Source organism: Kitasatospora sp. NPDC056800 (assembly GCF_042789775.1).
Taxonomy (GTDB): domain Bacteria; phylum Actinomycetota; class Actinomycetes; order Streptomycetales; family Streptomycetaceae; genus Kitasatospora.
Window position 1 is genome coordinate 1 of the sequence record NZ_JBHUAL010000034.1, and the last position, 53,264, is coordinate 53,264.

Annotated in this window: 27 protein-coding genes; 13 read left to right on the plus strand and 14 right to left on the minus strand. The window is 73.1% G+C overall.

What is annotated here, in order from left to right; genetic code table 11:
- The coding region (locus tag ACFRQN_RS10785) for an electron transfer flavoprotein subunit alpha/FixB family protein (RefSeq protein WP_380739765.1) at positions 1–722 on the minus strand (722 nt) is incomplete at its 3' end.
- A gap of 46 nt (positions 723–768) precedes the next feature.
- Positions 769–1,554, minus strand: a complete 786-nt coding sequence (locus ACFRQN_RS10790) for an electron transfer flavoprotein subunit beta/FixA family protein (RefSeq protein WP_049656477.1) — start codon at positions 1,552–1,554, stop codon at positions 769–771.
- Between the two features lie 369 nt (positions 1,555–1,923).
- On the opposite strand from ACFRQN_RS10790, the gene ACFRQN_RS10795 reads away from it, so the two are divergent.
- Both ACFRQN_RS10795 and ACFRQN_RS10800 read left to right on the plus strand, forming a co-directional pair.
- Positions 1,924–3,192: a hypothetical protein gene (locus ACFRQN_RS10795; protein ID WP_241852862.1), complete on the plus strand. Its 1,269-nt coding sequence runs from the start codon at positions 1,924–1,926 to the stop codon at positions 3,190–3,192.
- Positions 3,193–3,200: 8 nt separating this feature from the next.
- A complete protein-coding gene (locus tag ACFRQN_RS10800; protein WP_380739767.1) occupies positions 3,201–3,827 on the plus strand; it encodes a hypothetical protein in 627 nt (208 codons plus the stop codon).
- On the opposite strand, the gene ACFRQN_RS10805 is transcribed toward ACFRQN_RS10800, so the two are convergent.
- Entirely contained in the window at positions 3,793–5,973 is a 2,181-nt protein-coding gene (locus tag ACFRQN_RS10805; RefSeq protein WP_380739769.1) for an ATP-binding protein, read from the minus strand. The two genes, ACFRQN_RS10800 and ACFRQN_RS10805, sit on opposite strands and share 35 nt — an antisense overlap.
- A 207-nt stretch (positions 5,974–6,180) precedes the next feature.
- Between ACFRQN_RS10805 and ACFRQN_RS10810 the strand changes: the two genes are divergently transcribed.
- A complete protein-coding gene (locus tag ACFRQN_RS10810) occupies positions 6,181–9,246 on the plus strand; it encodes a BTAD domain-containing putative transcriptional regulator (protein WP_380739771.1) in 3,066 nt (1,021 codons plus the stop codon).
- 176 nt (positions 9,247–9,422) lie between these two features.
- Here ACFRQN_RS10810 and ACFRQN_RS10815 read toward each other — a convergent pair whose 3' ends face one another.
- The 6 genes from ACFRQN_RS10815 to ACFRQN_RS10840 all read right to left on the minus strand — a co-directional run bounded on the left by ACFRQN_RS10815 (position 9,423) and on the right by ACFRQN_RS10840 (position 16,707).
- Positions 9,423–10,220: a family 1 encapsulin nanocompartment shell protein gene (locus tag ACFRQN_RS10815; RefSeq protein WP_380739773.1), complete on the minus strand. Its 798-nt coding sequence runs from the start codon at positions 10,218–10,220 to the stop codon at positions 9,423–9,425.
- A 14-nt stretch (positions 10,221–10,234) separates the two neighbouring features.
- On the minus strand, positions 10,235–11,245 hold the full coding sequence (locus ACFRQN_RS10820; RefSeq protein ID WP_380739775.1) for a Dyp-type peroxidase: 1,011 nt from the start codon (positions 11,243–11,245) through the stop codon (positions 10,235–10,237).
- Between the two features lie 32 nt (positions 11,246–11,277).
- Entirely contained in the window at positions 11,278–12,933 is a 1,656-nt protein-coding gene (locus tag ACFRQN_RS10825) for a bifunctional aspartate transaminase/aspartate 4-decarboxylase (RefSeq protein ID WP_380739778.1), read from the minus strand.
- Between the two features lie 132 nt (positions 12,934–13,065).
- Complete coding sequence (aspT, locus tag ACFRQN_RS10830; RefSeq protein WP_380739780.1) at positions 13,066–14,739, minus strand: aspartate-alanine antiporter; 1,674 nt, start codon at positions 14,737–14,739, stop codon at positions 13,066–13,068.
- A 241-nt stretch (positions 14,740–14,980) separates the two neighbouring features.
- The gene (locus ACFRQN_RS10835) at positions 14,981–15,604 is read right to left on the minus strand and encodes an FMN reductase (protein WP_074002300.1); all 624 of its coding nucleotides are present in this window, start codon (positions 15,602–15,604) and stop codon (positions 14,981–14,983) included.
- Positions 15,601–16,707, minus strand: a complete 1,107-nt coding sequence (locus tag ACFRQN_RS10840; protein WP_074002597.1) for an LLM class flavin-dependent oxidoreductase — start codon at positions 16,705–16,707, stop codon at positions 15,601–15,603. Before ACFRQN_RS10840 ends, ACFRQN_RS10835 begins: the two co-directional genes overlap by 4 nt.
- Before the next feature lie 160 nt (positions 16,708–16,867).
- Here ACFRQN_RS10840 and ACFRQN_RS10845 point away from each other — a divergent pair, with 160 nt between their 5' ends.
- Entirely contained in the window at positions 16,868–17,629 is a 762-nt protein-coding gene (locus ACFRQN_RS10845) for a PP2C family protein-serine/threonine phosphatase (protein ID WP_380739782.1), read from the plus strand.
- Between the two features lie 86 nt (positions 17,630–17,715).
- Here the strand turns inward: ACFRQN_RS10845 and ACFRQN_RS10850 are convergent, their stop codons facing one another.
- From ACFRQN_RS10850 to ACFRQN_RS10860, 3 genes are all read right to left on the minus strand, one after another.
- Positions 17,716–20,022 carry a collagenase gene (locus ACFRQN_RS10850; RefSeq protein WP_380739784.1) on the minus strand — a complete coding sequence of 769 codons (2,307 nt, stop codon included), beginning with the start codon at positions 20,020–20,022 and terminating at the stop codon, positions 17,716–17,718.
- 291 nt (positions 20,023–20,313) lie between these two features.
- A complete protein-coding gene (locus ACFRQN_RS10855; protein WP_380739786.1) occupies positions 20,314–22,632 on the minus strand; it encodes a M9 family metallopeptidase in 2,319 nt (772 codons plus the stop codon).
- A 296-nt stretch (positions 22,633–22,928) separates the two neighbouring features.
- Entirely contained in the window at positions 22,929–23,498 is a 570-nt protein-coding gene (locus tag ACFRQN_RS10860; RefSeq protein WP_049651490.1) for a DoxX family protein, read from the minus strand.
- Between the two features lie 211 nt (positions 23,499–23,709).
- Between ACFRQN_RS10860 and ACFRQN_RS10865 the strand changes: the two genes are divergently transcribed.
- Together ACFRQN_RS10865 and ACFRQN_RS10870 are read left to right on the plus strand one after the other, a co-directional pair.
- A complete protein-coding gene (locus ACFRQN_RS10865) occupies positions 23,710–24,306 on the plus strand; it encodes a TIGR03086 family metal-binding protein (protein WP_380739788.1) in 597 nt (198 codons plus the stop codon).
- A gap of 127 nt (positions 24,307–24,433) precedes the next feature.
- Entirely contained in the window at positions 24,434–24,892 is a 459-nt protein-coding gene (locus tag ACFRQN_RS10870) for a hemerythrin domain-containing protein (protein WP_380739790.1), read from the plus strand.
- A 71-nt stretch (positions 24,893–24,963) separates the two neighbouring features.
- On the opposite strand, the gene ACFRQN_RS10875 is transcribed toward ACFRQN_RS10870, so the two are convergent.
- The gene (locus tag ACFRQN_RS10875; RefSeq protein WP_049651487.1) at positions 24,964–25,752 is read right to left on the minus strand and encodes a VOC family protein; all 789 of its coding nucleotides are present in this window, start codon (positions 25,750–25,752) and stop codon (positions 24,964–24,966) included.
- 122 nt (positions 25,753–25,874) lie between these two features.
- Complete coding sequence (locus ACFRQN_RS10880; RefSeq protein WP_380739792.1) at positions 25,875–26,456, minus strand: Uma2 family endonuclease; 582 nt, start codon at positions 26,454–26,456, stop codon at positions 25,875–25,877.
- Between the two features lie 219 nt (positions 26,457–26,675).
- Here ACFRQN_RS10880 and ACFRQN_RS10885 point away from each other — a divergent pair, with 219 nt between their 5' ends.
- The 7 genes from ACFRQN_RS10885 (at position 26,676) to ACFRQN_RS10915 (ending at position 53,198) form a co-directional block, all read left to right on the plus strand.
- A complete protein-coding gene (locus tag ACFRQN_RS10885; protein WP_049651485.1) occupies positions 26,676–27,353 on the plus strand; it encodes a TetR/AcrR family transcriptional regulator in 678 nt (225 codons plus the stop codon).
- A 182-nt stretch (positions 27,354–27,535) separates the two neighbouring features.
- A complete protein-coding gene (locus ACFRQN_RS10890; protein ID WP_049651484.1) occupies positions 27,536–29,068 on the plus strand; it encodes an MFS transporter in 1,533 nt (510 codons plus the stop codon).
- 599 nt (positions 29,069–29,667) lie between these two features.
- Positions 29,668–30,582 carry a LysR family transcriptional regulator gene (locus ACFRQN_RS10895; protein WP_049651483.1) on the plus strand — a complete coding sequence of 305 codons (915 nt, stop codon included), beginning with the start codon at positions 29,668–29,670 and terminating at the stop codon, positions 30,580–30,582.
- 74 nt (positions 30,583–30,656) lie between these two features.
- Positions 30,657–31,493 (plus strand): ACP S-malonyltransferase, encoded by an 837-nt coding sequence (locus ACFRQN_RS10900; RefSeq protein WP_380739798.1) that lies wholly within the window; start codon positions 30,657–30,659, stop codon positions 31,491–31,493.
- Positions 31,494–31,496: 3 nt separating this feature from the next.
- Complete coding sequence (locus ACFRQN_RS10905) at positions 31,497–31,748, plus strand: acyl carrier protein (RefSeq protein WP_049651481.1); 252 nt, start codon at positions 31,497–31,499, stop codon at positions 31,746–31,748.
- A 10-nt stretch (positions 31,749–31,758) separates the two neighbouring features.
- The gene (gene asnB, locus ACFRQN_RS10910; RefSeq protein ID WP_380739794.1) at positions 31,759–33,753 is read left to right on the plus strand and encodes an asparagine synthase (glutamine-hydrolyzing); all 1,995 of its coding nucleotides are present in this window, start codon (positions 31,759–31,761) and stop codon (positions 33,751–33,753) included.
- The gene (locus tag ACFRQN_RS10915) at positions 33,750–53,198 is read left to right on the plus strand and encodes an SDR family NAD(P)-dependent oxidoreductase (protein ID WP_380739796.1); all 19,449 of its coding nucleotides are present in this window, start codon (positions 33,750–33,752) and stop codon (positions 53,196–53,198) included. Before asnB ends, ACFRQN_RS10915 begins: the two co-directional genes overlap by 4 nt.
- Positions 53,199–53,264: the final 66 nt, after the last annotated feature.

A 53,264-nucleotide genomic window follows, 5' to 3' on the forward strand; every position in this document is an offset into this window, starting at 1 on the left:
CAGCCGGCGTCCACCGCGGCACGCGAGGCGCCGACGGCCGCGCCCAGCGCGTCCGCGAGCTCCTCGACCACGCCGAAGCCCTCGGCGGCACCGACGCCACGGCCACCGGAGACCACGATCGCGGCCTCGGTCAGCTCGGGGCGGCCGGAGGACACCCGCGGGGTGCGCGAGACGACCTTGGCGGCGTTGCCGGTGAACGCCACGGCGACGTCCTCGACCGCGCCGGCCGCCGGAGCGGCCTCCGGGGCGACGGCGTTCGGCTTGACGGTGATGACCGGCGCGCCGTTGCTCACCCGGGAGTCGACGGTGTACGAGGCGGCGAACACCGACTGGGTGGCGATCGGGCCCTCGTCGCCGGCGCGCAGGTCGACGGCGTCGGTGATGATGCCGGAGCCGATCCGCAGCGCGACGCGCGCGGCCACCTCCTTGCCCTCACCGGAGGACGTCACCAGCACCGCCGCCACGTCGTTCGCCTTGGCGATCTGCGCCAGCGCGTCCACCTTCGGGACGACCAGCTGGTCGGCGAACTCCGCGCCGTCGGCGACGTACACCTTCGCCGCACCGTACTCGCCGGCCTTCGCCGCGATGCCGGCCGCGGCCGCACCGGCGCCCAGGACGACGGCGGACGGCTCACCGATACGGCGGGCCAGGGTCAGCAGCTCCAGGGCCGGCTTGCGCACCGCGCCGTCGGCGTGGTCCACCAGGACGAGAATCTCAGCCATTGCTCAATGTCTCCGTGTATTCGCTGGGTCGGGGGGTGGGGGCGGCTCAGATGAACTTCTGGTCGGCGAGGAAGGTCGCGAGCGACTTGCCGCCCTCACCCTCGTCCTTGACGACCGTGCCCGCGGTCCGCGCCGGACGCGCCGCCACCGACTCCACCGCCGTCCACGAACCCGCCAGACCGACCTCGTCCGCCTCGATGCCCAGGTCGTCCAGGTCCCACGACTGCACCGGCTTCTTCTTCGCCGCCATGATCCCCTTGAACGACGGGTACCGGGCCTCACCCGACTGGTCCGTCACCGAGACCACCGCCGGCAGCGCCGCCTCCACCAGCTCCGTCGCCGCGTCACCGTCCCGACGGCCCTTCACCACGCCGCCCTCGACCGACACCTCCGACAGCAGCGTCACCTGCGGCACACCCAGCCGCTCCGCCAGCAGCGCCGGCAGCACACCCATCGAACCGTCCGTCGACGCCATGCCACCGATCACCAGGTCGAACCCGGCCTTCTCCAGCGCCTTCGCCAGCACCGCCGACGTCCCGACCACATCCGAACCGTGGATGTCCTCGTCGTTCACGTGCACGGCCTTGTCCGCACCCATCGACAGCGCCTTGCGCAACGCGTCCTTCGCGTCGTCCGGCCCCACCGTCAGCACCGTCACCTCGGCGCCCTCGTTCGCCTCCGCGATCCGCAGCGCCTGCTCCACGCCGTACTCGTCCAGCTCCGACAGGAGGCCGTCCACACCCTCCCGGTCGGTGGTGTGGTCGTCCGCGAAACGACGGTCACCCGTCGCGTCCGGGACGTGCTTCACACAGACGACGATCCTCAAGCTCATGAGCGGTTCTCCTGTCACGGGTGCACGGATGCACTGATCCATGGCCTCAGGCATGCCGAGGGTACTGAGTGCCAAGTCCGGCCCGGGCACGACCCGCGCACCGCAAGCGCCACCTGGACCGGCAGACCGTGTCGACTCCCGTCGACTGGCGTCAGAGGCTCCACGGAGAGAATACGGCACTCAGTACCCCTCGTAAAGGAACTCAGTACCCTTCCCGCTCCCGGGGCCGGACGAACGGGCACGGAAAGCGGACACAAGGTTTCCGCAAGCACCCGCCAGATCCCCTCATGGATTCCGCCAGGGCGTCCGGGGACCATCGGCCACGGGGCCCGTCGAGGGCCAGACCTGGGATCAAGGAGGGGGAGAAGGATGACCTTGGTACACGGGGAACAGGACACCACGCCACCCCGCGGGAAGCGCGGCAGCACGGCCTGGAGCAACAACGGGCCGTGGGAGACGCTGCAGGACCGCAAGGAGGTGCTGGTGGTCGCCCAGACCATGGTGTACGCGAAACGGCTCCACGACTTCTACTCGCTGCTCGCCTCGGACCTGCGGGTCCACGTGCAGTTCACGGTGGCACCGCACGTGTTCAACAGGGGCGCCACGGAGGTCCTCCGGGCACTGGGCGGCACGGTCCTGCCGTGGGAGCAGGCCGTCCGGCAGGAGTTCGACCTGATCCTGGCCGCCGGCTCCCAGGGGATGGAGCAGTTGCACGGCCCGGTCGTCCGGCTGCCTCACGGCGCCGGCAACATCAAACTGTCCCGGCGCAGCACGCCGGACGGCGAGCGGGCGGCCATCGGCCTCGGCCCGGACTACCTGTGCTGGGAGGGGCGGCTCGTCCCCGCCTCCTTCGCGCTCGCCCACGAGGAGGAACTGCTCGAACTCCGGCGCACCTGCCCGGAGGCCGTCCCGATCGCCGAAGTGGTGGGCGACCCCTGCTACGACCGGATCGCCGCCGCGGTGCCGCACCGGGAGCGCTACCGGGCAGCACTGGGACTGCGGCCGGAGGAGAAGCTGGTGCTGGTCTCCTCCACCTGGGGCAACGGCTCGCTCTTCACCCGGCTCGACGCCGTGCTGCCCCGGCTGACCTCCGAGTTGCCCCAGCACGGCTACCGGACCGTCCTGCTGACGCACCCCAACATCGCGGCCGCGCACGGCTCCTACGCCGTGCACTCCTGGGCGAGGGCCACCGCACGCGGGGCCGTCACGGTCATCCCGCCCGAGACGGACTGGCGGCCGCTGCTCGTCGCCGCCGACTTCATCATCGGGGACCACGGCTCGGTCACCCTGTACGGAGCGATGACCGGCGCTCCCGTCCTGCTCGCCGAGTACCCCCACCGCCACGTCAACCCGCGCTCGCCGGCCGCCCAGCTGGCCGCCACCGCTCCGGCACTCGCCCCCGGACACCCCCTCGTCGACCAGCTCGGCTACGCCGCCGAGCAGTACCGCCCGGAGGAGTACGCCGCCATCGCCGCCCGGATCAGTTCCGAGCCCGGCCGCTTCGACCGCAACGCCCGTCGGTTGCTGTACCGCGTCCTCAGGCTGGGCCAGCCCGCCCACGTCCCGGGCCCGGAGCCGCTGCACCTGCCCGACCCGCTGGACGCGATCGCGGCGGCCGGGTCGCGGCGGGACGGATGAGCGCGGCGGTGCACAGGGTGCGGCTGGCGTCGGTCGCGGGGGCGGCCGGGCCCACCGGGGTGGAACGGCCCGCTCGGGCGGAGCCCGGGGCCGCCCCGGCGGCCGGGCCGATGGACGCCCGACGGACCGCGGTGCTGTTCGAGGCACAGGTGAGTTCGGCCGTCGGCACCGTGCACGGGCTGCTGGCGGCGGAACTGCCCGCCGGAGCCGGGCCCGCAGCGGCCGGTCCCGGATACGTGGACGAGCACCTCGCGCTCGACCTCACCCGGACTTCGGCGGCACGCTGGCGCCACCAGGCGGACGTGCTGCACGCCGGACGATTGACGACGGACGGCGTCCTCACCCGGCTCAAGGTGGTCCTGGCCACCTACCCGGGCTGTGCGCTGGCCACCGCCGAGCACCGCGCCGGAGCACTGCTGCTCCTGGCCCGGGACGGGGCGCCGCTGGTCCTGCAGCCGGCCCGGGCGGCCGGCGAAGCGGTCCCGCCGCTGACCGTCGGCTCGATGGCCCACGCCTGGCTCACGCTCGGCCGCCGGCTGGCCGAACTGGCCCGGGTCGACGTGCTCGGGTGGCATTCCCCCGTGTTCCCGCGGTCCTGTTTCAGGGCCGTGGACCGGCCGGGCGGTCGGGTGTAGCCGGGGGGCCGGAGTCCGTGTCGTAGGCGGCGAGGCGGTCGGCCAGTCTGGCCGCCTCCGCCGTCGCGGCGAGTTCCCGGTAGCGGGCCAGCGACTCCTCGAACCGGGCGCGCGCGGCGGCTGGGCGGCCGCGCCGCTCCTCCAGCTCTCCGGCGAACTCCAGCGTTCGGGCTTCCCAATGCCCCGACAGCCGGGCCCGGAAGCCGGCCAGTGCCTCCTGGAGGCAGCGGTCGGCACGGTCGTACCCGCCCAGCGTCGTATGGGCCACCCCGAGGAAGGCGATCGCCCGGGCCGCCTCGTAGTCGTCCCCGATCGAGGCCAACTCGCGGTGCGCCCGCTCGATGGAGGTGACGGCCTCCGCCGCCCGGTCCGCGAGCAACAGCACCTCCCCGTGCGCCAGCCGGGCCAGTGCCGAGCCCCGCAGGTAGTCCTGGGCCTCCCGGATCCGGACCACCTCGCGCAGACAGTCGGCGGCCTCGTCCAGACGACCGGTCATCCGGTGAGTCTGGCTGAGCCCGTACAGCGCGTCGGCCTGTGCCAGCGGCTGCGCCAACTCCCCTGCGAGGTCGAGTGCTTCATTGAACCAACGAGCCGCCTCGGCCGCCTCGCCGGCGTTCCGCAGACCGTTCCCGCCGGAGGTGAGCATGCGCAGCTCGCCACGGCGGTCGCCGTCCGCCCGGGCCGCACGCAGGCCGATCCGGTGGGCCTCGACCCAGAGCCGGGCCGGACGCAACCGGAGGAACAACGGCCACATGGCGTCGGCGAGTTGCCAGGTGGCGGCGTTCCGGCCGCAGGCGGGCGCCCAGCGCAGCAGGTCGGCGAGGCGGTCGCGCTCCTCGTCGAGCCAACCGAGCGCCTGCGTGTCGTCGGCGAACTCCCGGGCCGGGTGCACCGGCAGGGTCCGGTACTCGCGCGGCAGCGTGCGGTGGCTCGGGGAGACGACCGCCTCGGCGGCGGTCGTCGAGGCGAGGTACCAGTCGACGATCCTGTCGGTGGCGGCGCGGCCGACCTGGGCGTCGCGAAGTCCGGCGCCGTGCCCTTGGGCGTGCAGCCGGACCAGGTCGTGGAAGCGGAACCGGCCGGGCAGCACCTCCTCCAACAGGTGGACGTCCATCAGTTCGTCCACCAGCCGGTCCGCCGCCACCCGGTCCACGTCCGCCACCACGGCGGCCGCCTCCACGGTGAACTCGGCGAACGGCAGCAGTCCGAGCAGTCCGTACAACCGGGCCGCGTCCGGCTGCAGCACGTCGTAGGAGGCGTCCAGCAGGTCCCGCACCGCCTCGCCGTCCGCGTGCAACGCCCCGAGGCGGTCGGCGCCGCGCCCCAGGATCTCGGCCGTCGCGGCGAGCGACTGCACCGGGCGGGCCGCGATCCGCGCGGCCGCCAGGCAGATCGCCAACGGCAGCCCGCCACAGGCGTCCACCACCTCGGCGGCGGCATCGCTCTCGTCCACCACCCGGCTCCGGCCGACCCGCTCGGCAAGGATCTCGGCGGAGGCCTCCGTGGCGAGCGGGCCCAGGGACCGGAACACCGCGCCGTCGATGCCGAGCCCGGTGAGCCGGCGGCGGCTGGTCACCACGACCACCGTGTGGTCCGAACCGGGCAGCAGCGGCCGCACCTGGGCGGCCGTCGAGGCGTTGTCCAACAGCACCGCGATCCGGCGCCCCGCCGCCAGCGAGCGCCAGAGCGCGGCACCCTCCGCCATGCTCCCGGGCACCGGGGAGACCCCGAAGGCCCGCAGGAAGCCGCCCAGGGCCTCCGCGGGGTCGGCGGGGCCTCCGGGTGCGTAACCGCGCAGGTCCGCGTAGAGCTGGCCGTCCGGGAAACGGCCGGCCAGGCCACGAAGCCACTGCGCGGCCAGCGCCGTCTTCCCGACCCCGGCCGGACCGGTCACCACCACGGTGACGTCGGCCGACGCCGCCTCGGCGGCCAAGGAATCGTCCAGCGCCTCCAGATCGGCTTCCCGCCCCACCAACCTGCGAGGGCAGGGCGGGAGTTGCCGCGGCGTCGGCAACGCCGACGACCCGTGCAGGTGCAACCCGCCGTGGATCGCGCCGGCCTGCACCACCGGGCCGGAGACCGTCGCGGCACCGGCCAGCGAGTTCCGTACCACTCCGTACGGCAGGTTGACGTCGTTCACGGGCACCCGCCGAGCACGGTCGATCCTGTCACTGGCCCCCCAGCCTCGGACGAATTATCGGTGCGGCGCTATCACATGACGTATCGTCAAGTCGAGATTATTCCCAAAAGTATGGCCCCGGAACCCCACAGTGGTATAGCCGGTTGCCCCGGACGCATGCGATGCTCACCCGCGACACAGCAAGCTGGTAGCCAACCGGCGGGGGACGTCACGATGAAGGTTCATCTCCTCGGTTCAGTTGAACTGTCGGTGAACGGAGAGCCATTGGCGATTCCGTCCGACAAGCGACGGCAACTGCTGGCCGCCCTGGCCCTGGAGGTCGGAAGGCCGCTCTCCCACGACTCGCTCGCATACCGACTGTGGGGCGAGGAACCTCCGCCCAGCGCACTGACCAGCCTCTACAGCCACGTCTCCCACCTGCGCGCACTACTGCGGCGGGCGGCGCAGGCCTCGGGGGCGAATGCCACCGGGGACGTGCCCACGATCGACACCCAATCGCACACGTACATTCTGCGGGCGGACCCACTGCTGATTGACTGGCACCGATATCTGGACCTCTCCGACCAAGCCGGACTACTCGCCGAGAACGGACAGGACCACCAGGCCAGAACCGTGCTCAGCCGCGCCACCAACCTGTGGTGCGGCGAACCCCTGGCCGGCCTGCCCGGCACCTGGGCCCAGAACACCCGCGCCGCCATGGCCGACCAGCACTTCACCACCACGCTGCGCCGGATCGAGATCGACCTGCGCATCGGCCACTTCGCCGAACTGATCCCCGAACTCACCGCCCTGCGCGAGCACCGCCCCACCGACGAACGCCTCGCCGGCCACCTGATGACCGCGCTCTACGCCGTCGGCCGACAGACCGACGCGCTGGCCGTCTACCCCGCCGTCGCCCGACTGCTCCGAGCCCACTTCGCCACCGAGCCCGGCGAACCGCTCACCCGCCTCCACCAGCTCATCCTGCACGGCGACCCGCTCCCCGGGCCGCCGGTACGGAACGAGACCGTACTGACCCCCGCCCCCCAGGTCGTACCGCCCACCGACATCCCCGGGCGGCACCGGCTGATCGGCCGGGAGGACGACCTCCGCCGCGTCCTGCCCGGCCCTGACACCCGGCTCGCCCGCGGCGGCGTCGTCACCGTCTCGGCGATCCTCGGCATGCCCGGGGTCGGCAAGACCACCCTCGCCCTGCACGCCGCCGACCTGATGCGCGAGCACTTCCCGGACGGCTACGTCTACCTCAACCTGCGCGCCCACGTCGGCAACCAGCCGCCGCTCACCCCGGAGGCCGCAGGCGCCCTGCTGCTCAGACGCCTGGGAGTGCCCGCCAGCACCATCCCGCTCGACGCCGACGAGGTCTTCGCGCTGTGCGCCGAGGCGCTGTCCTCGCGCCGCGCCGTCGTCATCCTCGACGACGCCTCGAACGCCGCTCAGGTCCGCCCGCTGCTGCCGCCCGCCCCGTCCGCCCTGGTACTCGTCACCAGCCGCCAGCGGCTGACGGAGCTCCCGGACGCTCGGCCGGTGTTCCTGGACGTGCTGACAGTGGACGACGCCGTGGCCCTGTTCACCAACGTGGTCGGCCCCGAGCGCTCGACGGACCCGCAGAGCATCATCGAGATCGTCGAGCGATGCGGCCACCTGCCCCTCGCCATCGAGATCGCCGCCAGCCGCTTCAAGGGCCGCCCGTCCTGGACCCTCGCCCACTTCGCCCGGCGCCTCTCCCGGAAGAACGGCAGGCTCGCCGAGATCCGCAGCGGCACCTCCAGCATCGCCCGGGTCTTCGAGGTCTCCTACCAGTACCTTTCCGCCAGCCAGCGGTCGGCATTCCGGCTGCTCGGCCTCTACCCCGGACCGGATTTCGGCGTCCATGCGGCAGCGGCCCTCCTCGGGCGGAGTGTCGATGAGACTGATGAGGTTCTGGAGGCATTGTTGAACTGCCACCTGATCCAGGAGATCGCACCTGAGCGGTACCAACTCCATGATCTATTACGGGAGTTCGCAATGGCGCTGGGCGTCGATCGGAAACAGCGCGAATCGGCCGACCGCCGCCTGCTCCGTTTCTCCCTGCACGCCGCCGACCGCGCGGACCATCTGCTCTACCCGCACAGATCGAGATCACACCTACCAGACGATCACCAACTCGGCCCTCTTTCAGATACATTGGGCGACATCGCCATGAACTCACCGGAATCGGCACGCACTTGGCTTGAGGTCGAGCACGCCAGCCTGATCACCCTGACGGCATACGCTCACGTCAGCGGCCTCGCGGAAGCCGGAGCATGGCTCGCCCACGTCCTGGCCGGCCACCTGAACGCCGAGGCCTACTGGAGCGAGGCACAGGACATGCACCGAGCGGCCGCGACCCACTGGCGGTCGCAGACGAACGACCGACAGGAGGCGTGGGCGCTGATCGACCTGGGCGCGACCCTCGCCCACGCGTCCCACTACGAGCCCGCCGCCGAGGCCCTCGAACGCGGCCTCGCTCTCGCCCGCACGGAAGGCGACCTGGACGCGGCGGCGAACGCCCTCAATCTCCTCGGACAGCTGCGGTGGCATCAGAGCCGGCTTCACGAAGCCCTGGCCCTCCAAAAGGAGGTGCTCGCCATTCGACTGGAGCAGGACGACCAGTGGAATGCCGCCCGTTGCCTCGCCAACATCGGCATCCTGCATCGCTCGACCGGAGATTCGAAATCGGCATTCGCCGACTATGAAAGCGCCCTTCCATTCGCCAGAAAATTCAACGACAGAGTTCTTGAGTTCCGAATACTCAACAATCTCGGAGAACTCCACCTCGGAGCCGGGCGGAGTTCCATGGCACGCGACACATTCGAACACATTCTGGAGATCGGGGACGGCCTCATGCCACAACTGGAGCTGTCCGTCGTACGCACAAACCTGGCGGCGACACTCACGATCCCCGATGAGCTCGAACATGCCCTTTCGCTTTACCGGTCGGCTTTGACAACCTTCCGCGAGGTCGGCAGCGTCCGTTACGAAGCCGACGGTCTCAACGGCCTCGGCAAGACCCTGTCGGCAGCGGGTCGGCACGACCAGGCACGCGACCAGCACGCGGCCGCCCTGCAGTTGGCCAGATCCATCGGCGCGGCCCGGGAGGAGGCCGGGGCTCTGCGCGGCCTGGGCCACTGCGAGGCCGCACTCGGGAATACGACCGCCGCCGCCGCACATCTGACCGTAGCCGTACGCCTGGCCGAGCAGGTGAATATCGCCGACGAAGCCGCGCTGGCCCGCTCGGCGCTCGCCAAGCTTGTCATATAATCACTACCGGAACTCTGTTCTCTTCCAGATCGCCAGCTCGACGTTCGGGACACTTTCTGTCTAGGATCTGCCCACATCGGTGATCATGCCGACCGCAACTGAGGCAGAAAGTCACTACGTTCCATGAACATGCTCATGCACATATTCCTGTTCGCTGCTTCCATGCCTCTCTGGTGCTAGCCGCGTAGGACGACGGCCGCCTCTCCCGTGTACACGCGGAACGTCAGCGTCTCCTGAAGGTAGAGCTGAATCGTTTCGGCATCGTGGGAGAGGTAGCCCACGGAGGCGTCCTGGCCGAGGTGGAGTTCGAAGTCGCCGCCTCGGGTGGAGAGCAGGTAGGCGCCTTCGATGGCCGGGGCCCAGATGATCTCGCCGTCGAGGAGGCGGGTGAGGTGGTTGTGGACCGGGTAGCCGCTATCGCTGGTCTCGTTGACGGCGGTGAAGGCAGCGGCGCCGAGCAGGAGTGAGTAGGGGCCGCCGACTCCGGCCAGGCGGAGGGCGGTGAGGGCGCGACTGACGGCCTCCGGGTATTCGCGGACGTCCTCGGGGAGTTGGACCGGCGGGTTGGTGGAGGCGGCACGGATGCCGTCGATGGAGGCCGCGCGGTAGCCCTCGAAGACGGCGCGGTCTTCGGCCAGGGCGAGCTTGCGGCCCGCGTCCTTCACGGGTTGCCAGTCGGAGTCCCGGGAGCCGCGTTCGACGTCGTCCACGGCGTCGCGGCGGACGGTGAAGGGGACGCGTAGCTCGACCACCGGCTGGGCGGTGCGGGCGCGGGCCTGGATGCCGTCCGTCGGGGGGTCGATGGCGGTCAGGTGGCCGGTGCCGACGGCGGCGAGGGTGGCGCCCTCGGGGCCGTTGAGGTCGACGACGCGGCGGCCGGCGATGTGGAGCTTGAAGGTCTGGCGGGCCTCCTCCTCGATCTCCTCCCAGGCGGCGGCGGAGATCGGGGCGAGGTCGCGGTGGAGGTTGTCCATGGGCGGGGTCCTGTTCAGGAGGTCTGCTTGAGGCTGCCGATGCCGAGCGAGCCGTCCCCGGAGCGGGAGGCGGGGGCGGAGCCGGGCGCCGGGGGCGGGGAGTCGAGGAAGTCGGCGGTCGGGACGAAGAACAGCCCGCCGGTGACGGCGGTGGAGAAGTCGAGCAGCCGGTCGGTGGTGCCGGGCGGGTTGCCGACGACCATGTTGCGCAGCATCTGCTCGGTCACCCCGGGGTCGGCCGCGTAGCCGATGAAGTAGGTGCCGGACTCGCCGCCGCGGTCCGCGGAGCCGAAGGTGCCGTACGGCATGTTGAAGCGGACGATCTTCCGCTCCTCGCCGTCCGGGCCGGTGATGACGGTGAGTGCCACGTGCGAGTCGGCGGGTTTGGCGTCGTCGGACAGTTCGATGTCGTCGAGTTTGGTGCGGCCGACCGCCCCCTCCTGCTGCTCGACGCTCAGCGCGTTCCACTTGTCCATGGCGTGCACGTACCGCTGGACGAGGACGTAGCTGCCGCCGGTGAACCCCGGGTCCTCGGCGCCGACCAGGGCCGCGCGTTCGGCGGCCCGGCCCTCCGGGTTCTCGGTGCCGTCGACGAAGCCGAGCAGGTCGCGGTCCTCGAAGTACTTGAAGCCCTGGACGGAGTCGACGACGGTGGCGGCCCCGGCGAGCCGGCCGGTGAGCTGCGCGGCCAGTTCGAAGCAGAGGTCCATCCGCTCGGCCCGCAGGTGCAGCAGCAGGTCGCCGGGGGTGGCCGGGGCGCGGTGGCGGGGGCCGGCGACCTCCTGGAAGGGGTGCAGGGAGGCCGGGCGGGGGCCGGTGAAGAGGCGGTCCCAGAGCTCGGAGCCGATGCCGGTGACGCAGGTGAGGCCGCCCTCGGGGGCCCGGAAGCCGACCGCACGGCGCAGTCCGGCGAGTTCGGGCAGCAGGTCGCGGACGGCGGCCTCGCGGCCGGGTTCGACGGTGAGGACCAGGAAGACGGCCGCGCTGGTCAGCGGGGAGAGGACGGCTTGCGATTCGGCCTGCATGGTGGTGGATCTCCTCGTCGTCGTGGCTTTTCTCAGGACGCCCGGGAGGCGTCCCACTCGGCGCGGTAGTCCGCGAAGATCTGCTTGAGGTGGTGCCCGATCTTCAGGTAGTCGAGGTCGTCGAGGTTCGCCAGCGAGACCCGGACGGACCATTCGGGCCCGTCGAAGCCGCCGCCGTTGAGCAGCACCACGCCGGTCTGCTCGGCGAGCCGGAACAGCGGTTCGGTGGGCTCGTAGTTCTTCTCCAGGAAGGTCGCGAAGTCCTTGCCCGCGACCCGTTCGGCCTCGGCCAGCAGGTCGAGCTCGACGTAGTAGCCGGCCCGCCCGGGGTCGTCCGCGATCTTCATTCCGGAGCCCTCCATCAGCAGGTCGAGCCGCCGGCGGACGATGCCCTGCACCCGCGCCTTGTACGCCTTGCCCTCGGGCAGCAGCGCGAACAGCGAGAAGAGCACCATCTGGGCCTGCTGCGGCAGGCTGAGCCCGGCGGTGTGGTTGAGCGCGACCTGCCGGGAGTCGGCGACCAGCCGGTCGATGAAGCGGAGCTTCCCGGGTTCCAGGCTCAGCGTGCCGTACCGCCGCGCGAGGCGCTCCTTCCACTCCGCGGGGAGGGTGGCGATCAGGTCGTCGATCACGTTGTCCCGGTCCAGGCCGATCACCCCGAGGCGGTGGCCGGTGGCGCCGTAGTGCTTGGAGTACGAGTAGACGAGCAGGGTGTTGCGGGGCAGTTCGGCGGCCAGGGTGCGGAAGCCGTCCACGAAGGTGCCGTACACGTCGTCGGTGACGATCATCAGGTCGGGGTTGGTGGTGGCCACGATCTGCTTGATCTGGTCGGTGACCTGCCGGGACAGCGCCAGGGAGGGCGGGTTGCTCGGGTTGACCAGGCAGACCAGCCTGATCCCGGGGTCGGCCAGCTTGGCGACCTCGTCCGCCGGGTAGCGCCACTCCCGCACCCCGGTCTCGACCAGCTTGTCCGCCTGGATCCGGACCACCTCGAAGCCGTAGGTGTCCAGTTCGGGGATCTCGATGTACGGGGTGAACACCGGCACCATCAGGGCGATCCGGTCGCCCTTGTGCAGCAGGCCGTTCTTCGTCAGCGAGTCGAAGACGTAGCACATCGCGGCGGTGCCGCCCTCGGTGGCGAACAGCTCGGGCTGCTGCGGCGACGGGGGCCGCCGGTCCATCAGCTCCTCCTGGAGGTAGCCGCGGACGATCCGCTCGGCATGCACCAGCATCCGGTCGGGGACGGGGTAGTTGTCGCCGATGCTCGCGTCGGCGAGCTCGTGGAGGAAGGCCTCGCGCTCGAACCCGAAGCGATCGACGGCGAGTTCGACGCTGCGCCGGAGCAGCTCGATGCCGGGAAGCCCGGGGTGGCCGCGGACGAAGGCGTCGAAGCGGCCGGCGATGCCGGACCGTTCCGGCATGCCGCCGAGGTCGTCGGCGGTCCACACCCGGCGGCTCTCCGCCAGCGCGAAGTGGCCGAGCGCGAGGCAGGCCTCGCGGGGGCCGGTGCAGACCCAGTTCGGGTTGCCGCGACCGGCGTTGAGCATGTGGGCGGTGGACTTGTCCTTCTGCCCGGGCTCGTCGCGCTGGTAGGCCTCGGCGAGCCGGACGAACTCGGCCTTGAGCTCGAAGGGGCTGAGCCGGGCCAGTCGGCGGATCTCCTCGCGGCCGGTCGTGGGCTTCGTCATGGCGTTCTCGACTCTCCTCGGGAAGACGGGCGTTCGGCCCGGCAGGGCGACGGCGGCGGCGCCCCGGACGGCCCTCCTCGCCGCACGGCGGCGGCGCCGGTGCTCGACGCGATGATGTGACGGTCCGTCATGTCAGCTCCCCAGCATGCCGACCAGGATCGGTCCGGTGAGCGGGAGCAGGAAGTTGGAGATGGTGTAGGTGATCGTGTAGCCCAGCATCGGGATGCTGCTCTGCGCGACGTTGGTGACGGCGGTGATCGCCGGGGTGCTGCACTGCTGGCCGGCGATGGCGCCGACCAGGATCGGCGGCTCGATCCTCAGCAGCTTGCGGCCGACGAACAGCGAGAGCACGGCCGGGACGGTGACCATGAGGATGCCGGACAGCGGCAGCAGCACCGGGTGGTCCTTGAGCAGCGCCGCCGCGTCCGGGCCCGCGGCCAGGCCGGTGACCGCGATGAAGACGGAGAGCCCGAGGTCCTTGGCGGTCTGCGCGGCGACCGGCGGATAGGCCCCGAAGGTGGGCCGCTGGGCCCGGAGCCAGCCGAAGACCAGACCGGAGACCAGGCAGCCGCCGCCGGTGCCGAGCGAGAGCGCGGCGTTCCCGGCGTGCACGGTGACCAGGCCGATCAGCACGCCGACGCAGATGCCGAGGCTGATGTAGATGTAGTCGATGGCGTCCTTGCGGATGCCGACGCCGGCCTTGGCGGCGAACCGGTCGACGGCCGAACGGGCGCCGGTGACGGTCACGGTGTCGCCGCGGTGCAGCTCGGTGTCGGCGATCGCGGGCAGGTGCTGGTCGACCCGCTGGATGTCGGTCAGGTAGATCCCGGAGGTCGTGGACGGCTGCTCCTCGGCCAGCTCCCCCGCCGTCCGGCCGACGAAGTCCCGGTTGGTGAGGACGATGTCGCGGACCACCAGCGGGCTGTCCAGGCCGGGTACGCCGGAGGTCTCCGGGCCCAGTTCGTGGCCGGTGTCGATGACCGCCTCGCGGCGGCCGACCAGCAGCACGAGGTCGCCGCGGCGCAGCCGGAAGTCCCGGTCGGGGTGGAGGGTGCGGCCGTCCCGCCGGACGCCCTCGACGGTGACCAGGCCGGGCTGGACCTCCTCGACCCGGGCGATGGCCGAGCCCTCGCCCTGGGAGACCAGGTAGGTACGGCCGACCAGCGGGGGCAGTGCGGGCTGCTCGTCGGCGGCCGGCGCGCCCTTGCCGCCGCGCAGCCCCTCCCACAGTTCCCGGGAGGCGTCGGGCAGCTTGATCCGCATGACCAGCGGGAAGATCTGGCTGGTCAGCAGCACGATGGAGACCAGTCCGAAGAGGTAGCAGACCGAGTAGGCGGCGGCCACGTGGTTCTGCAGCTGGGCGGACTGGTCGGCGCTGATGCCGGAGAGGTTGGCGATCGCCTCCTGGGCGGTGCCGACCACGGCCGACTCGGTGGCCGCCCCGGCCAGGATGCCGGCCGCGGTGCCGACGTCCAGGTCGAAGGCCTTGCCGATGCCGTAGGCCATCCCGACGACCAGCACCGCCTCCATGACGCAGAGCACCGCGAAGCGCAGGCCCTTGGCGTTGAGGTTGGCGAAGAACTGGGGGCCCGCGATGTAGCCGAGCGAGAAGATGAACAGGGCGAAGGCGACGTTCTTGACGTCGGCGTTGACGCTGACGTGCCGGCTGCCGATCAGCATGGCGACGATCAACGTGCCGCAGATTCCGCCGAGTCGGATCGGCCCGACGCGCAGTTTGCCGAGCAGGTAGCCGAGCGCCAGGCAGACGAACAGCGCGAGGACGGGGTTCTCCCGCAGCAGGCTCACGGCAGCCGCCCCCGCCGCGGTGCGGGGACGCCGAACGGGGGACGGACCAGCACTAATCTGATCATGGGAATGATTACACCGCAAAGCGGACAATCCGGCACGGCCGACGCGCATCCGAACGGCATCGGCGGACGACCCCGCCGGACGGGCTCACCGGACGGGCCCGCCGAGCGGACGCGCCGAACGGCCCCGCCGGGAGGCTGTCCCGACGGGGCCGTTCGGACCGGGGGCCGAGGCCGGCTCAGACCCGCAGGGCCGCCAGCTGCTCGGCGAACGGCACCACCTGGTCGGGCAGCGCCGGCGCCGCCGGGGCCCGACCGGCCAGCAGGGCCGCCAGCTCGCCGGCCGCCCGGTCGATCCGGCGCGGCAGGCCGTCGGTGAGCCCGTCCCCCGCCGCGCCCCAGTCGTCGGTGGCCGCGTAGACGGCCGTCGGCAGCACCACCGCGCGCAGGTAGCTGAACAGCGGGCGGACGGCGTGCTCCAGGGCGAGCGAGTGCCGGGGCGTGCCGCCGGTGGCGGCGATCAGCACCGGCTTGCCGGTGAGCGCGTCGTTGTCGACCACGTCGAAGAAGGACTTGAACAGGCCGCTGTACGAGGCCGTGAAGATCGGCGTCACCGCGATCAGGGCGTCCGCCTCCGTGACCGCCTCGATCGCCGCGCGCAGCCCGGCGCCGGGGAAGCCGGTGACGAGGTTGTTGGCGATCTCCACCGCCAGGTCCCGCAGTTCGACCACGGTGACCTCCGCCTCCCGCCCCTCCAGGGCGAGTCGGCGCACCGTCGAGTCGGCGAGCCGGTCGGCCAGCAGCCGGGTCGAGGACGGCTTGCTCAGCCCGGCACTCACCACCACCAGCTTGAACGCGGTCACTTGGCCACCTCCACGGTGTTCTCGTCCTTCTCGTCCTTGGCCGCGACCAGCGCGGCGTGGGTCGGACCGTCCGGCACCCCGGCCGGGCGGCCCTTGGCGAACTCCTCGCGCAGCACCGGCACGACCTCCTCGCCGAGCAGGTCCAGCTGCTCCAGCACCGTCTTCAGCGGCAGGCCGGCGTGGTCCATCAGGAACAGCTGGCGCTGGTAGTCGCCGAAGGACTCGCGGAAGGTCAGGGTCTTCTCGATGACCTCCTGCGGGCTGCCCACGGTCAGCGGGGTCTGCTCGGTGAACTCCTCCAGCGAGGGCCCGTGCCCGTACACCGGCGCGTTGTCGAAGTACGGACGGAACTCGCGCACCGCGTCCTGGGAGTTCTTCCGCATGAACGCCTGTCCGCCGAGGCCGACGACCGCCTGCTCGGGCGTGCCGTGGCCGTAGTGGGCGAAGCGCTCGCGGTAGAGGTTGATCAGCTTCTTGAAGTGCTCCTTGGGCCAGAAGATGTTGTTCGCGAAGAAGCCGTCACCGTAGTAGGCGGCCTGCTCGGCGATCTCGGGGCTGCGGATCGAGCCGTGCCAGACGAACGGCGGGACGTCGTCCAGCGGGCGCGGGGTGGAGGTGAAGCCCTGGAGCGGGGTGCGGAAGCGGCCCTGCCAGTCGACGACCTCCTCGCGCCACAGCTGGTGCAGCAGCGCGTAGTTCTCGATCGCGAGCGGGATGCCCTGGCGGATGTCCTGGCCGAACCAGGGGTAGACCGGGCCGGTGTTGCCGCGGCCCATCATGACGTCCACCCGGCCCTCGGCCAGGTGCTGGAGCATCGCGAAGTCCTCGGCGATCTTCACCGGGTCGTTGGTGGTGATCAGCGTGGTCGAGGTGGAGAGGATGATGCGGTCGGTCTGCGCGGCGATGTAGCCGAGCATGGTCGTCGGCGAGGACGGGACGAACGGCGGGTTGTGGTGCTCGCCGGTCGCGAAGACGTCCAGGCCGACCTCCTCGGCCTTGCGGGCGATGGCGACCATCGCCTTGATCCGCTCGTGCTCGGTCGGGGTGCGGCCGGTGGTCGGGTCGGTCGTCACGTCGCCGACGGAGAAGATTCCGAACTGCATGCTGATCACCACATCCCAGGTAGTCCAACTTTCAACCACCTTAGCATCCGGGTGGGTCCCGTTATTCCCCCTCCCCCGCTCCCCCTCGTCGTCCCCCCTCCCCAGCGGCGACAATGGAAGGCGCGGGCGGCCAGGAAAGGCTCCGGAAGGGCGGCGGACGATGGGTCCGTACATCGCGGTGAGCGCGCTGAGCCACGAGGGCCTGGTGCGGGAGCACAACGAGGACAGCCTCACGGTCGGGCCGTGGACGCTCTGCGCCACCGTGACCACCAACCCGCAGACCCTGCTCTTCCCGCTCGGCCCGCCCTGCGTGATCGCGGTCGCCGACGGCCTGGGCGGCCACCCCGGCGGCGAGGTGGCCAGTGCCCTGGTCGCCCGCCGGCTCGCCGCCGACGGGGGCGCGCTGGACGGCGAGGAGGCCGTCCGCGAGGAGCTCCTGGCCTGCAACCGGGCCGTCTACGCGGCCGCCGCCGAGGAGCCGGAGCTCGCCGCGATGGGCACCACCGTCGCCGGGCTGGTGCTGCTGCCCGAGTGGGCGCTGGCCTTCAACGTCGGCGACAGCCGGGTCTACCGGATCACCGGGGACGGGCTGCGCCGGGTGAGCGTGGACGACAGCCCGCCGCTGCCGCCCGGACGGCGCACCACCTCGGTGGTCACCCAGACCCTGGGCGGCTCGCTCGGACTCACCTTCGTCGAGCCGCACGTCCGGGCCGTGCCGCTGGCCGCCGGGGACCGGTACCTGGTGTGCAGCGACGGCCTGACCGACCCGGTGCCCGAGGAGGAGCTGGCCGGGCTGCTGGAGCGGTCGTTCGAGGGGGCGGACCGCTCGGACGGCAGGGCGGCGTTCGAGCTGTGGAAGGCGGCGATCGAGGCCGGCGGGCCGGACAACATCACCCTGGCGCTGGTGCGGGTCGGCGCGTAGGGCGCCCGTACGGAACGGACCCGCCCCGGGCGGGGCGCCGTAGCGCTCCGCCCGGGGCGGTCACCTGTCCGTTCGCCGTACTCGGCTCACATTTCGCTCGTGACGCTCACCCCGCTGAAGCCCTGCTGGGCGTAGAGACTGAAGAAGATGTAGCCGCCGGCCGGCGGGTCCGTGACGGTCAGCGTCTCGGAGTTGTCCGGGCCGGTCGACCGCGCGGTGTTCGTGTCGGTGTAGGCCCAGCTCGTCGGGTTGTAGTAGAGGTCGCCGTTGCCGGTGCCGCCGCTGGTGGTGATCTTCACCTGCTTGGTGCCGGCCGGCACCAGGAGGTAGAAGTGCGCGTAGTTGCCCGTGGTGGCCGCGACGTTGCTGCGGGTGCAGTTGGCCGCCAGCAGCCGGGTGTCGGTGCCGGTGCACTCGGGCAGCGGGGTGCCCGGCGTGGTGGGCGGGTTGCCGCTGCCGTCGGTGGCGCAGCCGCCGGACGCGCACTTGGTCAGCCAGCTGTCGAAGTCGGCGTCGTAGCGGGTGCCGATGGTGGTCTTCAGGATGGCGCGGGCACCGTCCCAGTCACCGGTGCGGTACTTGGCGAGGACCGCGTCCAGGTCGGAGCGGTGCTGCTCCAGCATGTAGCGCACGGCCAGGTAGCCCCAGCGGTAGACCCGGTCCTGGTCGCCGTAACCGGTGTCGAAGAGGTCGCTCAGCTTGTAGGTGTGGCGGGCGGCCGCCGCGATGGCGCCGTCGTTGTTCACCTTGCGGTACGAGTAGGAGACGTACTCCGCGAAGCCCTCGACCCACCAGACGGTCGGGGTCTTCATGCCGGCCTCGAAGTCGCCGTACATGTCGAACCGGCCGTCGAGGTAGTGGGTGTACTCGTGGTTGAGGTTCCAGATCTCGAAGGACGGACGGGCCCACTCGGCCTCGTAGCAGAGGAAGCGCGGCTGGTTGCCGACCGCCGCCGGGTCGCCCTCCAGGTACATGCCGCCGTTGTTGGTGTCGATGCCGTAGATCGCGGCGGCGAGCACCTGGTAGTCGAGCGAGGAGTGGAAGGCCACGACCTCGATCGTCTTGTTGTTGTCGTCCTTGACCGGGCCGCTGTCCTTGGCCACCGCGTGGAAGAACGCGTCCTGGCCGTTCAGGCTGGTGCAGGCGGTGTTCAGCTGGGCGGCGTCCAGCGCCTGGGCGAGCAGCGTGATGCTCGGGCTGCAGGTGTGCTTCACGGTCAGCACGCCGGCCTTGAGCTGGGCGGACTTGTCACAGGTGCCGTAGAAGGAGCAGTTGCCCTGGTCGTAGTAGTCGACCGCCTCCGCGACCGCGGCCCACTGGAAGACGGTGCGGCCCTTCGGCTCCGACTTCTCGACCAGCGTCTTGGCCAGCGGACGGACCTTGGCCTGGAGGGCGGTGTCCTTCAGGAAGCGGGTCAGCTCCTTGGTCGCGTTGTAGACCAGCACGCCGAAGCTGTCGCCGAGCAGGGCGTTGTTGCGGGTCGCGAAGTCGGACAGCGCGTCCAGCACGCTCGGGTCCGCCTCGACGGCCGCGTCGAAGCCGGGCACCTGGTGGCCGCGGAACAGCACGGTGAACACCGGGTTGACCGCCCAGGCCATGCCGGCCGGGTTCCAGGTGTCGGCCTTGTAGTCGCCGAGCAGCCGCTTGACCACCGGCAGGAAGCGGACGTTCTCCTGCGCGCTGTCGATCAGGGTGACGGCCTCGCCCAGGATGGGCGCGTTGCCCGAGGCGACGTCGCGCGAGTGGGCGCTGTTGAAGAAGGCGTCCAGCCCGGACTGGATCGCGGTCTTGAGGCCGGCGCCGTACTCGCCGACGTCCTCCTTGTGGTACCACTGCACGAAGTAGCCGGCGCGCAGGTAGAGCACCAGCTGCTCGACCGAAGTGCTGTTGTCACCGGGGTAGTTGGCCGAAGCGTCGCGCAGCGCGTAGGCCACCGTGTTCATCTGCTCCTCGCGGAACGCGCCGCGCGCGTCGCCGCCGGTGAGCTGGAACAGGCTGTTGATGCAGTTGATGTCCGCGCTCTTGATGTGCTGGACCAGGTCGCTGCCGGTCCGGCCGCTGAAGTCGCCGACGGTACAGGCCTGTTCGGCCGCCGCGCCGAGGCTGAGGGCCTTGGCGGTCGGCCGGACCTCGGCCGGCCGGGTGTCGACCGAGAGCGGGGCGCGCTGGTCGACCGAGGCCAACTGCTGCCCGCTGTCGGCTCGTTCGGCTGCGCCGGTGGCGGGCTGCGGGGCCGGCCCGGTGGGGACGGGCGCGGGCGAGCCGCCGGGGGTGGGGGTGGCGGGGGCGGCCTGGGACTGCGGGGCGAACAGGCCGACCGCCAGGAACAGGGACAGGACGAGCGTCAGCAATCGTGCCAGCTGCGGGAGTCGCAGCAGACGTGAAGGACTCACGTGGGGGCCTCCGGGCCGTCGTCGGCCGCGATTTGGGGCGCGGCCGGTGGGGGGTGTCGAGGACCGTTGGTGACGGCGCCGCGTGGGGAGCGGTTCCGTCGGGCACGGTGGGGGGTGTGACATGTACCATGGCACATCTCACATGGCCTTGGGAACCCGGGGCGTTGTGCGCAGTTTGCGGGGAATTCACGGAGGGATCGTGGTGACGGTCCGTCAACAGACCCGCCCCGGACGGGGCGCCGTAGCGCTCCGCCCGGGGCGGTCACCTGTCTGGGTTCAGCCGGGGTCGGCTCACATCTCGCTCGTGACACTCACCCCGCTGAAGCCCTGCTGGGCGTAGAGGCTGAAGAAGACGTAGCCACCGACCGGCGGGTTGGTGACGGTCAGCGTCTCCGCGTTGTCCGGACCCGCCGAGCGCGTGACGTACGCGTTGGTGTAGGCCCAGCTCGTCGGGTTGTAGTAGAGGTCGCCGTTGCCGGTGCCGCCCTTGCTGGTGACCTTGATCTGCTTGGTGCCGGCCGGCACCAGGAGGTAGAAGTGCGCGTAGTTGCCCGTGGTCGCCGCGACGTTGCCGCGCACGCAGTCGGCCGCCAGCAGCCGGACGTCGTTGCCCGCGCACTCCGGCAGCTGCGGCTGGCCCGGCGTGTCGGTGGCGCAGGCGCCGGCGGCGCACTTGGTCAGCCAGCTGTCGAAGTCGGCGTCGTAGCGGGTGCCGATGGTGGTCTTCAGGATGGCGCGGGCGCCGTTCCAGTCACCGGCGCGGTACTTGGCGAGGACCGCGTCCAGGTCCGAGCGGTGCTGCTCCAGCATGTAGCGCACGGCCAGGTAGCCCCAGCGGTAGACCCGGTCCTGGCTGCTGGTGGCGTAGACGGTGTCGAACAGCTCGCTCAGCCGGTAGGCGTGCTGCGAAGCGACCGCGATGGCACCGTCGTTGACGACCTTGCGGTACGAGTAGGAGACGTACTCCGCGAAGCCCTCGACCCACCAGTCGATCGGCTGGACCTGGCCGGCGTCGTAGTCGCCGTACACGTTGAACCGGCCGTCGAGGTAGTGGGTGTACTCGTGGTTGAGGTTCCAGATCTCGAAGGACGGGCGGGCCCACTCGGCCTCGTAGCAGAGGAAGCGCGGCTGGTTGCCGACCGCCGCCGGGTCGCCCTCCAGGTACATGCCGCCGTTGTTGGTGTTGATGTCGTAGATGACCGCGGCGAGCACCTGGTAGTCGAGCGAGGAGTGGAAGGCCACGACCTCGATCGTCTTGTTGTTGTCGTCCTTCACCGGGCCGCTGTCCTTGGCCACCGCGTGGAAGAACGCGTCCTGGCCGTTCAGGCTGGTGCAGGCGGTGTTCAGCTGGGTGGCGTCCAGCGCCTGGGCCAGGATGACGATGCTCGGGCTGCAGCTGTGCTTCACCGTCAGGTTGGCGGCCTTGAACTTCGCCGGGTCGTCACAGGTGCCGTAGTACGAGCAGTTGCCCTTGTCCCACCAGTTCACCGCGAGCGTCACCGAGCCGCGCTGGTACATCGTGGGGCCGGTCGGGGCGGACTGCTGGGCCAGGGCCCGCGCGTAGGGGCGCAGCCGGGGCATCAGGTCCGGGTACTGCATGAAGCGGGTCAGCTCGTTGGTCGCCTCGTAGACCGTCCGCCCGTAGGTGCCGCCGTGCAGGCCCTGGTTGCGGGAGATGAAGGTGAACAGGGCGTCCAGCACGCTCGGGTCGGCCTTGACGGCGGGGAGGAAGTCGGCCTCCCAGTGGCCGGCGAACAGCGCGGTGAGCGCCGGGGTCACCGCGTAGACCATGCCGTTCGGGTTCCAGGTGGCGCTGTCGTAGTCGGACAGCAGGCGCTTGACGACGGGCAGGTAGCGGGCGCTGTCCTTGATGCTGTCGATCAGCGTGGCCGCCCGGGCCAGCGGGCTCGCGTTGTCCGCGGTGACGTCCCGCGAACGGGGGTTGGCGAAGAACGCGTCCAGCGCGGCGCGGGAGGCGTCCTTCAGGCCGCTGCCGTAGGGGCCCACCACGTCGGGGTTGTAGAACTGCGTGAAGTAGCCGGCCTGCAGGTAGAGCATCAGCTCCGCGATCGAGCCGCTGTCGTTGCCCTGGTAGCCGTTGGCGGCGTCGCGCACCGCGTTCGCCACGGTGACCATCTGCGACTCGCGGAAGGCGTTGGCGGCGTCGCCGCGGCCGATCTTGAACAGCGAGTTGACGCACTGGAGGTCGACGGACTTGATCTGCTGGACCAGCGCGCTGCCGGTCCGGCTGGTGAAGTCGCCGACGTTGCAGGGCCGGGCGGCGGCCGCGTCCAGGCCGAAGGCCTTGGCCTGCGGCTGCCCGGCCGTCGGCAGGCCGGTGAGCGGGGCCGTCGGCGACTGGGGCACCAGGTCCTCGGGGCTGAGGCGCTTGCGGCCGTCCGGCTTCGCCGGGGTGGTGTCGGCGCGGCTCTCGCCGATCGCGGGCGGCGGCGCCAGGTGGGCGGGCGCCGTGCCGGCGGGCGTACCGGCGGGGGTACCGCCGGGGGTGGTTCCGCCGGGGGTGGGGCCGGCGGGGGCGGCCTGGCTGAGCGGGGCGAACAGGCCGACCGCCAGGAACAGGGACAGGACGAGCGTCAACAGTCGTGCCAACCGCGGGACTCGCAGTAAGCGTTGGCCATTCACGTGGGGGCCTCCGGGCCGTCATCGGCCGCGATTTGGGGCGCGGCCTACGGGGGAGCGAGGACCGTCCGCGACGGGACCCGTGGGGCGGGTCCGTCGTGGAAACAGTGGGGATGTGCCATGTAATATTGCACACATCACACATCATTGTGAAGGCCTTTACCCAAGCCCTACCCATCCGGAAAAGCGGAAGGGCATGGCGACGTCGTCGTCACCATGCCCTTCGGGCCCGCGGATCGGTGGAACCGACTACCGCCGGATTCCGGCTACTTGCGGAGCAGCAGGATCACGCCCGCCGTCACCAGGCCGACCACGACGGCGGCCGCGCCGTACGCCAGGCGGTGCGCCCGCAGCACCGGCAGGAAGCGGTCCACGGCGTAGCGGCCGGGGCCGGTCAGGGCGAGCGCGGCGGCACCGGCGGTCAGCAGCAGCTCGTACTCGCTGCCCTTCGGGGCGAAGAAGCCGCCGCCCCAGGTGACGGCTATCGCGTTGACCATCGTGCCGACGATCGCGGCGCCCGCCAGCGGGGTCAGCAGGCCGACGGCGAGGGCGAGTCCGCCCAGCGTCTCGGTGAGGCCGGCCACCACGGCCATGGCGTTGCCGGCCGGGTAGCCGCTCATGGTGAAGAACTGACCGGTGCCGTCGATCCCGCCGCCGCCGAACCAGCCGAACAGCTTCTGGCTGCCGTGCGCGGCCATGGTCAGGCCGAGGGCCAGGCGCAGGAGCAGGAGTCCGGCGTCATAGGCGTGCGGGGAGGTCGTCGCGGACCCGGCGGTGTCCCGGGTCGGGCTGACGGTGGTGGTGGCGGCGGTCGTGCTCGGGCTGCTGCTCGGCATGCGCGTCTCCATCGATCGGGGTTCGGTCGTCGTCCGGCGCGGCCGGACACGGTCAAGGGTTGTGGTGGTGCGGCAGGCAGGGATCGTCACCCGGCGCCATTGTTCAAATTTGAACCGCCGCTTCACCGACCGTACCCCGAAGTTCGAATTTGAACAACTGACGGGCCGTCGGCGACTCGCGGGCCCCGCCCCGGCCGGAGAGGGTGGAGACATGGCCCACCACAGACAGCACCGACGGGAGACCCGGACCGGCACCCCGTACCCCGAGGCGCTGGACGCCTTCGGCGAGCGCGTCCGACTGATCACTCCCGAACAGTGGGACTCCCCCACCCCGTGCAGCGACTGGTCCGTCCGCGACCTCGTCAACCACCTCACCGGCGAACAGCTCTGGGTGCCCGAGCTGCTGATGGGCGCCACCGTCGGCGAGGTCGGCGAGCGCTTCGACGGCGACGTGCTCGGCGACGACCCGGTCACCGCCTGGACCGACGCCGCCGCGGCCGCCCGGGAGGCCTGGGCCGTCCCCGGCGCCACCGAGCTGACCGTCCACCTCTCCTTCGGGGACACCTCGGGGCAGTACTACCTGGACCAGCTCACCACCGACCTGGTGATCCACTCCTGGGACCTCGCCGAGGGCATCGGACGGCACACCCGGCTCCCCGACGGGCTCGTCGGGTTCGCGCTCGGCGAGTTCGCCGGGTACGGGGACCTCTCCGGCAGCGGGCTCTTCGGCCCGCCGCTGCCGGTGCCCGAGGACGCCGACCCGCAGACCCGGCTGCTCGCCCTCACCGGGCGGCGGGACGGGGGGTGAGCGGGACCCACGGAGGGTGAGCGGGCTCGACGGGGGGGGTGAGCGGCGCGTGCCTCCGGCCGGGCGGCCCGGCGCCGGATACTGGAAGACAGCGGGGGAAGTCTTCCGTGCGAGAGGCGGGCGGGCCATGAGCCGCAGGCCTGACATCCTCGGCGAGTTCACCGCCGACCACCGGGCGGTCAGCGAACTGCTCGACCGGATCGAGGCCGCACCGGCCGGCGACCCCGGACGCGGCGAGCTGGTGGCCCGGCTGACCGACCTCCTCTTCACCCACTGCGCCGCCGAGGAGGAACACCTCTTCCCGGTGGTCCAGCACGACGTGCCCGACGGCGGGGCCCTGGTCTTCCGCAGCATCCACGACCACCTGGCGATCGGGCAGTACCTCGCCGACCTCCAGGGGCTCGGACCGGCCGAACCGGCCTTCGACACCCTGCTGCGCGGCCTCGCCGAAACCCTGCGGCGGCACCTGCGCGGGGAGGAGGAGCAGCTGTTCCCGGCCGCCCGCAAGGCCCTGCCCGCGGCCGCCCGCACCGCGCTGGGCGACCGGCTGCGGGCGGAGCGGGCCGAACTGGACGCCCCGAACTGATCAGCGCTCCCGCCGGCCCGGGCCTCCGGGCCCGCTCATTCCTTCAGGCCGGATCATTCCTCCGGGCCGGATCAATGCTTCGGGCTGATCACCGCGAACCGGGCGCCCTCGCGGTCCCGAAGCCGGGCCACCCGCCCGTACGGGGAGTCGAAGGCCGGCCCGAGCGCCCCGCCGCCCAGCTCCGCGGCCCGGGCCACCGCCCGGTCCGTGTCCGGGACGGCGAAGGACACCTCCCAGTGCGGCGGCATCCCGGCCGGGCCGCCGGCCTGCTCCTTGGCCAGCGCCGCGACACTGTGCCCCTCGGCGCGCAGCACCACCCGGTCGTGCTCCCAGCGGACGTCGAAGCGCTCCGGGTCGCGGCCGTCCCAGCGGAACACCTCACCGTAGAACAGCGCCGCCGCGAACGGGTCCGGGGTGCGCAGCTCGATCCAGACCGGCGCCCCGGGCAGGTCCAGCTTCCGGGCCCGGCCCAGCGGGCCCTCCCAGATGCCGAACACCGCGCCCGCCGGGTCCGCCGCGAAGGCCACCCGTCCGGCGTCGAAGGCCAGCGGGCCGACCGCCAGAGTCGCACCGCGCTCCCGCACCGCGTCGGCGGCGGCGTCGGCGCTCTCCGTCCCGAAGTAACTGGTCCACGCGAGCGGAACCGCCCCGACACCGGCGACGCCCAGCCCGGCCACCGCCTCCCCGCCGGTCACCGCGTGCACGTACGGGCCGAAGCGGTCCGGCCCGGGCTCGAACTCCCAGCCGAGCAGCGGGCCGTAGAACGTCTTCGCGTCCTCCAGATCCGGGGCCATCAGGCTCACCCAGCACGGCACGGCCGCCACACAGCGCACCCGGGCGACCGTCTCACCGCTGCCCATCGCGAACCTCCTCCGCCCACCCGGCCGCCGGGCCCCTCCCGACTCCCACGGCCCACCGGCCGCCCGGGACGCCCACAGCCTAGGGCGCCACCCTCACCGCCCCGGGGAAGCCATGCCCGGGATCAGCGCACCCAGTTCTTGAGGGGCTCGGTGTCCAGGGAGATGCCCACCGGGTCGGGGAGGCGGACGGCCTTGCCGAACGGCAGGGTGTGGACAGTCTCGTAGCGGACGCCGTCGGGCTGACTGTGGACGATGATCTCCGCGGAGTCCCGGTCGATCAGCAGGTAGACGGGGATGCCGGCCTCGGCATAGGCGCGGGGCTTCTCGACCCGGTCGCGACGGTCGGTGTCGGAGTCGTAGGAAGTGACCTCCGCAACCATCAGGACCTCGCTGGTCGGCGCCCAGTCTCCGTACCCCACGAAGGCGTCGGCATCCGCGAGTGTGCCGTCGGGACGGGCGCGCCCGTCCCGGTAGCCCTCAAGCCTCAACCCTTGGTCATGAAGGAAGAGCTCCGGCCGAGCCTGGATGCAGATCCGAAGGAGCCACTGGACGATGCGGCCGTGGTCGCCGTCTGGCACGGGCTTGATCCCCAACTTCCCGTTGATGAACTCCAGCCGGATGCCTTCGACGGTTCGGCCCAGATGCCGGGCGAACTCCTCGAACTGCTCGGGCAGCATCTGCGGGCGCTCGGAGATCGCAGTCACGGGCCTTCCTCCTTCGCCTGGACACCCTCCGGGTCAACGAGGTCCCCGGCGAGTGGTTACGGGCCGTCCTGGCTTGACGATAGCCGAGCCCGCCAACCCCCTCGCCATGTGATGCAGGTCACATGGCGAGGGGAAATTCCGGGGACGGATTCCCCGTTTCCGAGTACGTTGGAAGAAGCGGGGAGATTTTCCCCGGTATCCTGATGAGGAGCAGTCGTCGTGACCACCACCGCCGAGTCGGTCCGTCCCGCGGGGAGCGCACGTACGCCGAAGTTGCGTGCGGACGCGAGCCGGAACCGGGAGCGGATCGTGCTGGCGGCCCGGGAGGCGTTCGTCGAGTACGGTGCGGACGCGCCGCTGGACGAGATCGCGAAGCGGGCGGGGGTCGGCAATGCCACGCTGTACCGGAACTTCCCGGACCGGGTGGCGCTGATCCGCGAGGTGGCGGTGCTCGTCAAGAACCGCATCCTGGCCCTCGCCGAGACGGCGACGGCGGAGGCGGACGCCCCTGACGGCAGTGGGCCGTTCGACGCCCTCCAGCGGTTCGCGCACGCGTCCGTCGGGGAGAAGGTCGGCGGTCTGTGCACCCTGTTCAGCAACCATGTCGACCTGTACGACCCGGAGTTGACCGAGATCCGGGAGCGCCTGCAGGCCGCCGTGGGCGGGCTGATGGAGCGCGCCCGGGCCGCGGGCGAGCTGCGGTCGGACGTCGACCACGGTGACCTGTTCATCGCGATGAGCCAGCTGACCCGGCCACTGCCGAACACCGCCTGCCGACTGCTCGACGACTTCGTCCACCGGCACCTGCAGATCTTCCTGGACGGCCTGCGCGCACCGGCTCCTTCGGTGCTGCCCGGCCGGGCCGCGACCTTCGAGGACTTCCAGCCCCAGAACTGACCGACCCACCAGTACCGACCCCCTGCCAGTAGGGGCCCGACCAGTACCAGCCGTCCGGGCGCGCGCCGCCGTGCCCCGGCGCGCCCTGCCACCGCACCCTCCCGGTGCGGCGACCCGCCGTGCCCGCCGCACGGCACCCGACCGTTCACGCACACCACACGCACCGTGAAGTGAGTACCCCCATGTCTCGAACCGACGCCGCCCGACCGGCGACGCTGCCCGATCCCCGGCGCTGGAAGGCGCTGATATTCATCGGCCTCGCCCAGCTGATGGTCGTCCTCGACGCGACCATCGTGAACATCGCCCTGCCGTCCGCACAGCGGGACCTGGGCATCTCCGACGGCAACCGCCAGTGGGTGATCACCGCCTACGCGCTGGCCTTCGGCGGGCTGCTGCTGTTCGGCGGCCGGATCGCGGACCTCTGGGGCCGCAAGCGGACCTTCATCGTCGGCCTGACCGGCTTCGCCCTGGCCTCCGCGCTCGGCGGTGCCGCGGCCAACACCGCGATGCTGCTGGGCGCCCGCGCACTCCAGGGCGTGTTCGGCGCGCTGCTCGCGCCGGCCGCGCTGTCGCTGCTCGCGGTGACCTTCACCGAGGCCAAGGAGCGCGCCAAGGCCTTCGGCATCTACGGTGCGATCGCCGGTGGCGGTGGCGCCATCGGTCTGATCCTCGGCGGCCTGCTCACCGAGTACATGAACTGGCGCTGGACCTTCTTCGTCAACATCCCGTTCGCCATCGTGGCCGCCGTCGGCGCCGTGATGGTGATCCGCGAGCCCGCCGAGGGCCGCAACCGCAACCGGCTGGACGTCCCCGGCGTTCTGCTGGTGACCACCGGCCTGGTCTCGCTGGTCTACGGCTTCACCCGCGCCGAGTCGGACGGCTGGTCGTCCGGCACCACCATCGGCCTGTTCGTCGCGGCCGCCGTGCTGCTGGCCGCCTTCGTGCTGGTGGAGCTCCGGGTCAAGGCCCCGCTGCTGCCGCTGCGCGTGGTGCTCGACCGCAACCGCGGCGGGGTGTACCTGTCGCTGGGCATGGCCGTGATCGGCATGTTCGGCCTGTTCCTCTTCCTGACCTACTACCTGCAGATCGTGCTCGGCTACAGCCCGGTGCTGACCGGCGTGGCCTTCCTGCCGATGGTGGCGGGCATGATCACCGGCTCGACCCAGATCGGCGCCCGGCTGATGACCCGGGTCCCGGCCCGCTACCTGATGGCGCCCGGCTTCCTGGTCGCCTCGGCCGGCATGTTCCTGCTGACCCACATCAGCCTGGACACCTCCTACCCGGCGCTGATCCTGCCGGGCCTGGTCCTGATGGGCCTCGGCATGGGCACCGCGTTCATGCCGGCCATGAGCCTCGCCACGCACGGCGTCCAGCCGCGCGACGCGGGTGTGGCCTCGGCGATGGTCAACACCTCGCAGCAGGTCGGCGGCGCCATCGGCACCGCGCTGCTGAACACCATCGCGGCCAGCGCGACCACCGGCTGGCTGGCCTCGCACGCCACCGCCGCGGCCGCCGCCTCGCCGGAGGCCGCCAAGGTGCTGCAGTTCCAGGGCATGGTGCACGGCTTCTCGACCGCGATCTGGGTGTCCTTCGGGATCCTGGTGGCGGCCGGCGTGGTCGCCTTCACCTTCATCAACGCCGGCCGGCCGGGTGCCTCGACGGGCTCGGACGCGGGCTCGGCGGCCGAGAACGACGTGCCGGTGCTGGTGCACTGACGCGCAGGGGTTGCTCGGGTGCGTACGCGGCCCGTCCGGTGTCCTCCAGGACACCGGGCGGGCCGCTCGCCGTTTCCGCCCGGGACACCCCGGGACGATCCGACCCCGGACGGTCCCGGACGGTCCGGCCTCGGACGCCCCCGTACGGTCCGGCCCGCGGAATCCGGCCCACCGGATACGCCCGCGAGTTCCTCACATCCCGGCCCCAGGGCGACCTTGTTCCACGGTCAACCTGTCGCCTAAGGTGAGCGAAGCGCTTCGTTCCGTGTGCACCCTTGAACCTTCCTGCACACTCCTGGCCACGACCCTCCGGCCTGCGCTTTTTACTTTCTTGACACGCGCATGACACACAGTGTTTCGCGATACCCGCTCGACAGTGTTCTCCTCGCTCCCGAAGCCAGAGAAGAGCCCCGCCATGTCGCCATCGCACACGTACGACCGGTACCGCCTGCCACGGTTCCACTGTCCCGGCGCCGGAACCGCGCCGCGTACGCCCAGACGATCGCCCCGGAACGCGCACCGGACCTGAAGCGGCCGGAACGCGCGCGAACGGCGCCCACACGATCCGACCGACCGAGAAATCACTCCGGACGTGAAGAATGACCGACCGCCTGGACTTCAGCCTCACGCAGTTGCGCTATTTCGTGGAATCGGCCGAACTCGGAAACATCTCGGAAGCGGCCGAGAAGCTCAGAGCCTCGCAATCGACCGTCTCCTCGGCCATCATGCGGCTGGAACGCCAACTCGGCGTGCAGCTGCTGCTGCGCCACCACGCCCGCGGGGTCACCCTCACCCCGAACGGGCGGGACCTGCTCCTCGGCGCCCGCGCGCTGCTGGGACAGGCCAGGAGCCTCCAGGAGCAGGGGGACGCGCTGGCCGGCGGCATCGAAGGCCGGCTCGGCGTCGGGTTCCTCACCCCGGTCGCCCCGTTCCTGCTCCCCCAGACCCACCGGATCACCGCGGAACGCCACGCGGGCCTGCGGCTGACCACCCGGGAGGAACCGGCCGACCGGCTGCTGGCCCTGCTCCGGGACGGGCAGTGCGAACTGGCCGTCACCTACGACTTCCTGAGCGGCGGCTCCCGGTTCGTCCCGCTGGCCGAGCTGCCCATGCGGGCGCTCGTCGCGGACGACGACCCGTGCGGCCGGGCCGACCCCGTCCGCCTGGCCGAGCTCGCCGAGCGGCCGTTCGTCGCCCTCGACGACCCGCCGCTGCTGCTCCACTTCGAGAAGTTCTTCGCCGACGTCGGCGTCCCGCTGCCACCGGTGGTCACCGCCACCGGGCCGGAGACCGTCCGCGGCCTGGTGGCCGCCGGGTGCGGGTTCGCCCTCGTCCACCAGCGCGCCCACCGGGCCACGACGCTGGACGGCGGCCGGATCCGCTCGGTCGAACTCGCCGGGGACGCGCCGACCGCGTCGCTCGGCGTGGCCGCCGCCCCCGGCCTCGCCCTCGACCGGCGCGGCCGCGCGGTCCTGAACGTGCTCAGGTCGGTCGTCCCGACCTGCCGTCTGTGAGACCGGGCGCGCGCCCCCTTCTCGCCACACCCCCTCATCCCCGCGACACCCGTCGGAGGAATGCCGTGTTCGCCATGCTCTTCGCCGGCCAGGGCAGCCAGCACAAGGGAATGGGCGCCGAGGTCCTCGAACGCTACCCAGGACTGGTCGGATTCGCCTCCGACCTGCTGGGGTACGACCTCGCCACCCTGTGCACCAAGGACCCGGACGGCCTGCTCGGCCGGACCGAGTACACCCAGCCGGCGATCTTCGTCGTCAACGCCCTGCACGGTTTCGAGCGCACCCACCGGGAGGACCGCCCGGCGGACGTCTACCTGGGGCACAGCCTCGGCGAGTACAACGCCCTGCTGGCCGCCGGGGTATTCGACTTCGAGACCGGGCTCCGGCTGGTCGCCAAGCGCGGCGAGCTCATGGCCGCGGCTTCCGACGGGGGCATGGCCGCCGTCCTGGACACCCCCGAGGAACGGCTGCTGGAGCTCCTCGCCGACCACGGGGTCGACGGCGTCGACATCGCCGGCCTGAACACCCCGTCACAACTCGTCATCGCGGCCACTCCCCCGGTGCTGGCCGCCGCGGTCGAATGCCTGGAGGAGAACGGGATCCGGGTCGCCCGCCTCAGGGTGAGCGCGCCCTTCCACTCCCGCTACATGGAGCCCGCCCGCGTGCGCTTCGCGGAATTCCTCACCGGCTTCGCATTCGCCGCACCCCGCACCCCGGTCGTCTCCAATGTCACCGCCCGGCCGCACCGGCCGGAGGAGACCGCCCGGCTGCTGGCCGAACAGCTCGTCGCCCCGGTGCGCTGGACCGACTGCGTACGAAGTCTCCTCGACCGGGACGACGACGTGGAGTTCACCGAGATCGGGGGCACCTCCCTCACCCGCATGGTCGACAAAATCACGTCTGGAGCCTGAACGATGGAATCGACGACGGACACGATCCGGACGTACCTGGAGGAGCGCTTCCTCTTCGAGTTCGACGATGAGACCACCCCGGACACCGACCTGTTCAAGGCCGGGGTCATCGACTCCTTCGGCTACGTCAGGATGATGCGCTTCCTGGAGTCCGAGTTCTCGCTGGCCCTCGACGGCGACGAGATCCTCATGAACGTCCTCGTATCGCTCAACGCGATCGATGAATTCGTCCAGAAGAAGCTCGCCGGGGAATAGGGGGACTGCCATGTGCGGAATCGCCGGGTTCCTCGCGGACCCACCACTGACCGGAGCACCCGACGAGGTCATCACCTCGATGCTCTCGACCATCCGCCACCGCGGACCGGACCAGGCCGGCTACTACCTGGACGACGGGCTCGCGATGGGCACCGTACGGCTGGCGATCGTCGATCCCGCCGACGGCGCCCAGCCGATGTCGGACCCGACGGAGCGCTACTGGATCTGCTTCAACGGCGAGATCTACAACCACGTCGAACTGCGCGCGGAACTGGAGGGCCTGGGCCGCCCGTTCCGCACCGACCACTCCGACACCGAAGTCGCCCTCCAGGCCTGGATCCAGTGGGGCCCGGCCTGCTTCGCCCGCTTCAACGGCCCGTTCGCGCTCGCGATCAGGGACACCGCCACCGGCGGGCTCGTCCTGGCCCGCGACCGGTACGGCAAGCGCCCGCTGTACTACGCCGAGCACGGCGGCGCCCTCCTGTTCGCCTCCGAGGCGAAGGCCTTCGGCGCCTTCCCCGGCTTCCGCTTCGAGCTCTCCCCGCCGGACCTCGCGTCGATCTACGCGGTGTGGACGCCGCTGCCCGACCGCACGCCGTTCGCCGGCGTCCGCCAACTGCCCATGGGCTGCTACCTGGAGGCCGGCGGCGGCCTGCGCTCGCCGCTCGCGTACGAGGAACTCTCCTTCGACGTACCGGGCTTCGACGGCACCGAGCCGGAAGCGGTCGCGTTCGTCCGGGAGAGCCTGCGCACCGCGGTGGAGCTGCGCCTGCGCTCCGACGTGGAGGTCGGCGTCTACCTGAGCGGCGGCCTCGACTCCTCCGTGGTCACCAGCCTCGCCACGCAGCTGTCCCGGCACCAGGTCCGCACCTTCTCGGTGGCCTTCCGGGACAAGAACTTCGACGAGTCCGACAGCCAGCTGCTGGTCGCCGAGCACCTGGGCACCCTGCACTCCGCCCTCCCGGTCACCGGCGCGGACATCGCCGACAACCTCCCGTCGGCGGTGTACCACGCCGAGGTGCCCGCCTTCCGGACCTCCTTCGTCCCGATGTTCCTGCTCTCCCGCCACGTCCGCGACGCGGGCATCAAGACCGTGCTCAGCGGCGAGGGCTCCGACGAGGCCTTCCTCGGCTACTCCCTGTTCCGCGAGACCATGCTGCGCGAACGCTGGCACGGGCTCACCGACACCGAGCGGCGCGCCGGACTCGCCACCCTGCACCCGGAGCTGGCGCACTTCGGCCCGGCCCACCAGGGGCACCTGCTCGGCCTGTACCAGCAGTTCGCCACCGAGCGGCTGCCCGGCCTGTTCTCCCACGAACTGCGGTACCAGAACGGCAGGTTCGCGGCCCGGCTGCTCGCCTCCCGGGAGGACCCGTTCGCCGACCTGCTCGACCTGGTCGCCCGGGCGCCGGGCTACCAGGCCATGTCCGCGGTGCAGAAGGCCCAGTGGCTGGAGTACAAGACCCTGCTGCCCGGCTTCCTGCTCTCGACCCAGGGCGAGCGCGTCGCCCTGGCGCACAGCGTGGAGAACCGCTGCCCGTTCCTCGACCCGGCGGTGGTCCGGGCCGCCTCCGCGGTCAACCTCCGCTTCGACGACGGGTGGAACGAGAAGGCCGTCCTGAAGAAGGCGTTCCGCGCCGAGCTGCCGCAGTGGACCACGGACCGCCCCAAGCAGCCCTACCGCGCCCCGGGCAGCGAGGTGTTCAAGGAGCACCGCCCGGACTACCTGGAACTCCTCCTGTCCGACGCCGAGTTGGGCAAGCTCGACTTCCTGGACCAGCGGTTCGCCCGCCGCCTGACGGACCGCGTCATGGCCTCGCCCGCCGAGGACGTGAGCACCAAGGAGGACCAGGCCTTCGTCTACCTGCTCACCACCGCCGTGCTCCACCGGCAGTTCGTGCTCGACGGCGCCGGCCGGAACGGCGGACCGGCCGCCCCGGCGCTCGACCTGAAAGTGACCGTGGACCGGCGCCACGCCGTCCGGACCGGAAAGGAGGCCCGGTGACCACCGACGGCATCGCCATCATCGGACTCGCCCTGCGCTTCCCCGGGGCCGACACCCTCGCCACGCTCTTCGACCACCTCGCCGCCGGACGCTCCCTGATCACCGAGGTCCCCGCCGAACGGTGGTCCAAGGAACGCTACTTCGGGGACCCGCGCAACGGCGGCGAACGGACCAACAGCATCTGGGCCGGGTTCATCGAGGACGCGGACCGCTTCGACGCCGCCTTCTTCGCCATCTCCCCGCGCGAGGCCGAGACGATGGACCCGCAGCAGCGGTTCGCCCTCGAACTCGCCTGGAAGGCCGTCGAGGACGCGGGCTACCGCGCGAGCGAGCTCGCGGGCAGCCGCACCGGGGTCTTCATGGGCGTCTGCCACGCCGACTACGCCGAACTCATCGAGCGCGACGACGTGGCGACCGACGCCTACTTCCCGACCGGAACGGCGTACTCGATCGTCGCCAACCGGCTCTCCTACCACTTCGACCTCCACGGCCCGAGCATCACCAACGACACCGCCTGCTCCAGCTCCCTGGTGTCCGTCTACGAGGCCGTGACCGCGCTCAACAACGGGGACTGCGACCTGGCGCTGGCCGGCGGCGTCAACCTGTGCTGGTCCCCGAAGCACTTCGTGGCCTTCAGCAAGGCCGGCATGCTCTCGCCCACCGGCCGGGCGCAGGCCTTCGACGAGGGCGCCGACGGGTTCGTCCGGGGCGAGGGCGGGGCGGTCCTGCTGCTCAAGCCGCTCGCCCGGGCGATCGCGGACGGCGACCCGGTCCACGGGGTGATCAAGGGCGTCGGCACCAACCACGGCGGCCGGACCAACTCGCTGACCGTGACCAGCCCGACCGCCCAGGCCGCGCTGATCGAGGACGTCTACACCCGGGCGGGCGTCGCGCCCGGCACCGTCGGCTACATCGAGGCGCACGGGCCGGGCACCCCGGTCGGGGACCCGATCGAGATCGTCGGCCTCAAGCGCGCCTTCCGCAACCTGCACGAGGCCGCCGGGACCGAACCCGACCCGGACACCACCGGCATCGGCTCGGTCAAGACCAACATCGGGCACCTGGAATCCGCCGCCGGGGTGGCGGGCATGGTGAAGGTCGTCGCCGCCATGACGGCCGGGGTGCTGCCCGCGACCGTCAACTTCCGGAGCCTGAACCCGCTGATCAACCTGGCCGGCAGCCCCTTCTACATCGTCGACGGGACCCGGCCCTGGCCGGCCGTGGACGGCGCGCCCCGCCGGGCCGGCGTCAGCTCCTTCGGCTTCGGCGGGACCAACGCCCATGTGCTGATGGAGGAACCGCACCGCCGCACCTCCTCGGCCGACGCGCCGGGCCCGTACGTCGTCCCGCTGTCGGCGCGCAGCCCCGAGCGGCTGCGGGTGCTCGCCGGACTGCTGCGCGAGCACCTGCTCGCGCCGGAGTCCGCACTGCTGCCGCAGCAGTCGCCGGCCGACATCGCCCACACCCTGCGGGTGGGCCGCGAACCGCTGGCCGTCCGGGCCGCGCTCGTCGTCGCCGACCGGGACCAGCTCGTGGCCGCGCTGGGGACGCTGGTGTCCGGCGAGCTCCCGGCGGGCGAGGCCGCCAACCCCGCCGGCGCCGACCCCGAGCTGATGACCGCGGTCGCCGACTGGCTGGCGGGCGGCGACGCGAGCTGGCCGCACCACCCCGGCGCCCAGCGGGTGCGGCTGCCCACCTACCCGTTCGCGCGGGACCGGCACTGGTACCGCGTGCCGGAGCCCGTCGCCCCCGCCGCCACCGGGCAGCTGCACCCCCTCGTCCACCGCAACACCTCCGACCTGGCGCAGCAGCGCTACACCTCGACGTTCACCGGCGCCGAACCCTTCCTCGACGACCACCGGGTCGGCGGCCGGCGGGTGCTGCCCGCCGCCGCCTACGTCGAGATGGCCCGGGCCGCCGTGGCGCTCTCGGCCACCGGGACGGGGACCGTCCGGCTGCACGACCTGGCCTGGGTGCGGCCGATCACCGTCGACGAGGAACCCGTCGACGTCCAGGTCGAACTGACGCCCGGGGACCACGGCATCGCCGTCGCGTTCGTACGCGACGGCACGGAGCACGGCACCGGCCGCGCCGCACTCGTCCCGGCCGCGCCGCCGGCCCCGCTCGACCTGGCCGCGCTGCGCGCCTCCTGCCCGGACCCGGCCGAGCCCGACGCCGTCCACCGGCGGCTGCGCGCCCAGGGCCTGGAGTACGGCCCGGCCATGCGCGCGCTGCGGGAGCTGCGCACCGGCCCGGACGGGGCACTCGCCCGCATCCGGCCGACCGAGCCCGAGGGAGCCGGACACCTGCTGCCGCCGAGCCTGCTGGACGCGGCCTTCCAGGTCTCCGTCACGCTGATGCCGGACACCGCCGGGCCGACCCTGCCGCTGGCCCTGGACGAGGTCCTGGTCCACGGGCCGTGCCCGGCCGAGAGCTGGGCCTGGATCCGGCGGACCGGCGGTTCCGGGGGTTCCGGGGCCTCCGGCGGCTCCGGCGGCTCCGGCGCGGTGGCCACCTTCGACATCGACCTGTGCGACCAGGAGGGCACCGTGCACGCCACGGTCCGGGGGCTCGCCCAGCGCGCCACCGGCACCGGCCCGCGGGTCGTCACCGCCACCACCCGGTGGACGGACCGGCCTGCCGTACCCGGCGGCCCGGCCCGCACCCCGCACACCCCGGAACTGCCGGGCGTCGCCCCCTCGGCCCCGGCCGACGGCGTCGAGGCCGTGACGGACACGGTGTTCGCCGCCGTCCGGGAGCTGCTGCTCACCCGGCCCACCACCGAGCACCGGTTCGTGGTGCTGGTCGACGGGCGGGTCCCCGCGCACTTCCACCGGCCGCTGGCGGGCCTTTTCCGCACGGTGGCCCTGGAGAACCCGCTGGTCACCGGCCGGGTGGTGCGCGTCGACGGCCTGGAGGGCGCGGACCCGGCGACGATCGAGCGGATCGTCGCCGAGGAGTGCGCGGACGAGGGCGCCGACAGCGAGGTCCGCCGCCGGGCCGACGGGGTCCGGCAGGTGCTGGAACCCGTCGACGCCCCGCTCGCGGCCGGCCCGGCCGTCCCGGAGCTGCGGACCGGCGGGGTGTACTGGATCACCGGCGGCCTGGGCGGCCTCGGTCCGCACCTGGCCCGCTACTTCGGCCGCGCCGGGGCCACGGTGGTGCTCAGCGGACGGTCCGCCACCGGCCCGCTCGCCGAGCTGCGCGCCGACGGCGTCGACGCCCACCACCTGCCGGTGGACGTGGCCGACGCCGAGGAGGTCCGGGCCGCGGTCGAGACGATCCTGCGCGACCACGGCTCGCTCGACGGCGTCGTCCACGCGGCCGGCGTCCTGCGCGACCAGTACCTGGTGCGCAAGGACCTGGCCGACGTCCGCACGGTGGGCGCGCCGAAGATCCGCGGCGCGCTCAACCTCGACGCCGCCACCCGCCACCTCGACCTGGACCACTTCGTGCTCTTCTCGTCGGTCGCCGGGGTGTACGGCAACCCCGGCCAGTCCGACTACGCCGCGGCCAACGCCTTCCTGGACGCGTTCGCCGCGCACCGGCAGTCCCTGGTCGACGCCGGCGAGCGCACCGGCCGTACCGTCGCGGTCAGTTGGCCGCTGTGGGCCGACGGCGGCATGACGATGGACGCGGCCGGCCGGGAGGCGATGCGCCGCGAGCGGGGCTGGGAGCCGCTGCCCACCGAGGACGGGCTGCGCGCGCTCGGCGGGGCGCTGCGCGCCGACGCCCCGGCGCACGTCGTGGTCGGCTACGGCGCGGGCGCCACGCTCGCGGCCCGGCCCGCCGTACCGGCCCGAACCGCCGTACCGGGCACACCGGTTCGGACCGCCGTACCCGCCGGCCCGGTACCCGGCGGCGACGGCGGGGACCTGACCGAGCGGACCGAGGAACTGCTGCGGCGGATCGTCGCCGAGGTCCTCCGGCACCGGCCGGAGGACCTAGACCCGGCCACCGACCTCGTCGCGTACGGCATCGACTCGCTGAGCATCATGGGCGTGACCGCCGAGCTGGAGAAGCTGTTCGGGCCGCTGTCCAAGACCATCTTCTTCGAGTACCTCAACATCGCCGACGTCGCCGCCCACTTCGTGGAGTCCCGGCGGGAGCAGCTGGAGGCCGTCCTCGGCGAGGCGGCGCCGCGGGCCGAACCCGAGCCGGAGCCGGTCGAGGTACCCGTCCGGACCCCTGCCGCCGTCAGCGCCGTCTCTGCCGTCGAGGCCCCCGAGGCCCGCGCGGAGCCGTCCGGCCCGCACCGGGACCGCGACGACCGGCACGACATCGCGATCATCGGGGTCTCCGGGCGCTACCCCGGCGCCGACACCCTCGACGAACTGTGGGAGCTGCTGGAGAACGGCCGGCACAGCTTCACCGAGGTCCCCGCCGACCGCTGGGACCACCGCGTCGTCCACGACAGCGACCGGGCCGTGCCCGGCAAGAGCGTGATCCGGACCGGGACCTTCCTGCGCGACATCGACGCCTTCGACCCCCGGTACTTCCGGATCTCCAAGCGCGAGGCCGAGCAGATGTCCCCGGAGGTGCGGCTGTTCCTCCAGGCCGGCGTGCAGGCGCTGGAGGACTCGGGCTACTCCCGGGAGACCATCCGGCGCCGCTACCAGGGCGACGTCGGCGTGCTCGTCGGGACGATGAGCAACCACTACAACCTGTACGGCTTCCAGAACAGCCTCACCCGCGGCGCCCCGCAGAGCGGCAGCTACACCGGGACGATCCCGAACATGCTGTCCTACTTCTACGGCCTGACCGGGCCGTCGATCTTCGTGGACACCATGTGCTCGGCCTCCTCGACCTGTGTCCACCAGGCCGTGCAGATGCTGCGGGCCGGCGAGTGCCGGATGGTGGTCGCGGGCGGCATCAACCTGCTGCTGCACCCGTACAACCTGATCACCTCCTCGCAGGAGCACTTCACCACCGGCACCTCCGACGTGATCCGCAGCTTCGGCGTCGGCGTGGACGGCACCATCCTCGGCGAGGGCGTCGGCGCGGTGGTGCTCAAGCCGCTGGTCGACGCGGAGCGCGACGGCGACCACGTGTACGCCGTGATCAAGGGCACCGCCCTGTCCAACGCCGGTGTGCGCAACGGCTTCACCGTGCCGAGCCCCGGCATGCAGGCCCGCGCGATCGAGAAGGCCGTCGAGGACGCCGGGATCGACCCGAGGACGATCGGCTACGTCGAGGGCCACGGTTCGGGCACCGCCCTGGGCGACCCGATCGAGGTCCGCGCCCTCACCTCGGCGTTCCGGAAGTACACCGAGGACCGGCAGTTCTGCGCCCTCGGCTCGGTCAAGGCCACCATGGGCCACCTGCTCGCCGCGGCCGGGATGGTGGGCCTGGCGAAGGTGCTGCTCCAGCTGCGGCACGGCAAGCTGGTGCCGTCCCTGCACAGCACGGAGCTCAACCCGGACATCGACTTCGCGGACACCCCGTTCCGGGTGCAGCAGACCCTCTCCGACTGGCAGCCGGTCGTCACCACGGTCGACGGCCGGGAGGTCACCCACCCGCGCCGGGCCGGCCTCACCTCGATCGGCGCCGGCGGCATGAACTCCCACATCATCCTGGAGGAGTACCCGCCGCGGCCGGAGCGCCAGGAACCCTTCGGCGAGCAGCTGTTCGTGTTCTCCGCCATGAACGAGGACGCCCTCGGACGCCACCTGGCCGTCTTCCGCGACCACCTCGCCGGGGCCCGCGAGGCCGACCTCCCCGACATCGCCTTCACCCTGCGGGTCGGCAGGAACGAACTGCCGCACCGCTGGGCCTTCGTGGCGGCCGACAAGGCGGCCGCCCTGGCCGCCCTGGACGGCTGGGCGGCGGGCCGCCGGGACCTGCCGGAGCACGAGATCGCCCGGACCTGGCTCGCGGGCCGCAGCGTCGACTGGGACCGGCTGCCCACGGCCCGGCGGGTCCCGCTGCCCCCGTACCCCTTCGACCGGGTGCGCTGCTGGGTCGAGGTGGACGAGGACGCGCCGACCGTGCTCGCCCCGCTGGCCCACCGCGAGCGGCTGCACCCCTTCCTGGGGCGCAACGAGTCCGACGTCCACGGCCTGCGCTACGCCGCGGACCTGCGGCTCGACGACCTCCAGGACTACACCTACCGCCAGGACGGGCTCCCCGTCGTGGTGTCCACCTTCGCCGTGGACCTCGCGCTCGCCACCGCGAGGGTCAGCGGGTACGCGGCCGAGCCGGCCGTGCACGACCTGCGGGTGCTGCGGCCGGTCGACTGGTCGGCCACCGACCGCCTCGTCACCGAGTTCGCCGACGGCCACGGCCTGGTGCGGGCCGGGGACGGGCCGCCGGCCGTCGAGTTCACCGTCCGGGCGGCCGACGCGCCCACCGGCCGGATCGACCTCACCGGCCTGCGGCAGGTGCTGGACCGGGCGGGCCTCCTGGCCGAACTGGCCGAGGGCGGCGTCGTCCCCCGGGCCGCCGCCTGCGCCGTCGACGCGGTGTCCGCCGCCCCGGACGGCAGCACCGTCCTGCACCTGTCCCACCCCGGCGTCCAGCAGGACCACGTCCGGCGGAACGTGACCGTCGAACCGTCCGTCCTCGCGGCGATCGCCCTGGGCGTGCAGTGGACGGCCCGCCGGGCCGGGCACCCGGACTGGCAGCGGGTCGCGCCGCACCGGATCGACCGGATCGCCGTCCGGTCCGGCGGGCCGGTCGCCCACGTCCTCCTCGGCGCCGACCGGATCCTCCTGGCCGACGCTTCGGGCGAGGTGCTCGGCGCGCTGGAGGGCGTGCTGTGCGGCACCGGGGGGACGCCACCGGCGGCCCGCCGGGCCCCCCGGCCCGCCGTACTCCGCCCCGAGCCGGGTACTCCCGCGCCGGCGGAGGGCACGTCCGGACCTTCGGGTGCGGACGGGGTCGTGGAGGTGCTGCGCGAGATCGCGGCGGGGCTGCTGAAGTTCGAGCCGGAGGAGCTCGACCCCCGGACCGGCATGGACGAGTTCGGCTTCGACTCGATCTCGCTGGTCTACTTCGCCAAGCAGATCGAGGAGCGCTTCGGCGCCAAGGTCAGCCCGGCCGTGTTCTTCGACCTCAGCACCCTGGAGGCGCTGGGCGCCCACCTGGTCGCGGAGCACGGGGCCTCGGCCGCGCCGCGCCGCCCGGCGGCCCGCCCCGCGACCGTCCCGGCAGCCGTCCCCGTGACCGCCGCCGTGACAGTCTCCGCGACGGCCCCCGCCACCGGGCGCCGGCCCCTCCCGGACCGGCCCGGACGGGCCCCGGACACCCCGATCGCCGTGATCGGCGCGGCCGGACGCTTCCCCGGCGCCCGCGACCTCGGCGAGTTCTGGGCGAACCTGCTGGCCGGGCGGGACTCCGTCACCGCCTTCCCGCTGGACCGCTACGACGAGGAGCAGCGCCGGGCCATCACCGCCCTGGACTTCCCCCGGCGGATGGGCGCCCTCGACGAGGTCGACGCCTTCGACGCGGCGTTCTTCCGGATCCTGCCGCGCGAGGCCGAACTGATGGACCCCCAGCACCGGCTGGTGCTGGAGACGGTGTGGCAGGCACTGGAGGACAGCGCCCACCGCCCGAGCGAACTCCCCTCCAACACCGGGGTGTTCATCGGCGTCACCAACAACGACTACGCGACCCTGCTCAGCACCCGAGGGGTGCGGCCGGACGCCTTCACCGCGACCGGCACCAACCACTCGATCCTGGCCAACCGCATCTCCTACCTGCTCGACGTGCGCGGCCCGAGCGAGCCCATCGACACCGCCTGTTCCAGCTCGCTGGTGGCGGTGCACCGCGCCATGGAAGCCATCCGGTCCGGCGCCTGCGACCTGGCGATCGCGGGCGGGGTGAACGTCCTGCTCGACGCCGGCACCTTCGTCAGCGCCCACCGCGCGGGGATGCTCAGCCCGGACGGCCTGTGCCGCACCTTCGACGCCGACGCGAACGGCTACGTGCGCGGCGAGGGCGTCGGGGCCGTCGTCCTCAAGCCGCTGGCGGCGGCCGAGCGGGACGGCGACGCGATCCTCGGCGTGCTCCGGGGCAGCGCCTACAACCACGGCGGACGGGCCAACTCGCTCACCGCGCCGAACGCCGACGCCCAGGCCGAGCTGGTCACCGCGGCCGTCGGCGACCTCGACCCGGACACCATCGGCTACATCGAGACCCACGGCACCGGCACGGCCCTCGGCGACCCGGTCGAGGTCCGCGCGCTGCGCACGGCCTTCCGCCGGCTCGGCCGCAGCGACGACGGCGCGTGCGGCCTGGGCTCGGTCAAGACCAACATCGGGCACCTGGAGTCCGCCGCCGGCATCGCCGGGCTGCTGAAGGTGCTGCTCTCGCTCCGGCACGGGGTGCTGCCCGCGAACCGGCACCTGCGGCGGGTCAACCCGTTCGTCGAACTCGACGACGGGCCCTTCCACCTGGTCCGGGAGAACGAGCCCTGGCCGCGTCCGCGCGACCGCGACGGCCGGGACGGGCCGAGGCGCGCCGGGGTGAGCAGCTTCGGCTTCGGCGGCGTCAACGCGCACGTCGTGGTCGAGGAGTACGTCCCGGTCCGGGCCGGCCGGGAGGAGCCCGCCGGGGACGTCCTGGTGCCGCTCTCGGCGCGCACCCCGGGGCAGTTGACCGACCGGGCCCGGGACCTGCTGGCCTTCCTGGAGCGGTCGGAGGGGGTGTCCCTGCGCTCGGTCGCCTGGACCCTCCTGGCCGGCCGGGAGGAGATGGCCGAGCGGATCGTCTGGACGGTGTCCAGCGTGGCCCAACTCGCCGACCGGCTGCGGGCGTTCGTCGCCACCGGCGACCGGGGCGAGGCCGCCGGTCCGGCGGCGCGCTGGATCGCGGGCGAGGCCCTCGACCGGTCGGCCTGGACCGGCGGAGCGACGCCCGGCCGGGTGCACCTGCCCGGGTACCCCTTCGCCCGGGAGCGCTTCTGGCACCCGGAGGCCGAGCCCGCCCCGGCGCCCGCCCAGGCGCCCGTCGCGGCACCGGACACCGAAGCGGCCGCCGCCCCGGAGGCCGTCACGGTCCTGTCCGTCCCGGCCTGGGCTCCGGCCCCCGCCGCGCCGGGCCGCCGCCACGACCGCCGCGCGGTCGTGCTGTGCGGGGTCGACGGCGACGTCCCCGGGGCGATCCGGCTGGAGACCGCCAAACAGCGGCCGGAGAGCCGGTTCCGCGACCTGTCCTGGCAGCTGCTGGAGACCGTCCGGGGCCTGGCGGCCGAGGAGGGCATGGTGCTGGTCCAGGTGGTCGCGGACACCGCGGCCCTGGCCGGCCTGCTGCGCTCGGTGGCCAAGGAGGACCCCGGAGTCCTCGGCCAGGTGATCGTCCTGGACGGCGCCGCGGGCGTCGACCCGGCCACCGCGGTCGCGGAGAACGCCGACGGCGCGGACGACCTCGTCCGCTACCGCCACGGCGTCCGGCAGACCCTCGGCTGGACCCCCGTCACTCCCCCGGCCACCGGCTCCGCCCCGCCGTGGCGGGACGGCGGCGTCTACCTCGTCACCGGCGGCGCCGGCGGCATCGGCGCCGCGACGGCCCGTCGGATCGCCGCCGACGTCCGACGGCCCACCCTCGTCCTCGCGGGCCGCTCAGCGGCCGACGAGCGGGTGGAGGCGCTGCTGGCCGACCTGCGGCAGGCCGGCGCGGTCGCGCGCTACGTGCGGGCCGACCTCTCGCGCTGGGAGGAGGTCCGCCACCTCGTCGCCGAGGCGGGCGAGGTCACCGGGGTGGTGCACGCCGCCGGAGTGGTCCGCGACGCCCTGCTCGCGGAGAAGACCGCGGCGCAGTGGGAGGAGGTGCTCGGCGCCAAGGCGGACGGCCTCGTCCACCTCGACCGGGCCACCGCGCACTGCCCGCTGGAGTTCGTCCTGGCCTACTCCTCCGGCGCCGCCGTCACCGGCAACCCCGGGCAGAGCGACTACGCGGCCGCCAACGCCTTCCTCGACGAGTTCGCCGCCTCCCGCAACGCGGCCGTCGCCCGGGGGGAACGGCGGGGCCGGACGCTCTCCGTGGCCTGGCCGCTGTGGCAGGACGGCGGCATGACCGTCGACGACCGCACCCTGGCCTACCTGCGGGAGGACCGGGGGCTGGTCCCGATGCCGACGCCGACGGGCCTCGCCGCCCTGGTCGACGCCTGGCACACCGGGGCTGACCGGGTGTGGGTGCACCACGGCTCGCCCGCCCCGGCCGCTGCTCCTGCCGCTGCCGCTCCGCCCGCGCCCGCACCGTCCGGGGGCCGCACCGCGGACCGCGCCGTGCTGGACCACCTGCGGGAGGTCTTCGCGGAGGTCAGCAAGCTGCCCCCGCAGGCGGTGGACCCGGACCGGCCGTTCGTCGACATCGGTCTCGACTCGGTGATGGTGATCCAGCTCAACCGTGCGCTGGCCCCGTTCTACCCCGAGGCCTCCTCGACCCTGTTCTACGAGCAGCCGACCCTGCGGGCGGTGGCCGCCCGGCTCGGCGGCGCACGCCGCCCGGAGCCCGTACCGCAGCCCGTACCGGAGCGGGCGACCGGGCCCGCCCCGGCGGCCCCCTCGGGACGGGCCGTCCCCGCCGGGGAACCCGCCGTCGGGCGTACCGCCGGGCGCGCCGCCGGCCCCGACGAGCCGATCGCCGTCATCGGGCTGAGCGGCCGCTACCCGGGCGCCACCGACCTGGGCGAGTTCTGGGAGAACCTCAGGGCCGGCCGCGACAGCGTCCGCGAGATCGACCGGTGGCCGCTGGACGGCTTCTTCGAACCCGACCGCACCACCGCCGCGACCACCGGGCGCAGCTACAGCAAGTGGGGCGGGTTCCTGGACGGCTTCGCCGACTTCGACCCGAGGTTCTTCGGCATCGCCCCGCGCGACGCCTACGCGATGGACCCGCAGGAGCGGCTGTTCGTCCAGGCCGCCTGGGAGGTGCTGGAGGACGCCGGGTACACCCGCGCCCGCCTCGCCGAGCAGCACGACCACCGGGTCGGGGTGTTCGCCGGCGTCACCAAGGTCGGGCACGCCCGGCACCCTGCGGGCCGGCTGCCCTCGGGTGAACTCGTCGTCCCCGGGCTGTCGTTCGCCTCGCTGAGCGCCCGGGTCTCCTACCTGCTCGACCTGCGCGGGCCGAGCCTGACCGTGGACACCATGTGCTCGGCCTCGCTGACCGCGATCCACGAGGCCTGCGAGCAACTCCGCAGCGGCGCCTGCGAGGTCGCCCTGGCCGGCGGCGCGAACGTCTACACCCACCCGCTGGACTACGTCGAGCTGTGCCGCTCCGGCATGCTCTCGCCCGACCGGTACTGCCGCAGCTTCGGCGCCGGCGGCCACGGGTTCGTCCCCGGCGAGGGCGTCGGCTGCGTGCTGCTCAAGCCGCTGTCCCGGGCCCTGGCCGACGGGGACCGGGTGCTGGGCCTGATCCGCGCCACCGGCGTCAACCACGGCGGGCGCAGCACCGGTTACACCGTGCCGAGCCCGACCGCCCAGGCCGCGCTGATCCGTCAGGTGCTCGACCGGGCCGGCGTCTCGGCACGCCAGGTCGGGTACGTCGAGGCGCACGGCACCGGCACCGAGCTGGGCGACCCGATCGAGGTCGCCGGCCTGGCCGCGGCGTTCCGGCAGGACACCGAGGACCGGCAGTACTGCGCGCTCGGTTCGGTGAAGTCCGGCATCGGGCACCTGGAGGCCACCGCCGGCGTGGCGGGCCTGACCAAGGTGCTGCTGCAGCTCGGGCACCGGGAACTGGTCCCCACCCTGAACGCCGAACAGCCCAACCCGAACATCGACTTCGGGTCGTCCCCCTTCCGGCTCCAGCGCGAAGCGGCGCCCTGGCACAGCGAGGGCCCGCGGATCGCGGCGGTGTCCTCCTTCGGTGCCGGCGGCTCCAACGCGCACGTGATCGTCGAGGAGTACCCCGTGCAACCCGCAGACGGCACCGAGGACGGCGCCGAACACGTCGTCGTCCTCTCCGCCCGGACCCCCGACCGACTCGCCGCCTCCGTCGACCGGTTGGCCGCGTTCCTCGACCGGGCCCCGGACACCCCGCTGGCCGACCTCGCGTACACCCTCCAGGTGGGACGGGAGGCGATGGCCGAGCGGTACGCGGTCGTGGTCTCCTCCACCGGGGAGCTGCGGGACGCGCTGCGCGAGGGCCGGGGGCTCCGGGGCAGCGCGGGGACGGCGCCCGACGGGCTGCTCGCGGAACTCACCGCGGACGGCGAGCTCCAGGAGCTGCTCGTCCGGCGCTGGAGCGCCGCCGGGGAGCTGTCCAAGGTCGCGGCCCTGTGGGCGTCCGGCGTCGCGATCGACTGGCGGAGCACGCACCGGGCGGCGCGGCGGACCATCGCCCTGCCCACCTATCCGTTCGCCGCGGAACGGTTCTGGATCGGCGACCTGGCCCGGTCCGGGGACGTTCCCCCCGCAGCACCCGTTCCCCCCGCGGCCGCCGAACCGGTCGACCTGGCCGGTCTTGACGAACCGGCCGAACCCGCCGACCTGGACGGGCTGGTGCCCGCGCTGGTGCGGGAGAAGGTCGCCGCCGCCCTCGCGATGGAGGCCGGCGAGGTCCTCGACGGGTCGGCGTTCGCCGATCTGGGCCTGGACTCCATCCTCGCCGTCCGGCTGGTCCACGAGCTCAACACCGCGCTCTCGCTGGACCTTTCGACCACCGTGGTCTTCGACCACAGCACGGTCGACCGGCTGGCCGCGCACCTGCTCGCCGAGCACCGGGACGCCATGGTGCCGGCCCGGACCGGCGGCGGGGCCCGGCCCTCGGCCGCGCTCGACGCCACACCGGGCGCCGCGCCTGACGCCGCGCCGAACGCCGGAGCCGCCGACGGCGGCGCCCCGGCCACCGAACGCCGTCCCGCCACCAGCCGCCGTCCCGCCACCGGACAGCCGGTGGCCGCCCCCGGCCCGGTGGACCGCGGCCCGATCGCGGTCGTCGGCATGAGCGGCCGGTTCGCGGGCACCGGCTCGCTGGACGAGCTGTGGACGCGGCTGGAGAACGGGGACGACCTGGTCACCGACGCCACCCGCTTCCGCCTCGACGGCCTGAGCGCGTGCACCCGGGGCGGGTTCCTCGACCGGATCGACGAGTTCGACGCGCTGTTCTTCAACATCTCCGGCACCGAGGCCGCCGCGATGGACCCCCAGCAGCGGCTGCTGCTGGAGGAGTCGTGGAAGGCCCTGGAGGACGCCGGGTACGCCGGCCGGATGGACCGGCGGCCGTGCGGCGTGTACGTCGGCGCCTGGGCCGGGGACTACCTGGAGCTGCTCGACGGGGACGCGCCGGCCCAGGCCCTGTGGGGCAACATGGCCTCGGTGATCCCGAGCCGGGTCAGTTACGCCCTGGACCTCAAGGGCCCGGCGATCGCCGTCGACACCTCCTGCTCCAGTTCGCTGGTGGCGCTCGACCTGGCGTGCAAGGACCTCTGGTCCGGCGAGACCTCGATGGCCCTGGCCGGCGGGGTGTTCGTCCAGTCCACGCCGCGGCTGTACGGGCTCGCGGGCCGCGCGGGGATGCTCTCCCCGAGCGGGCGCTGCCACAGTTTCGACCACCGGGCGGACGGGTTCGTCCCCGGTGAGGGCGTCGGGGTGGTGGTGCTCAAGCGGCTCGCCGACGCGCTGGCGGACGGGGACCACGTCCACGGCGTGATCACCGCCGTCGGGGTCAACCAGGACGGCGCCACCAACGGCATCACCGCCCCGAGTTCGGTCTCCCAGGAGAGCCTGATCAGCGGGCTGTACGAGCGGGCCGGCATCGACGTGGAGCGGATCGGCCTGGTCGAGGCGCACGGCACCGGCACGCCGCTGGGCGACCCGATCGAGTTCCGGGCCCTGGACCGGGTCTTCCGCGCCCGGACCGACCGCGCCGAGTACTGCGCGCTGGGCTCGGTGAAGACCACGATCGGACACGCCCAGTTCGCCGCCGGCATCGCGGGCGTGCTGAAGGTCCTGCTGGCGCTCAGGCACCGGCGGATCCCCGCCGCGCTGAACTTCGAGACCGCCAACGAGGCGGTCCCGCTGGCCGGCAGCCCGTTCTACGTCAACACCCGGACCCGTGACTGGGCGGCCCCCGCCGCCGGCCCGCGCTGCGGCGTGGTGAGCTCCTTCGGGGCCAGCGGCACCAACGCCCACGTCGTCATCGAGGAGGCGCCGTCGGCCGAGCGGCCCCCGGCGCCGAGGGCGGACCACCCCGTGGTCCTGTCCGCCCGGACGGAGCAGCAGCTCGCCGAGCAGCGGCGCCGGCTCGCGGCGCACCTGCGCGCCCACCCCTCGGTGGAGCTGCGCGACCTCGCCCACACGCTGTGGGTCGGCCGGAAGCGGTTCGAGCACCGCTTCGAGTGCCTGGCAGGCGACACCGCCGAACTGGTCGCGGTGCTCGACGGCATCGCGCCCGCCCGTCCGGTCGGGGACGCGCCGGCCCCGGCCGGGGGACGCCTCGTCCCGCTGCCGACCTACCCGTTCGCCCCGGACCGGCACGGGCCGGCGGCGGGCCGCGACCGCGACCGCGTCACGCTGTCCCGTACGGACGGGCTGCTGCGGGACCACGTCGTGCAGGGCCGGCACATCCTGCCCGCCGTCGCCCATCTGGAACTGGCCCGTCGGGCCCTGGGCGGCACCCGCGTCCGGATGACCAACGTGACGTGGGTCCGGCCGCTGGAGGTCGGGCCGGAACCCGTCGAGGTGCTGGTCGACCTGCGCACCGACGCCCGCGGCGGCCGGCGGTTCACGCTGTCGACCGGCGGGACGGTCCGCAGCGAGGGCACCCTGGCCCCCTCCGACGCCCCGCGCCCGGCCCGGGTGGACCTCGCCGCGCTGCGCGCGCGGTGCCCGGAGACGGTGCCCGGCGAACGGATCCACCAGGCCCTGCGGTCGATGGGCATCGAGCACGGCCCGAGCCTGCGGGCCGTCCGGCAGGCGCACGTGGGACCCGACACGGTGCTCGCCGACCTGGTCCTGCCCGACGCGGCCGAGCCGGGCGCGCTCACCCCGGCCCTGCTGGACTCGGCGATCCAGGCCACCGTCGCGGCGCACCTGACCGAACTGCGGGACACCGCCGTGCCGTTCGCGCTGGAGCGGCTCGAGCTGTTCGCCCCCTGCACCCCGGCCATGACGGCCGTGGTGCGGGGCCTGGCGGCCGGGCCGCTCGGCCGGCTCGACATCGATCTGGTGGACGAGGACGGCGAGGTCCGGGTACGGCTGGTCGGCTACAGCTCCCGCCGGACCGGGAGCCGCACCGAACCCCGCCCGGAGGCCCCTACCGGAACGGCCGGCGCGGACCGGCCCGAGCCCGCCGTCGAAGGCGCCGTCGAGGCCGCCGTCGAAACCGCCGTCGAACCGGCCCTCTACGCCCCGGTCTGGGACCCGATCCCCGCGGACGGCCCCCCGGTGCCCTCCGGCGCGGACCGCGTCCTGGTCGTCGGCGGCCCGGCCCCGCTCGACGGCGCGCTCCACTGGCCGCTGCCGGCCTCGGCGAGCGTCGAGGAGGCCACCGCCGCGCTGCGCGGACTCGGACCGGTCGACCACCTGGTGTGGGCCGCCCCCGAGGCCGACCTCGCGCCCACCGACGCCGCCGGCTACACCGCCGCGCAGGAGGACGGGGTGGTCGCCGCGTTCCGTCTGGTGAAGGCGCTGGTCGCGGCGGGCTACGACGCCAGGCCGCTCGGGATCACCCTGGTGACGACCCGTGCGCTCGCCACCCACGCGGACGACGAGGTCCAGCCCGCGCACGCCGGGCTGCACGGCCTGTTCGGCTCGCTGGGCCGGGAGTACGGCAACTGGACCGTCCGCCGCGTCGACCTGGACGGCTCCGGCTGGCCCGCCGACCTCACCGCCCTGCCCGCCCAGTCCCCCGACGACGCCTGGGTCCGGCGGACCGGCCAGTGGCTGGCCCGCCGCTGGGCCCCGTGCGAGGCCCCGGAGCGGCCGGTGTACCGGGAGGGCGGCGTGTACGTCGTCATCGGCGGCGCCGGCGGGCTGGGCTCCGCGTGGACCCGGCACGTCGTGCGGAACCACGGCGCCCACGTCACCTGGATCGGCCGCCGGGCGCACGACGCCACCGTGGCGGACCGGATCCGCTCCGCCGGAGGACCGGAGCACGTCCGCTACCTCCAGGCCGACGCCGGCGACCCGGCCGCGCTGCGCCGGGCCCTGGCCGAGGTCAGGCGCCGCCACCCCCGGGTGCACGGAGTCATCCAGGCGGCGCTGGTGCTGCGGGACAGCACCGTCGCGCGGATGGACGAGGCCGACCTGCGCGCCGCGCTGGCCGCCAAGGTCGACGTGACGACCGCCATGGCCGAGGCCTTCGACGGCGAGCCGCTCGACTTCGCGGTCCTGCTGTCCTCCATGCAGTCCTTCACGACCGCCGCCGGCCAGGGCAACTACGCGGCCGGCTGCACCTTCAGCGACGCCTACGCGCACGCCCTCGGGCAGCACTGGGACACCCCGGTCCGGGTCATGAACTGGGGCTGGTGGGGCGGACTCGGGAGCGTCACCTCCGAGTTCTACCGGGAGCGGATGACCCGGGTCGGGCTGGTGTCGATCGAACCGCCGGAGGGGCTCGCCGCCCTGGCCGCCCTGCTCGGCGGCCCGCAGCGGCAGCTCGCCTACGTCCGCACCGACCGGCGCAACACCCTGCCCAACTTCGACCGCGCCACCCGGGTCTCCGCGCACGGCCCGGCCGTCCTGCCGCGCCCCGGCACGCTGCCGGCCGGCGTCGACGAGACGGACGCCGCCCTGGACGAGGTCGTCCGGTGGCGGCGGGCCGAGCGGGACCCGTGGCTCGCCAAGGTCCTCGCCGCCCAGCTGGCCGACGTCGACCGCGCGGCGGTCCTGCCGCAGTACGCCCAGTGGTGGGAGCACGCCCAGCGGCTCCTGGTGCCGGCGGAGCCCGCGGACCAGGTGCTGGCCCGGTGGGAGCGGCAGTGCGCCCGGTGGTCCGCGGACCCCGACCGGGCGGCGGAGCTGCGCCTGGCCGCGGCCATGCTCGGGGCCCTGCCCGGGATCCTGACCGGCCGTGTCCGGCCCACCGACGTGATGTTCCCGCGCGGCTCCATGGAGCTGGTGGAGGGCTGCTACCGCGACAACCGCGCCGCCGACCTGTTCAACCGCGCCATGGCCGCCACCGCCGCCGGCCTGGTCGCCGACCGGCTGCGCCGGGACCCGGGCGCCCGGCTGCGGATCCTGGAGGTCGGCGCGGGCACCGGCGGCACCAGCGTGGGGATGTTCGCCGCCCTCCAGCCGTACCGGGACAGCATCGAGCGCTACGTCTACACGGACGTCTCCAAGGCCTTCCTGAACCACGCCCGGGCCTCGTACGGGCCGGAGGTCCCGTACCTGGACTGCCGACTGCTCGACATCGAACGGCCGCTGGCCGGGCAGGAGGTCGCCGAGGGCGCCTTCGACCTGGTCATCGCCGCGAACGTGCTGCACGCGACCAAGGACACCCGCAACACCCTGCGCAACGCCAAGGCCGCGCTGCGGCCCGGCGGTTGGCTGCTGCTGAACGAGCTCTCGGCGTTCGACCTGTTCAGCCACGTGACCTTCGGCCTGCTGGAGGGCTGGTGGCTGTTCGACGACCGGTCGCTGCGGATCCCCGGCTCGCCGGCGCTGTCGCCCGGGAACTGGCGGGACGTGCTGGCCGGTGAGGGCTTCCGCACCGTCGTGTTCCCGGTGTCCCGGGCGCTCCCGTTGGGGCAGCAGGTGATCGCGGCGGAGAGCGACGGGGTGGCCCGGCAGCGGGTGCCGGCGGCACCGGCTGCACCGGCGGGAGGCGGACGGGAGACGTCCGCGACCCCCGACCGGCGCTCGGAGGCCCGGCCGCCGGCCCGGGTGGTCGACACCCCGCCGGCCCGACCGCAGGCGCCCGCCGTCGACCCCCGACCGCAGGCGCCCGCCGTCGACCCCCGGCCCGCCCGGCCCGTCGACAGCCGGCCCGTCGACCCCCGGCCCGCCCGGCCGGTGGACACCCTGCCCGCCCGGCCGCCGGCCGATCCGGCGGCGCTGGTCCTGGCCAAGGCGGCGACCGTGCTCGGCATCCCGGCCGAGCGGATCGACTCCTCGGCCCCGCTCACCGACTACGGCCTGGACTCGATCCTGGTTCTCCAGCTCACCAACGCCCTGCGCGAGGACTTCGGCGAGGACGTCTCCCCCACCCTGCTGTTCGAGGCCGAGAGCGTCGACGCCCTCTGCGCCCGCCTCAGCGGCGCCCCCGACACCACCGGCAGCACCGGTGAGCCCGGCCGGCGCTGGGCGCTGTCCCGCGGCCAACTGACCATGTACCGGGACCAGGTGCGCTGCCCGGACTCCGTCGCCTACCACCTCCCGCTCCTGTTCGAGGTCCACGGCGAGCCGGACGAGGCGGCGCTGGAACGCGCGGTCCGGGAGCAGGCCCGGATCCACCCGCTGCTGGGCACGGTGGTCGCCGAGCGGGACGGCGTCCCGTACCTGGACGTCGATCCGGCCCGGGGGCCCTCCTTCGAACGGGTCGACCTCACACCCACCACGCGGGACGGCCGGCTGGCCGCGCTGCGCGAACTGGTCGGCGCGCCCTTCGACCTGGCCGCCGGTCCGCTGGTCCGGGCGCACCTGGCCGCCCTGCCCGACGGCCGCCGGCTGCTGCTGGTCACCGCGCACCACATCCTGCTGGACGGGACCTCGACGGCCCTGCTGGTCCGCACCCTCAAGGACGCCTACCGGGGCCGGGGACGGCTGCGGAGCGCCGAGTTCGGCGACTACACCGCCTGGGAGGAGGAGCTGCTGGCCGGCCCGCGCGGGCAGCGGCACCGGGACCACTGGCTGGCCGAACTGGCCGGCGCGGACGGGCGGTTGGACCTGCCGTACGACCGCCCGCCGGTCCCGGGGCGGCTGCCGCGCGCGGACGTGGTCGTGACCCGGCTGCCGCGGGAGCTGGCCGACGCGGTCGCCGCGACGGCCAGGAGCCACCGGGTCAGCGCCTCGACCGTGCTGCTCGCCGGCTACACCCGCTTCCTCCACCGGGTGACCGGCCAGGACGACCTGATCGCGGGGGTCACCACGGCCGCCCGCTACGAGGAGCGGTTCCAGGACGTCGTCGGCCAGTTCGCGAACTGCCTGCCGATCCGGTCCACCGCCACGGAGGACGTCGCCGGGCTGCTCCGCTCCCTCCACCGCCGGGTGCTGGCCGGGATCGAGCACGGCGCCTACCCGCTGGCCGAGATCGTCCGGGCCCGGGGCGACGGGGACGGACCGCTGGTGCGGACCAACTTCCTGTTCCAGAACTTCGACGGCGCGGAGCTGCTGACCAACGGGGCGCCCACCGCTCCCGGCGACCTGGACCTCCGGGCCTTCGACGACCTGCCCTACCCGGGGGAGTATCCCCTCGCCCTGGAGGTCTACCGGGACGAGGACGGCTACAAGGCCTTCCTGAAGTACGACACCCGGCTGTTCGAGGAGGCCACCGCCCGGTGGATGGCGGACGACTGGCTGGCGGCCCTCCGGGAGGTCGTGGCCGGCCGGTAGCGGGGCCGGGGTGGCCCCCCCCCCGCGGGGGCAACCCCGGGCCCCGGGCCCCCGCCCCCCCCCCCC

Coding starts and splice junctions, on each gene's coding strand:
- ACFRQN_RS10825 (WP_380739778.1), bottom strand. CDS start 12,933: ATGACGAAGCCCACGACCGGCCGCGAGGAGATCCGCCGACTGGCCCGG.
- ACFRQN_RS10790 (WP_049656477.1), bottom strand. CDS start 1,554: ATGAGCTTGAGGATCGTCGTCTGTGTGAAGCACGTCCCGGACGCGACG.
- ACFRQN_RS10890 (WP_049651484.1), top strand. CDS start 27,536: ATGTCTCGAACCGACGCCGCCCGACCGGCGACGCTGCCCGATCCCCGG.
- ACFRQN_RS10865 (WP_380739788.1), top strand. CDS start 23,710: ATGGCCCACCACAGACAGCACCGACGGGAGACCCGGACCGGCACCCCG.
- ACFRQN_RS10845 (WP_380739782.1), top strand. CDS start 16,868: ATGGGTCCGTACATCGCGGTGAGCGCGCTGAGCCACGAGGGCCTGGTG.
- ACFRQN_RS10900 (WP_380739798.1), top strand. CDS start 30,657: ATGCTCTTCGCCGGCCAGGGCAGCCAGCACAAGGGAATGGGCGCCGAG.
- ACFRQN_RS10820 (WP_380739775.1), bottom strand. CDS start 11,245: ATGCAGGCCGAATCGCAAGCCGTCCTCTCCCCGCTGACCAGCGCGGCC.
- ACFRQN_RS10895 (WP_049651483.1), top strand. CDS start 29,668: ATGACCGACCGCCTGGACTTCAGCCTCACGCAGTTGCGCTATTTCGTG.
- ACFRQN_RS10860 (WP_049651490.1), bottom strand. CDS start 23,498: ATGCCGAGCAGCAGCCCGAGCACGACCGCCGCCACCACCACCGTCAGC.
- ACFRQN_RS10905 (WP_049651481.1), top strand. CDS start 31,497: ATGGAATCGACGACGGACACGATCCGGACGTACCTGGAGGAGCGCTTC.
- asnB (WP_380739794.1), top strand. CDS start 31,759: ATGTGCGGAATCGCCGGGTTCCTCGCGGACCCACCACTGACCGGAGCA.
- ACFRQN_RS10810 (WP_380739771.1), top strand. CDS start 6,181: ATGAAGGTTCATCTCCTCGGTTCAGTTGAACTGTCGGTGAACGGAGAG.
- ACFRQN_RS10875 (WP_049651487.1), bottom strand. CDS start 25,752: ATGGGCAGCGGTGAGACGGTCGCCCGGGTGCGCTGTGTGGCGGCCGTG.
- ACFRQN_RS10815 (WP_380739773.1), bottom strand. CDS start 10,220: ATGGACAACCTCCACCGCGACCTCGCCCCGATCTCCGCCGCCGCCTGG.
- ACFRQN_RS10840 (WP_074002597.1), bottom strand. CDS start 16,707: ATGCAGTTCGGAATCTTCTCCGTCGGCGACGTGACGACCGACCCGACC.
- ACFRQN_RS10795 (WP_241852862.1), top strand. CDS start 1,924: ATGACCTTGGTACACGGGGAACAGGACACCACGCCACCCCGCGGGAAG.
- ACFRQN_RS10870 (WP_380739790.1), top strand. CDS start 24,434: ATGAGCCGCAGGCCTGACATCCTCGGCGAGTTCACCGCCGACCACCGG.